Annotated in this window: 52 protein-coding genes (1 of these 52 running past the window's edge); 22 read left to right on the top strand and 30 right to left on the bottom strand. The window is 55.7% G+C overall.

Going from position 1 to position 57671, the window contains the following annotated elements; genetic code table 11:
• The first annotated feature begins 89 nt into the window (after positions 1-89).
• Together FOY93_RS05310 and queC are read left to right on the top strand one after the other, a co-directional pair.
• Positions 90-1790 (top strand): SgrR family transcriptional regulator, encoded by a 1701-nt coding sequence (locus tag FOY93_RS05310; protein WP_143344758.1) that lies wholly within the window; start codon positions 90-92, stop codon positions 1788-1790.
• A gap of 66 nt (positions 1791-1856) precedes the next feature.
• Entirely contained in the window at positions 1857-2552 is a 696-nt protein-coding gene (gene queC, locus FOY93_RS05305; protein ID WP_008503311.1) for a 7-cyano-7-deazaguanine synthase QueC, read from the top strand.
• Between the two features lie 61 nt (positions 2553-2613).
• Here the strand turns inward: queC and FOY93_RS05300 are convergent, their stop codons facing one another.
• The 9 genes from FOY93_RS05300 to bolA form a co-directional block, all read right to left on the bottom strand.
• Positions 2614-3012 carry a YbgC/FadM family acyl-CoA thioesterase gene (locus FOY93_RS05300; protein WP_024906822.1) on the bottom strand — a complete coding sequence of 133 codons (399 nt, stop codon included), beginning with the start codon at positions 3010-3012 and terminating at the stop codon, positions 2614-2616.
• Between the two features lie 99 nt (positions 3013-3111).
• Entirely contained in the window at positions 3112-3492 is a 381-nt protein-coding gene (locus tag FOY93_RS05295; RefSeq protein ID WP_133293886.1) for a helix-hairpin-helix domain-containing protein, read from the bottom strand.
• A gap of 148 nt (positions 3493-3640) precedes the next feature.
• Positions 3641-5512: a peptidylprolyl isomerase gene (gene ppiD, locus FOY93_RS05285; protein WP_136195262.1), complete on the bottom strand. Its 1872-nt coding sequence runs from the start codon at positions 5510-5512 to the stop codon at positions 3641-3643.
• 212 nt (positions 5513-5724) lie between these two features.
• On the bottom strand, positions 5725-5997 hold the full coding sequence (gene hupB, locus FOY93_RS05280) for a nucleoid-associated protein HU-beta (RefSeq protein WP_002444653.1): 273 nt from the start codon (positions 5995-5997) through the stop codon (positions 5725-5727).
• Between the two features lie 210 nt (positions 5998-6207).
• Entirely contained in the window at positions 6208-8562 is a 2355-nt protein-coding gene (gene lon / locus FOY93_RS05275; protein ID WP_023334706.1) for an endopeptidase La, read from the bottom strand.
• A 182-nt stretch (positions 8563-8744) separates the two neighbouring features.
• Positions 8745-10019, bottom strand: a complete 1275-nt coding sequence (gene clpX, locus FOY93_RS05270) for an ATP-dependent protease ATP-binding subunit ClpX (RefSeq protein WP_023310570.1) — start codon at positions 10017-10019, stop codon at positions 8745-8747.
• A gap of 126 nt (positions 10020-10145) precedes the next feature.
• Entirely contained in the window at positions 10146-10769 is a 624-nt protein-coding gene (clpP, locus tag FOY93_RS05265) for an ATP-dependent Clp endopeptidase proteolytic subunit ClpP (protein WP_010428105.1), read from the bottom strand.
• Between the two features lie 260 nt (positions 10770-11029).
• Entirely contained in the window at positions 11030-12328 is a 1299-nt protein-coding gene (tig, locus tag FOY93_RS05260; RefSeq protein WP_133293885.1) for a trigger factor, read from the bottom strand.
• Between the two features lie 330 nt (positions 12329-12658).
• Positions 12659-12976 (bottom strand): transcriptional regulator BolA, encoded by a 318-nt coding sequence (gene bolA / locus FOY93_RS05250; protein ID WP_021241655.1) that lies wholly within the window; start codon positions 12974-12976, stop codon positions 12659-12661.
• 305 nt (positions 12977-13281) lie between these two features.
• On the opposite strand from bolA, the gene FOY93_RS05245 reads away from it, so the two are divergent.
• The 8 genes from FOY93_RS05245 (at position 13282) to FOY93_RS05210 (ending at position 22156) form a co-directional block, all read left to right on the top strand.
• Positions 13282-13860 (top strand): lipoprotein, encoded by a 579-nt coding sequence (locus tag FOY93_RS05245; RefSeq protein ID WP_023310568.1) that lies wholly within the window; start codon positions 13282-13284, stop codon positions 13858-13860.
• A gap of 46 nt (positions 13861-13906) precedes the next feature.
• Complete coding sequence (gene ampG, locus FOY93_RS05240) at positions 13907-15382, top strand: muropeptide MFS transporter AmpG (RefSeq protein ID WP_133293884.1); 1476 nt, start codon at positions 13907-13909, stop codon at positions 15380-15382.
• A 477-nt stretch (positions 15383-15859) separates the two neighbouring features.
• Positions 15860-16807, top strand: coding sequence for a cytochrome o ubiquinol oxidase subunit II (gene cyoA / locus FOY93_RS05235; RefSeq protein ID WP_014882770.1), 948 nt, complete (start codon positions 15860-15862; stop codon positions 16805-16807).
• Between the two features lie 16 nt (positions 16808-16823).
• Positions 16824-18815, top strand: a complete 1992-nt coding sequence (gene cyoB, locus FOY93_RS05230) for a cytochrome o ubiquinol oxidase subunit I (RefSeq protein ID WP_143344756.1) — start codon at positions 16824-16826, stop codon at positions 18813-18815.
• The gene (locus tag FOY93_RS05225) at positions 18805-19419 is read left to right on the top strand and encodes a cytochrome o ubiquinol oxidase subunit III (RefSeq protein ID WP_008503324.1); all 615 of its coding nucleotides are present in this window, start codon (positions 18805-18807) and stop codon (positions 19417-19419) included. The genes cyoB and FOY93_RS05225 overlap by 11 nt, the downstream gene beginning before the upstream one ends.
• Positions 19419-19745 carry a cytochrome o ubiquinol oxidase subunit IV gene (locus FOY93_RS05220; RefSeq protein ID WP_006176899.1) on the top strand — a complete coding sequence of 109 codons (327 nt, stop codon included), beginning with the start codon at positions 19419-19421 and terminating at the stop codon, positions 19743-19745. Before FOY93_RS05225 ends, FOY93_RS05220 begins: the two co-directional genes overlap by 1 nt.
• Positions 19746-19756: 11 nt before the next feature.
• Entirely contained in the window at positions 19757-20644 is an 888-nt protein-coding gene (gene cyoE, locus FOY93_RS05215) for a heme o synthase (RefSeq protein WP_013095848.1), read from the top strand.
• 150 nt (positions 20645-20794) lie between these two features.
• Entirely contained in the window at positions 20795-22156 is a 1362-nt protein-coding gene (locus tag FOY93_RS05210; protein WP_115874347.1) for an MFS transporter, read from the top strand.
• Positions 22157-22187: 31 nt separating this feature from the next.
• On the opposite strand, the gene FOY93_RS05205 is transcribed toward FOY93_RS05210, so the two are convergent.
• Positions 22188-22679: a YajQ family cyclic di-GMP-binding protein gene (locus tag FOY93_RS05205; RefSeq protein ID WP_023334701.1), complete on the bottom strand. Its 492-nt coding sequence runs from the start codon at positions 22677-22679 to the stop codon at positions 22188-22190.
• A 121-nt stretch (positions 22680-22800) separates the two neighbouring features.
• Between FOY93_RS05205 and panE the strand changes: the two genes are divergently transcribed.
• Positions 22801-23712 carry a 2-dehydropantoate 2-reductase gene (gene panE, locus FOY93_RS05200; RefSeq protein ID WP_133293883.1) on the top strand — a complete coding sequence of 304 codons (912 nt, stop codon included), beginning with the start codon at positions 22801-22803 and terminating at the stop codon, positions 23710-23712.
• Positions 23675-24268 (top strand): protein deglycase YajL, encoded by a 594-nt coding sequence (gene yajL / locus FOY93_RS05195; RefSeq protein ID WP_133293882.1) that lies wholly within the window; start codon positions 23675-23677, stop codon positions 24266-24268. The genes panE and yajL overlap by 38 nt, the downstream gene beginning before the upstream one ends.
• Before the next feature lie 94 nt (positions 24269-24362).
• On the opposite strand, the gene thiI is transcribed toward yajL, so the two are convergent.
• Positions 24363-25811 carry a tRNA uracil 4-sulfurtransferase ThiI gene (gene thiI / locus FOY93_RS05190; protein WP_111963420.1) on the bottom strand — a complete coding sequence of 483 codons (1449 nt, stop codon included), beginning with the start codon at positions 25809-25811 and terminating at the stop codon, positions 24363-24365.
• Between the two features lie 191 nt (positions 25812-26002).
• Here thiI and xseB point away from each other — a divergent pair, with 191 nt between their 5' ends.
• The 4 genes from xseB to FOY93_RS05170 all read left to right on the top strand — a co-directional run bounded on the left by xseB (position 26003) and on the right by FOY93_RS05170 (position 30069).
• Positions 26003-26245, top strand: a complete 243-nt coding sequence (gene xseB, locus FOY93_RS05185; protein ID WP_133293880.1) for an exodeoxyribonuclease VII small subunit — start codon at positions 26003-26005, stop codon at positions 26243-26245.
• A complete protein-coding gene (gene ispA, locus FOY93_RS05180; RefSeq protein WP_133293879.1) occupies positions 26246-27145 on the top strand; it encodes a (2E,6E)-farnesyl diphosphate synthase in 900 nt (299 codons plus the stop codon). It abuts the gene before it with no gap.
• A 24-nt stretch (positions 27146-27169) separates the two neighbouring features.
• Positions 27170-29032, top strand: a complete 1863-nt coding sequence (gene dxs, locus FOY93_RS05175; protein WP_133293878.1) for a 1-deoxy-D-xylulose-5-phosphate synthase — start codon at positions 27170-27172, stop codon at positions 29030-29032.
• Between the two features lie 62 nt (positions 29033-29094).
• Positions 29095-30069, top strand: a complete 975-nt coding sequence (locus tag FOY93_RS05170; protein WP_133293877.1) for an aldo/keto reductase — start codon at positions 29095-29097, stop codon at positions 30067-30069.
• 62 nt (positions 30070-30131) lie between these two features.
• Here the strand turns inward: FOY93_RS05170 and thiL are convergent, their stop codons facing one another.
• From thiL to nrdR, 5 genes are all read right to left on the bottom strand, one after another.
• Entirely contained in the window at positions 30132-31103 is a 972-nt protein-coding gene (gene thiL, locus FOY93_RS05165) for a thiamine-phosphate kinase (protein ID WP_063453537.1), read from the bottom strand.
• Positions 31104-31180: 77 nt separating this feature from the next.
• Positions 31181-31600, bottom strand: a complete 420-nt coding sequence (gene nusB, locus FOY93_RS05160) for a transcription antitermination factor NusB (protein ID WP_006809908.1) — start codon at positions 31598-31600, stop codon at positions 31181-31183.
• 21 nt (positions 31601-31621) lie between these two features.
• Positions 31622-32092, bottom strand: coding sequence for a 6,7-dimethyl-8-ribityllumazine synthase (gene ribH / locus FOY93_RS05155; protein WP_006176874.1), 471 nt, complete (start codon positions 32090-32092; stop codon positions 31622-31624).
• An 87-nt stretch (positions 32093-32179) separates the two neighbouring features.
• Positions 32180-33283: a bifunctional diaminohydroxyphosphoribosylaminopyrimidine deaminase/5-amino-6-(5-phosphoribosylamino)uracil reductase RibD gene (ribD, locus tag FOY93_RS05150; protein ID WP_136195259.1), complete on the bottom strand. Its 1104-nt coding sequence runs from the start codon at positions 33281-33283 to the stop codon at positions 32180-32182.
• Between the two features lie 4 nt (positions 33284-33287).
• Complete coding sequence (gene nrdR, locus FOY93_RS05145) at positions 33288-33737, bottom strand: transcriptional regulator NrdR (RefSeq protein WP_008503337.1); 450 nt, start codon at positions 33735-33737, stop codon at positions 33288-33290.
• 152 nt (positions 33738-33889) lie between these two features.
• Here nrdR and FOY93_RS05140 point away from each other — a divergent pair, with 152 nt between their 5' ends.
• Positions 33890-34429 carry a SadB/YajI family lipoprotein gene (locus FOY93_RS05140; RefSeq protein WP_143344754.1) on the top strand — a complete coding sequence of 180 codons (540 nt, stop codon included), beginning with the start codon at positions 33890-33892 and terminating at the stop codon, positions 34427-34429.
• A gap of 270 nt (positions 34430-34699) precedes the next feature.
• Complete coding sequence (locus tag FOY93_RS05135; RefSeq protein WP_111963496.1) at positions 34700-35578, top strand: nucleoside-specific channel-forming protein Tsx; 879 nt, start codon at positions 34700-34702, stop codon at positions 35576-35578.
• 88 nt (positions 35579-35666) lie between these two features.
• Here the strand turns inward: FOY93_RS05135 and FOY93_RS05130 are convergent, their stop codons facing one another.
• The 7 genes from FOY93_RS05130 to queA form a co-directional block, all read right to left on the bottom strand.
• The gene (locus FOY93_RS05130) at positions 35667-36347 is read right to left on the bottom strand and encodes a helix-turn-helix transcriptional regulator (protein ID WP_111963426.1); all 681 of its coding nucleotides are present in this window, start codon (positions 36345-36347) and stop codon (positions 35667-35669) included.
• Between the two features lie 14 nt (positions 36348-36361).
• The gene (locus tag FOY93_RS05125; RefSeq protein WP_111963427.1) at positions 36362-36727 is read right to left on the bottom strand and encodes a VOC family protein; all 366 of its coding nucleotides are present in this window, start codon (positions 36725-36727) and stop codon (positions 36362-36364) included.
• A 142-nt stretch (positions 36728-36869) separates the two neighbouring features.
• Positions 36870-37841 (bottom strand): protein translocase subunit SecF, encoded by a 972-nt coding sequence (secF, locus tag FOY93_RS05120; protein ID WP_008503342.1) that lies wholly within the window; start codon positions 37839-37841, stop codon positions 36870-36872.
• A gap of 10 nt (positions 37842-37851) precedes the next feature.
• A complete protein-coding gene (secD, locus tag FOY93_RS05115; RefSeq protein ID WP_071957349.1) occupies positions 37852-39699 on the bottom strand; it encodes a protein translocase subunit SecD in 1848 nt (615 codons plus the stop codon).
• A gap of 27 nt (positions 39700-39726) precedes the next feature.
• Positions 39727-40059 (bottom strand): preprotein translocase subunit YajC, encoded by a 333-nt coding sequence (gene yajC, locus FOY93_RS05110; protein WP_003859109.1) that lies wholly within the window; start codon positions 40057-40059, stop codon positions 39727-39729.
• Between the two features lie 22 nt (positions 40060-40081).
• Entirely contained in the window at positions 40082-41209 is a 1128-nt protein-coding gene (gene tgt, locus FOY93_RS05105) for a tRNA guanosine(34) transglycosylase Tgt (protein WP_003859110.1), read from the bottom strand.
• 53 nt (positions 41210-41262) lie between these two features.
• Positions 41263-42333, bottom strand: coding sequence for a tRNA preQ1(34) S-adenosylmethionine ribosyltransferase-isomerase QueA (gene queA, locus FOY93_RS05100; RefSeq protein WP_133293875.1), 1071 nt, complete (start codon positions 42331-42333; stop codon positions 41263-41265).
• A gap of 92 nt (positions 42334-42425) precedes the next feature.
• Here queA and acpH point away from each other — a divergent pair, with 92 nt between their 5' ends.
• Positions 42426-43007, top strand: coding sequence for an ACP phosphodiesterase (acpH, locus tag FOY93_RS05095; protein WP_133293874.1), 582 nt, complete (start codon positions 42426-42428; stop codon positions 43005-43007).
• 127 nt (positions 43008-43134) lie between these two features.
• Positions 43135-43737, top strand: a complete 603-nt coding sequence (locus tag FOY93_RS05090) for a peroxiredoxin (protein WP_008503347.1) — start codon at positions 43135-43137, stop codon at positions 43735-43737.
• Between the two features lie 43 nt (positions 43738-43780).
• Here the strand turns inward: FOY93_RS05090 and FOY93_RS05085 are convergent, their stop codons facing one another.
• From FOY93_RS05085 to phoB, 7 genes are all read right to left on the bottom strand, one after another.
• A complete protein-coding gene (locus tag FOY93_RS05085; RefSeq protein WP_143344752.1) occupies positions 43781-45166 on the bottom strand; it encodes a DUF3999 domain-containing protein in 1386 nt (461 codons plus the stop codon).
• Positions 45163-47778, bottom strand: coding sequence for a DUF2339 domain-containing protein (locus tag FOY93_RS05080; RefSeq protein WP_143344750.1), 2616 nt, complete (start codon positions 47776-47778; stop codon positions 45163-45165). The genes FOY93_RS05085 and FOY93_RS05080 overlap by 4 nt, the downstream gene beginning before the upstream one ends.
• 86 nt (positions 47779-47864) lie before the next feature.
• A complete protein-coding gene (gene malZ, locus FOY93_RS05075; protein WP_143344749.1) occupies positions 47865-49682 on the bottom strand; it encodes a maltodextrin glucosidase in 1818 nt (605 codons plus the stop codon).
• A 163-nt stretch (positions 49683-49845) separates the two neighbouring features.
• Positions 49846-51219 carry a proline-specific permease ProY gene (proY, locus tag FOY93_RS05070; RefSeq protein WP_008503261.1) on the bottom strand — a complete coding sequence of 458 codons (1374 nt, stop codon included), beginning with the start codon at positions 51217-51219 and terminating at the stop codon, positions 49846-49848.
• A gap of 81 nt (positions 51220-51300) precedes the next feature.
• The gene (gene brnQ, locus FOY93_RS05065) at positions 51301-52620 is read right to left on the bottom strand and encodes a branched-chain amino acid transporter carrier protein BrnQ (protein ID WP_111963434.1); all 1320 of its coding nucleotides are present in this window, start codon (positions 52618-52620) and stop codon (positions 51301-51303) included.
• Positions 52621-53029: 409 nt separating this feature from the next.
• Complete coding sequence (gene phoR, locus FOY93_RS05060) at positions 53030-54325, bottom strand: phosphate regulon sensor histidine kinase PhoR (RefSeq protein ID WP_045909799.1); 1296 nt, start codon at positions 54323-54325, stop codon at positions 53030-53032.
• A 21-nt stretch (positions 54326-54346) separates the two neighbouring features.
• Positions 54347-55036 (bottom strand): phosphate response regulator transcription factor PhoB, encoded by a 690-nt coding sequence (gene phoB / locus FOY93_RS05055; protein ID WP_008503265.1) that lies wholly within the window; start codon positions 55034-55036, stop codon positions 54347-54349.
• A 187-nt stretch (positions 55037-55223) separates the two neighbouring features.
• Between phoB and sbcD the strand changes: the two genes are divergently transcribed.
• Together sbcD and sbcC are read left to right on the top strand one after the other, a co-directional pair.
• Positions 55224-56429 carry an exonuclease subunit SbcD gene (sbcD, locus tag FOY93_RS05050; RefSeq protein ID WP_143344748.1) on the top strand — a complete coding sequence of 402 codons (1206 nt, stop codon included), beginning with the start codon at positions 55224-55226 and terminating at the stop codon, positions 56427-56429.
• Positions 56426-57671: the beginning of an exonuclease subunit SbcC gene (gene sbcC / locus FOY93_RS05045; RefSeq protein ID WP_143344747.1), read on the top strand. It continues 1886 nt past the right edge of the window; the window shows 1246 of its 3132 coding nt (coding positions 1-1246); its start codon is at positions 56426-56428; its stop codon lies beyond the right edge, outside the window. Before sbcD ends, sbcC begins: the two co-directional genes overlap by 4 nt.

The following is a 57671-nucleotide window of genomic DNA, read 5'->3' as shown; positions in this document are numbered from 1 at the left end:
AATGTGATGCGGTTAACTTGTGCATCAGTATCGTGTGAGATATACGGAAGTAATAGTGAATAGATGAAAATTATTGTTCCGGGTTTCTTATGCGCCAGCTCAATCGACTCAATCAGTATCACCGCCTCTGGCAGCCTTCCCTGGGTGCAACGCAACAGGTCACTATCAGCGAGCTGGCTGCCCGCTGTTTTTGCAGCGAGCGGCATGTCCGAACGTTGCTGCGTCAGGCCCAGGAGGCGGGCTGGCTGAGCTGGCGAGCGCAGTCTGGCCGCGGTAAGCGCGGTGAGCTGACGTTCCATGTCGCGCCGGAGTCACTGCGCAATGCGATGATGGAGGAGGCGCTGAAGAGCGGGCAGCAGCATAACGCGCTGGAACTGGCCCAGCTTGCCCCTGAAGCGCTGCGGTCATTACTGCATCCTTTTTTGGGCGGGCAGTGGCAAAACGATACGCCGACGCTGCGCATTCCTTACTATCGCTCCCTGGAGCCGCTGCAGCCGGGGTTCTTACCTGGTCGGGCGGAGCAGCATCTGGCAGGACAGGTGTTCTCAGGCCTGACGCGTTTTAACGGTAACAGCAGTGAACCCACGGGCGATCTGGCGCATCACTGGGATGTCTCTGCTGACGGCATGCGCTGGCATTTCTACATTCGCTCCACCCTGCACTGGCATAACGGCGATAAAATAGAAACGGCACAACTCCAGCGAAGTCTGACAGCGCTGTTGACGCTTCCTGCCCTGCGCACTCTGTTTCAGAGCGTCTTATGTATTGAAACAACGCATCCTCAGTGTCTGACGTTTACGCTGCATCAACCGGACTACTGGCTGCCGCACAGGCTGGCAACCTACTGTAGCCGTCTGGCGCATCCCGACCATCCTGCGGTTGGCAGTGGCCCCTTTCGGCTGGCCGCTTTTGAGCCCGACCTGGTTCGTCTGGAAAGCCATGAGCAGTATCACCTGAGCCATCCGCTGCTCAAAGCCATCGAATACTGGATCACTCCCCAGCTTTTTGATTACAGCCTGGGCACCAGCTGTCGTCACCCGGTGCAAATCGCGATCGGCGAGGCCGACGAGCTGGAAAGTCTGCGGCTGGTAAGCAGCAGCACCAGCCTGGGGTTCTGCTACCTCACGCTTAAACAGAGCGCGCGCCTGAGTGAGATCCAGGCAAAGCGGCTTATCAATATCATTCATCTCTCCAGGCTTCTTCACACACTTCCGCTAAACGAAGGGCTCATCACGCCCACCCAGGAGCTGCTTCCCGGGTGGACCATCCCCGAATGGCCTGATTTATCGGGCGTAACCCTCCCTGAAGCATTGACGCTGGTTTATCATCTACCTGTTGAGCTTCACACTATGGCCAGCCAGTTGAAGACATACCTGGCGCTACAGGGGTGTGAACTGACCGTCATCTTTCACGACGCCAAGACGTGGGACGGATGCCTGGAGCTTGCCGATGCAGACATCATGATGGGCGACAGGCTTATTGGCGAAGCGCCAGAATATACGCTGGAACAGTGGCTGCGCTGCGATGCCCTCTGGCCGCACGTTCTTAGCGCACCGGCTTACGCCCATTTGCAAGCGACGCTGGATGCGGTACAGACGCAGGCAGAGGCTCGGGATAGACACGCGGGACTGCAAGCCATCTTTAACCGGTTAATGGAAAGTGCGGTGCTGACACCACTCTTTAATTATCAATACCAAATCAGTGCTCCGCCTGGCGTGAATGGTATACGCCTCAATACCCGCGGCTGGTTTGACTTTACCGAAGCCTGGCTGCCCGCCCCTAAATCGTGAAGAAGCTGGTCGCCGCCACAGGCAGACGGTAACATAACGTTTTTACCGTAACAGTCGAGATGATTTATGAAACGTGCCGTCGTCGTGTTCAGCGGAGGACAAGACTCTACTACCTGCCTGGTTCAGGCCCTTCATCAGTACGATGAAGTTCACTGTGTCACTTTCGATTATGGTCAGCGCCACCGCGCTGAAATCGACGTTGCCCGTGAACTTGCCCTGAAACTGGGTGCACGCGCGCACAAGGTGCTGGACGTTACGCTGTTAAATGAACTGGCCGTGAGCAGCCTCACACGCGACAGTATTCCCGTCCCGGACTACGAACCTGATGCCAGCGGCATTCCGAATACCTTCGTGCCGGGCCGTAATATCCTCTTCCTGACCCTGACGGCGATCTACGCCTACCAGGTAAAAGCCGAAGCGGTGATCACGGGCGTTTGCGAGACCGATTTCTCCGGCTACCCGGACTGTCGTGATGAGTTCGTGAAAGCGCTAAACCACGCCGTCAATCTGGGGATGGCGAAAGAGACGCGCTTTGAAACTCCGCTCATGTGGCTGGATAAAGCCGAAACCTGGGCGCTGGCGGATTACTGGGGCAAGCTGGACCTGGTTCGCAGCGAAACGCTCACCTGCTATAACGGTATCAAAGGCGACGGTTGCGGCCAGTGCGCGGCCTGTAATCTTCGCGCTAACGGACTGAACCACTATCTTGCCGATAAAGCCGGCGTGATGGCCGCGATGCAGAAAAAGACCGGCCTAAAATAGGGCTACTTGACCGTGCTGTCGCAAAACGGGTGTCGACAGCACGAGTACGCCTTAACAAGTCTTACGCGATCATCAACTCCAGCTTTTCACGCAACTCCCCTTCCAGCGGCAGCGCTTTCTGCGTTTTCAGATCGATACAGACAAAGGTGATCAGCGCATCAGCCACCACCTGCCCTTCTGGATCGAGCGTCACCACCTGGCTTAACACCCCGCTTTTGCCATTGATTTGCTGCACCTGGCTTGTCACCGTGAGCACATCGCCCAGCACGGCCGGACGGCGGTAGTTGATATTGATATTGACGACCACGAACGCGATGTTGTGCGCGGTCAGCCACTGAAAGCTTTCGCTATTTTCCAGCCCGTCCCAGCGGGCTTCTTCAAGAAACTCAAGATAGCGGGCATTGTTCACATGCTGATAAACGTCGAGATGAAAACCGCGTACTTTGATTTTTGTCTGCATAGCGCAATAGCCTTTACTGTTATTGTAGGATGAGAGGTCATAACTGGTATGACCTCTTTATCCTGGCAAAATTTTGCCGCAGTGCAAGAAATTGCGTAATTACAATGTCAGGTGTGAGAGGTTGCGCTCAACCAGCGCGCTGCCCATGCCCGGCACCTGTTTGAGATCGTCGACCGTTTTGAAAGGACCATACTCTTCGCGGTAGCTGACGATGGCCTGTGCTTTTTTCAGGCCGACACCATTCATCGCGCGGGCCAGATCTTCCGCAGAGGCAGAATTGATACTGACCCGCGTACCGTCATCATCCGCATTTTTACCGGCGTCAATCGCTTTGGTTTGCCCTTGCACCGGCGCTGCCGCGTCGGACTTGCTCTGGGTAGTTTGTGATTTGGCGGCGGGAGCCGACGCCATCGCGCCCGCGCTCATCCCGGTGGTGGCAATAGCCAGCGTAATTAACAGTGCTTTGATTCCACATTTCATGCTGTTATCTCCTTGTTTGTTGACAGCCACGTCACGATAGCCGCCAGTTCAAACCGGCACAAACAGCAGATTGCAGAAATGGAAAAGGCCGCGAAAGCGGCCTTTAGTTTTTGCAGAGCGTTACGAAAATCTGCGAGCAGACACGTAATTACTGCTGCTGAGTCATTACATCACCCAGCTTGATTTTGGCTTCTTTACGCAGGTTGCTCATCATGGCTTCGAAGGCAATCTGGGCATTGTTCTGGGTAATTCCCTGAACCATCGCTTTCTTCTGCGCTTCTGGTAAGGTGCCGGCTTTCACTTCATCCAGCGCCAGCAGAACGACGTTACCCTGCGCATCGGTAGTGGTACCGAAGCTTGGCTTGTCCTTCGCAGGCAGAGTCAGACCAAACGCGGCCTGGCTGATAGGGTCCTGACCGGTACGGCTCAGCGTTTTCGCTTCACCGAAGCTCAGGCCAGCCGCTTTCAGCGCGTCTTCTTTACCCGCTTTCAGATCGGACAGAATCTTCTCAGCATCCAGTTTCGCCTGCTGTTCAGCTTTGTTGTGCTTAACCTGAGCGATGACCTGATCCTTCACTTCCGCCAGCGGTTTGACCGCTTCTGGCTTATGCTCGCTGACGCGCAACACAAACGCACGATCGCCGTCGACGGTAATGATGTCAGAGTTACTGCCCGGCGTGCCGTTCTCGCCCACCAGACCACCGTTGAAGATGGCATCGGAAACCGGTTTGAAGTTCAGCTCTTCCGGCAGGTTGTCACGACCAAACCAGCCAGTTTCAACCGCCTTCACGCCCGCCGCCTGCTCTGCACCTGCCAGAGATTCGTTGTCGTTGCTGGCAGCATCGCTAACCTTCTGCTGCAGCGCGTAGTAGGCATCCAGCGCTTTTTCCTGTTTCACTTTCGCTGCGATATCATCGCGGACGTCAGCCAGCGGCTTGGTTTTCGCCGCGGTGATGTCGTCCAGACGCACGACCAGGAAACCGACGGAAGACTTAATGACGCCAGAAAGCTGGCCTTTCTCTTTCAGACCGGCATTTTTCAGCTCGTCAGGCGTGGTCGCGTCTTCCAGCCAGCCCATATCACCGCCGTTTTTCGCCGAGATAATGTCGGTGGATTTCGCTTTCGCAACGGTCGCGAAATCAGCGCCTTTGTTCAGCTCATCCAGCGCCGCTTTAGCATCAGCCTCGGTTTTCGTCTGAATCACGCTGTAGCGGTTACGCTGGGGCTGAGTGAACTGATCCTGATGCTGATCGTAGTAAGACTGGATCTCTGCATCAGACGCGTTTTCCTGCAGCGCGGCCGCATCCAGCTTGATGTAGCTCACGCGGAACTGCTCTGGAGAAACAAAAGAATTCTTGTTCTGTTCGTACCAGGCGTTAACGTCAGCGTCGCTCACCTGCTGTTTCGCCGCCAGGGCGTTAACATCAATGGTCGCTTCGCGTACAACACGCTGCTGTGCCACCAGCGCGGCCAGTTCGTCCGTTTCACCTTTGAGCATGAAATCGGTGCCCACGACAGCATTGATGAGCTGCTGGGTGGTCAGCTGGTTACGCAGCGCCTGAGCGTACTGATCGGCCGTCATCCCCATCTGGTTGACGATACTGTTGTAACGCGCGTTGTCGAATTTACCGTTAGACTGGAAGGCCTGGGTGGAGAAGATGGCTTTTTTTACCTGCTCATCACTAATGCCAAGGCCGAGTTTTTTGGCATACTGATCGAGCAGCGCTTCGTCGATAAGACGGTTCAACGTCTGTTGGCGCAGAGTCTTCATGTACCCTTCGTTCGCCGCCAGTTCAGAGAATTGGTCGCCCAGCTGTTGCTGCATACGGTTACGTTCACCGGCAAAAGCATTCTCGAACTGACCGCGGCTGATCTCCTGGCCATTCACTTTTGCGGCGTAGTTTGCGCCACCGCCAATAAGGTAACTGCTCACGCCGGTCAATATGAACGACACGATAATGATACCGAAAATAATCTTGAGCACGAGACTGTTAGCAGCCGTGCGTAAGCTGTCCATCATGGTGTAACAACACTCCGCTGTAGGTGACTGGTTACCTGACGCTGACGGAAAATCCTGCCCGTCGCGCGTGAAGGCGTATTGTGACAAGAAAACGGGGCGATTGTCAGCCCACAACTCGCATAAACTCGCACAAATCAGGTCTGGACAAACAAAAAAGGCACATCAAATGATGCGCCCTTGTACTTTCCGGCTTCCCTGAAACGGGAAAGCAATCAGTTTACTGCGTCTTTCAGCGCTTTACCTGCACGGAAACCCGGCACTTTAGCAGCAGCAATGGTGATCTCTTTACCGGTCTGAGGGTTGCGGCCAGTACGGGCAGCACGCTCTTTAACAGCAAAAGTACCGAAGCCTACCAGTGCAACGTCGTCCCCAGCCTGCAGAGATTCAGTAACAGAAGCAATTAATGCATCTAACGCACGTCCAGCTGCAGCTTTAGAAATATCAGCACCAGCAGCAATTTTGTCAATCAGTTGAGATTTATTCACTGTTCTCTTCCTCTCTTTATAATTTATATCGCGCCTGAATCCTTCACAACGCGACCGCGCAGCAGTTATATCAGGCCTGCCATGACCTTACAACACCCGTTGTTGATGGCTGACCTAATCAGCAATCTAAATTAGCTATACAAAAAAAGGCTGGCAAGTGCGAAATCACTTACCAGCCTTGTTTTTATTGACGCTCTTTGCGCGAGGTCACTATTTTGCGGTTACAACCTGCATTCCGGAGGGTTCATTCTGCAAAGCGAGACTGAGAACTTCCTCAATTCGCTTAACAGGATGGATCTGCAGATCGGCAATCACGTTGTCCGGAATCTCTTCCAGATCGCGTTTGTTTTCGTAAGGGATCAATACGGTTTTGATCCCACCGCGGTGTGCCGCCAGCAGTTTTTCTTTTAAACCACCAATCGGCAGAACCTGGCCACGCAGCGTAATTTCACCGGTCATTGCCACATCGGCACGCACAGGGTTCCCGGTCAGGCAGGAAACCAGAGCGGTACACATGGCAATACCCGCGCTTGGACCATCTTTTGGCGTCGCCCCTTCAGGTACGTGCACGTGGATGTCGCGTTTTTCGTAGAAATCAGGGTTAATTCCCAGTTTCTCCGCACGCGCACGCACCACGGTCAGCGCAGCCTGGATAGATTCCTGCATCACTTCACCCAGCGAGCCGGTGTAGGTCAGTTTGCCTTTACCCGGTACACAGGCGGTTTCGATGGTCAGCAGATCGCCGCCCACTTCCGTCCATGCGAGTCCGGTCACCTGACCAACGCGGTTTTCGTTGTCCGCGCGGCCGTAGTCGAAGCGCTGAACGCCGAGATAGGCATGCAGATTGTCGCCGTTAATCACAATGTGTTTCAGGCTCTTATCCAGCAGCAGCTGTTTCACCGCTTTACGACACAGCTTCGAGATTTCACGCTCAAGGCTACGCACGCCCGCTTCACGGGTGTAGTAACGAATGATGCCGATAATCGCGCTGTCCTCAACGGTCAGCTCATTGGCTTTCAGCGCGTTACGCTCAATCTGTTTCGGCAGCAGGTGCTGCTTAGCAATATTCAGCTTCTCGTCTTCGGTATAGCCCGAGAGACGGATCACTTCCATACGGTCCAGCAGCGGGGCCGGAATGTTCATGGAGTTGGAGGTCGCTACGAACATCACATCGCTCAGGTCGTAGTCCACTTCCAGGTAGTGATCGCTGAACGCCACGTTCTGTTCTGGATCAAGCACTTCCAACAGTGCAGATGCAGGGTCGCCACGCATGTCCGACGACATTTTGTCGATCTCATCGAGCAGGAACAGCGGGTTTTTAACTCCCACTTTCGCCATCTTCTGGATCAGTTTACCCGGCATAGAACCGATGTAGGTACGGCGGTGACCCCGGATTTCCGCTTCATCGCGCACGCCACCCAGCGCCATACGGATATACTTACGTCCGGTCGCTTTGGCGATGGACTGACCCAGAGAGGTTTTACCCACCCCCGGCGGTCCTACCAGGCACAGAATTGGGCCTTTAATTTTGTTTACACGGCTTTGTACCGCGAGGTACTCAAGAATGCGGTCTTTCACGCGTTCCAGGCCGTAGTGGTCGGTATCCAGGATTTCCTGTGCCTGACGCAGATCTTTTTTGACCTTGCTGCGGGCGTTCCACGGAACCTGCACCATCCACTCAATGTAGCCGCGTACAACGGTCGCTTCAGCCGACATTGGAGACATCATTTTCAGCTTCTGCAGTTCTGCTTCGGCCTTCTCTTTCGCCTCTTTCGGCATCTTCGCCGCGTCGATCTTACGCTTCAGGGCTTCGTTTTCGTCCGGCGCGTCGTCCATCTCGCCTAGTTCTTTCTGAATGGCCTTCATTTGCTCATTCAGATAGTACTCACGCTGAGATTTCTCCATCTGCTTTTTCACGCGGTTGCGAATGCGCTTCTCAACCTGCAGCAGATCGATTTCAGACTCCATCATCGCCATCAGGTATTCCAGACGCTCGTTAACGTCGGACATTTCCAGCACGGACTGCTTGTCAGCCAGCTTCAGCGGCATATGGGCAGCGATGGTGTCCGCCAGGCGCGCAGGATCGTCGATGCTGTTCAGCGACGTCAGCACTTCTGGTGGGATTTTCTTGTTCAGCTTGATGTAGCCTTCAAACTGGCTAATCGCGGTGCGAACCAGTACTTCCTGCTCGCGCTCATCAAGCTCAGGCGAATCAAGGTACTCTGCCTTGGCAGAGAAGTGTTCGCCGTCGTCTGACAGAGTGGTAATACGCGCACGCTGCAGGCCTTCTACCAGCACCTTCACGGTGCCGTCAGGCAGCTTCAGCATCTGCAAAATAGAGGCCACGGTCCCGACGGTGAAAAGATCGTTTACACCCGGCTCATCCGTTGATGCTTCTTTCTGCGCCACCAGCATGATTTTTTTATCATGATCCATGGCGGCTTCAAGGCAACGGATAGATTTTTCCCGCCCTACAAATAAGGGTATGACCATGTGCGGATAAACCACCACATCGCGCAACGGCAATACGGGGATTTCAATGCGTTCAGAACGCTCAGGATTCATAGAGCTCTCTCTTAGTTAGTGTCCGCCAGGTAAGCTGGTCATGTCACTGTGCTTCACATAACCATTAACATGTATCCAGTATATGGGGATGTTTCCCACACATTCAACGCTATGAATACGGAAAAAGTAAAGGGGAGATAAAATCCCCCCTTTTTGATTAACTGCTTGTATGGTTTGGTGAATTATTCGCCAGATGCCTGCTGCGCTTCCGGTTTGCCGTAAATCAGCAGCGGCTTGGTTTGACCGCTAATAACGGACTCGTCAATCACCACTTTCTCAACATCTTCCATCGACGGCAGATCGTACATGGTGTCGAGCAGTGCTGCTTCAACAATTGAACGCAGACCACGAGCACCGGTTTTACGGACCATCGCTTTCTTGGCAATAGCATCCAGCGCTTCGTCGCGGAATTCCAGGTCAACGCCTTCAAGATTGAACAGCGCCTGATACTGCTTGGTCAGCGCATTTTTCGGTTCTTTCAGGATCTGGATCAGCGCGTCTTCACTCAGCTCATTCAGCGTTGCCACAACCGGCAGACGGCCGATGAACTCAGGGATCAGACCGAATTTGATCAGATCTTCCGGTTCAACCTGAGACAGCAGCTCGCCTTCGTTTGGTTTTTCGGACGTCGATTTCACCGTTGCGCCAAAACCAATGCCGGAGCCGGTTTCAACACGGTGGGAGATGACTTTATCCAGACCAGCAAACGCACCACCACAGATGAACAGGATCTTGGAGGTATCAACCTGCAGGAACTCCTGCTGCGGATGTTTACGACCACCCTGTGGCGGAACGGCGGCAACCGTACCTTCAATCAGTTTCAGTAGTGCCTGCTGTACGCCTTCACCCGATACGTCACGGGTGATGGACGGGTTGTCTGATTTACGGGAGATCTTGTCGATCTCATCGATGTAAACAATCCCGCGCTGGGCTTTCTGTACGTCGTAATCGCACTTCTGCAGCAGTTTCTGAATGATGTTTTCAACGTCCTCACCCACGTAACCGGCCTCGGTCAGGGTGGTGGCATCCGCCATCGTGAACGGAACATCGAGCAGACGCGCCAGGGTTTCAGCCAGCAGCGTTTTACCGGAACCGGTTGGGCCGATCAGCAGAATGTTACTTTTACCCAGTTCTACGCCATTGCTGGTGTCGCCGTTACGCAGACGTTTGTAGTGGTTATAGACCGCTACCGCCAGCACTTTCTTGGCCTGCTCCTGTCCGATGACGTAGTCGTCAAGGTGATGACGAATTTCATGCGGCGTTGGCAGCGCGCTGCGCTCACGGTGCGGTGCGACTTCTTTAATCTCTTCGCGAATAATGTCGTTACATAAATCGACACATTCGTCGCAGATATACACGGACGGCCCGGCAATCAGTTTACGCACTTCATGCTGGCTTTTGCCGCAAAAAGAGCAGTACAGCAGTTTGCCCGAACCATCTTTGCGTTTATCTGTCATGAGTCCAAACCTCTTTTTAAGTTCTTTGTGCCGCACATGACGACGCAAATGCCATTCTAAGACGCAAGCTGCAATGAGCAGCGTGCCGCCCTACCTTAGTATAGCGGCACACTCGCGTCGCGGGCATCAATTACGATGGGTCAACACGGAGTCGACTAAGCCGTACTCAACTGCCTCTGGAGCAGAGAGGAAGCGATCGCGCTCGGTATCGCGCTCGATCTGCTCGAGTGGTTGACCCGTATGCTGCGCCATAAGTTCATTCATGCGCGCTTTTACTTTCAGAATTTCGCGGGCGTGGATTTCGATATCCGTCGCCTGCCCCTGATAACCGCCCAGCGGCTGGTGAATCATCACGCGGGAATTTGGCAAGCAGAAACGCTTACCCTTCGCTCCTGCTGTTAACAGGAACGCGCCCATAGATGCAGCCTGACCCATACAGATAGTGCTTACATCAGGTTTGATGAATTGCATGGTGTCATAAATGGACATCCCTGCTGTAATCACGCCACCCGGGGAGTTAATGTACAGGTAAATGTCTTTTTCCGGGTTTTCCGCTTCCAGAAACAGCATCTGCGCCACGATCAGGTTAGCCATATGGTCTTCCACCTGGCCAGTCAGAAAGATAACGCGTTCCTTGAGCAGACGGGAATAGATATCAAAAGAACGCTCACCACGTGAGGTCTGTTCAATAACCATTGGCACCAGAGCCATATGGGGTGCAAAGTTATCTCGTTCGCCACTGTATGACATTTCCGTCTCCTGGATCAAAATTGAAAACACCTGCTGTACTGATTGTAACCTTACGGACGGATTATCAGCCAGTCTCATTCATCGTGATTACGTACTTATGGGGTTTACAGTGCCCTATTTCAAGCATAACAACCTTTTGTTGTTACGCTAACACCGAAAGGGCGTTTTAGCACTCTTCCTGGGCTATAGCTGCGATAAAAAAAACCCGTTGCCGCAAGGCAACGGGTTTTCTGTTCAAACTTTAAACCGTTGGGGCGAAATTACGCCTGCTGGTTCATCAGTTCGTTGAAAGAGGTCGCTTTTTCGGTCACTTTCGCTTTCGCCAGTACCGCTTCAACAGCCTGCTCTTCCAGGGCAACGTTGCGCATGTTGTCCATCAGCTCTTTGTTCTTACCGTAGAACTCGATCACTTCTGATGGATCTTCGTATGCAGAAGCCATCTCTTCGATCAGGCCTTTCACACGTTCTTCGTCAGCTTTCAGCTCGTGGGTACGAATCACTTCGCCCAGCAGCAGGCCAACAACAACGCGGCGTTTCGCTTGCTCTTCGAACAGCTCGCGTGGCAGTTCCATCGCTTGCTGCTGGTTGCCACCGAAACGCTGTGCAGCCTGACGGCGCAGAACGTCGATTTCGCTGTCGATCAGGGCAGCTGGAACGTCGATTTCGTTGGCTTTAACCAGACCTTCGATCGCCTGAGATTTCACACGGTTACGCACCGCGCCGTTCAGTTCGCGTTCCATGTTCTTACGCACTTCGGTACGCAGACCCGCTACGGAACCATCTTCCACGCCGAAACGCTTGATGAATTCTTCAGTCAGTTCTGGCAGTTCGCGCTCTTCAACTTTCTTCAGGTTGATAGCGAACTTCGCTGCTTTCCCTTTCAGGTTTTCAGCGTGGTATTCTTCCGGGAAGGTCACGTCGATGGTGAACTCTTCGCCAGCCTTGTGGCCTTTGATACCGTCTTCGAAGCCTGGGATCATACGCCCCTGGCCCATTGCCAGTACGAAGTCAGAGGCTTTACCGCCTTCGAACTCTTCGCCGTCTACAGAACCGGTGAAGTCGATGGTGACACGGTCTTCAGCGTCAACAGCGCCTTCTTTCTCTTTCCAGTTCGCCTGCTGCTTGCGCAGGGTTTCCAGCATGCCGTCAACATCTTCGTCAGTCACGGAAACAACTGGTTTTTCAACTTCGATAGATTCCAGACCTTTCAGCTCAACTTCCGGGTACACTTCGAACTCTACGGAGTAGGTGAAGTCTTCGCCCAGTTTGTATTCGCCTGGAACGTAGTTCGGCGCGCCGGCCGGATTGATTTTTTCTTTGATGATCGCATCGATAAAGTTGCGGCTCATCAGTTCACCCAGCACATCCTGACGCACGGAAGCGCCATAACGCTGAGCAACAACATTCATTGGTACTTTGCCCTTGCGGAAGCCGTCAATACGTACTTTTTTTGCTACGTTGACCAGCTCGCTTTTCACAGCAGTTTCGATGCTGTCAGCAGCGATAGTAATCGTTACACGGCGGCCAAGGCCTTGAGTGGTTTCAACTGAAACTTGCATCTTGTTACCTCAAAAAAATCACAGTGCTCGGTCAACTCTGAATCTGTCTGTTATACCGGGATGCTCTCTTAGTGCAGATTCACATTCCCTGTCGCCAGAATCATCCCGAAGACATTCAATAAGACGCGGCATTATAGCGGCATCACTTAGGTGAGTCGAGAACGGTTGGGGCATGTTGCTGCGGCTTTTTTCACACTTTAAGGCTATTTTTAGCCTTAAAATCGCACCATCCGCTCAAAACGTAGACAAAACAAAACGGCCCGGAGGCCGTTTTGAGGAAATCTCTAAGCAACATACTGGAAAAGCTCCAGCCGTTGCAAATCCGATTTATCAGGCGATAGTGCCTGCACCGCGACAAGGTGGCGATGCGAAAACCGTATCCTGCAGACCTTCCCATTCCTTAATGGTGTAGGTATGCAGCGCCAGCGCATGCACGGTCGTGGAGAGTTCTTCCGTCAAGGTGCTGTAGATCAAGCGGTGTCGATTCAGGAAACGTTCTCCCGTGAAGCGATCGCTAACCAGAACCACTTTAAAGTGGCTTTCAGAACCTGCCGGCACGTTATGACGATAGCTTTCGTCGACGACTTCGAGGAACACAGGGTTGAACGCTGCCCTTAATTTATCTTCTATATGCTCACGTATCATCATGAAATTACTCCTCCGACAACGCCAGGATGTCACCCATCCCTTTAAATGTTAGCCGCTTTTACCGTTTCCATTACACCTTGACAACAAATATTTAGCTTTCGTCTGATTTTCTCATTCAAACGAATGAAGTTCACTGTGAGACTCATACGTTTTGTCATACACGGTTTGAGAAAAACGGTGAACTGGTCAGTTTTCGGACAAGGCGATGAATTTACATGCGTTGACCACTTCCCCTTGCCGTTGGCGATGTTATGATGGCGACAATTTTTCTCTTTATATGCTTACGATTCGTTGAGAACCCGAAAATGTTAAAAAAACTCTTCTTTCCGTTGGTAGCCCTTTTTATGCTGGCAGGCTGCGCTACCCCGCCAACCACTATTGATGTCTCACCAAAAATCACCCTGCCTCAGCAGGACCCAAGCCTGATGGGCGTCACCGTGAGCATTAACGGCGCCGATCAGCGTCAGGATCAAGCGCTGGCTAAAGTGACCCGCGATAACCAGCAGGTTACCCTCACCGCGTCCCGCGACCTGCGCTTCCTGTTGCAGGAAGTGCTGGAGAAACAGATGACCGCTCGCGGGTATATGATTGGCCCAAGCGGCGCGGTCGATCTGCAGATCATCGTGAACAACCTGTACGCTGACGTGTCTCAGGGCAACGTGCGCTACAACATCGCGACCAAAGCGGATATCGCCATCATTGCCACCGCGAAGAATGGCAACAAGATGACCAAAAACTACCGCGCCAGCTATTCTGTTGAAGGTGCGTTCCAGGCCTCCAACCAGAACATTGCTAACGCCGTTAACAGCGTGCTGACCGATACCATCGCCGATATGGCGCAGGACACCAGCATTCACGACTTCATCAAGCAGAACGCGCGTTAATCCCGCTCGCTGACCCGGTGTATCACCGGGTCAGTTTTATAAGAACATGTCCAGCCATTACTTACGCATTTTCCAGCAACCGAAATCAGCGATTCTGCTGATCCTCGGCTTCGCCTCAGGTTTACCCCTCGCGCTCACTTCCGGCACGCTTCAGGCGTGGATGACGGTTGAGAACATCGATCTTAAAACCATTGGTTTCTTCTCGCTTGTCGGCCAGGCCTATGTCTTTAAGTTCCTGTGGTCTCCGGTCATGGATCGCTACACGCCGCCTTTCCTCGGGCGTCGACGCGGCTGGTTAGTAATGACGCAGATCCTGCTGCTGCTGGCCATCGCGGCGATGGGATTTCTTGAACCCACCACCCAGCTTCGATGGATGGCCGCGCTTGCGGTAGTGATTGCTTTCTGTTCCGCCTCTCAGGATATCGTGTTCGACGCCTGGAAGACGGACGTGTTACCTGCGGAAGAGCGCGGTGCTGGTGCAGCAATCAGCGTGCTGGGCTATCGCCTCGGGATGCTGGTTTCCGGCGGGCTGGCGCTGTGGCTCGCCGACAGGTACCTCGGCTGGCAGGGTATGTACTGGCTGATGGCCGCCCTGCTTGTCCCCTGCATTATCGCGACGCTGTTCGCGCCCGAACCGAGTGACGTTATTCCGGTACCCCGCTCGCTGGAGCAGGCCGTCGCCGAACCGCTGCGTGACTTTTTTGGCCGCAACAACGCCTGGCTGATCCTGTTGCTTATCGTCCTTTATAAGCTGGGCGATGCTTTCGCCATGAGCCTGACCACCACCTTCCTGATCCGCGGCGTCGGTTTTGACGCCGGTGAAGTAGGCGTGGTGAATAAAACGCTTGGGCTGTTTGCGACCATCGTCGGCGCGCTTTATGGCGGCGTGCTGATGCAGCGTCTGACGCTGTTTCGCGCGCTGCTAATTTTCGGCATCCTTCAGGGTGCCTCTAACGCAGGCTACTGGCTGCTGTCGATTACCGACAAACATACGATCAGCATGGCCACAGCGGTATTCTTCGAAAACCTCTGCGGCGGCATGGGCACTGCGGCGTTTGTCGCCCTGCTGATGACCCTGTGCAATAAGTCGTTTTCAGCCACCCAGTTCGCTCTGCTCTCGGCGCTCTCAGCCGTTGGCCGGGTGTACGTTGGCCCGATTGCCGGCTGGTTCGTGGAAGCCCACGGCTGGCCAACATTTTATCTCTTCTCGGTCGTAGCTGCCGTGCCGGGAATTTTATTGCTGCTGGTCTGCCGTCAGACGCTGGAATATACCCAGCGAACAGAACACTTTATGCCGCGCACCGAATATCACCGCGCCTACCGTTTTGCGTTACGTCTGTTAATGGCGGGCTGCATTGCTCTGGCGCTCTGGCTCGTGGTGCTTATTATCAATGCCAGCACCTCTCTGGCACTCCCTTTCGAAGCCCTTCTGCTGGACGCAGGCGCCCTGCTGGCTATCGCCGGGATCCTGATCGGAGGTCTGCTTGATTTCATGGCGTTGCGTAAAACGCAGATGACCTGAAGAAAAATGCGAAAGGTTATTTCCCGTTGTAATCACTAACCGAAATTATAACGACGAAATAGCCGCCAGGCGCAAAAAAAATATTTGTTGTTTTGTGCGGGATAGGATTTGGAAATTATTGGCTCCTATTCCAAAACGCTATTTTTCATTAAACGATTCAGCATACGAGAGTTTGATTTTTCGTTTTTTATATGTCTTTTTATTGATAATTAATTGTTAATTTTTTGTTTATTTTCAACAATGGTTATACCAATTGCCCCTTTTAGGGTATGCTTAGGGGTCCTTTCGTTATAAAGCCCATCCCGTGCGGCTTCGGTCATAAAAACCGACATAATTTGCAACACTTGTGACACGTGCGGCAGAACCCGGTAACACCTTCCTGACACAGGCCTAATGATGTTTACAGTAATGTAACCTTCCCGTAAAATGCCCGCACACTTTAAACGCCACCAGACTCCGTGGAATTGAGGTCGTTAAATGAGACTCGGGAAATACAATAAAAGTTTGGGATGGTTGTCATTATTCGCGGGCACTGTATTACTCAGTGGCTGTGATTCTGCACTACTAGACCCCAAAGGACAGATTGGACTGGAACAACGTTCACTGATATTGACGGCTTTTGGCCTGATGTTGATTGTGGTTATTCCTGCCATTTTGATGGCTGTTGGTTTCGCCTGGAAGTATCGTGCGAGCAATAAAGATGCGAAGTATAGCCCTAACTGGTCACACTCCAATAAAGTTGAAGCTGTGGTCTGGACGGTACCTATTCTGATCATCCTGTTCCTTGCCGTGCTGACCTGGAAAACCACTCACGCACTTGAGCCAAGCAAACCGCTGGTTCACGATGAGAAACCTATTACCATTGAAGTGGTCTCCATGGACTGGAAATGGTTCTTCATCTATCCAGAGCAGGGTATTGCTACCGTGAATGAAATCGCCTTCCCGGCGAACACTCCGGTTCAGTTCAAAGTGACCTCCAACTCCGTAATGAACTCCTTCTTCATCCCACGTCTGGGTAGCCAGATTTACGCGATGGCCGGTATGCAGACCAACCTGCATCTGATCGCGAATGAAGCAGGCACCTATGATGGTATCTCCGCCAGCTATAGCGGCCCGGGCTTCTCAGGTATGAAGTTCAAAGCTATTGCGACGCCAGACCGTGCCGCTTTCGACCAGTGGGTTGAAAAAGCGAAGCAGTCTCCAAACACCATGTCTGACATGGCGGCGTTCGAAAAAGTGGCTGCACCAAGCGAATACAACAAGGTGGAGTACTTCTCTAATGTGAAACCTGATTTGTTCAAAGATGTTATTGGCAAATTTATGGATCACGGCAAGAGCATGGACATGACCCAGCCAGAAGGCGAGCACAGCGCGCACGAAGGTATGGAAGGCATGGACATGAGCCACGCGGAAACCGCTCACTAAGGGGCCGAGGAAGAAAATGTTCGGAAAATTGACACTGGATGCAGTGCCCTACCATGAACCGATTATCGTGGTTACGGTGGCTGCAATTATCATTGGTGGCGCGGCCTTACTGGCCCTGATCACTTACTTCGGTAAGTGGAGCTACCTGTGGAACGAGTGGCTGACTTCGGTTGACCACAAAAAACTCGGTATCATGTACTGCATCGTCGGTATCGTCATGTTAATTCGTGGCTTTGCGGATGCGATCATGATGCGTAGCCAGCAGGCACTCGCTTCGGCGGGTGAAGCCGGCTTCCTGCCGCCGCACCACTACGATCAGATCTTTACCGCCCACGGCGTTATCATGATCTTCTTCGTGGCGATGCCGCTGGTTATCGGTCTGATGAACGTTGTCGTTCCGCTGCAAATCGGCGCGCGCGACGTGGCGTTCCCGTTCCTGAACAACCTGAGCTTCTGGTTCACGGTTGTCGGCGTTATCCTGGTTAACCTGTCACTGGGCGTGGGCGAATTCGCGCAGACCGGCTGGCTGGCTTACCCACCGCTGTCAGGAATTGAGTACAGTCCGGGCGTTGGCGTCGACTACTGGATTTGGGCGCTTCAGCTCTCCGGTGTCGGTACTACCCTGACCGGTATCAACTTCTTCGTGACCATTATCAAGATGCGTGCCCCTGGCATGACCATGTTCAAGATGCCGGTATTTACCTGGGCATCTCTGTGCGCCAACATCCTGATTATTGCCTCCTTTCCAATTCTGACCGTCACCATCGCGCTGCTGACCCTGGATCGCTATCTGGGCACCCATTTCTTCACGAATGATATGGGTGGCAACATGATGATGTACATCAACCTGATTTGGGCCTGGGGTCACCCGGAAGTGTACATTCTGGTTCTGCCTGTGTTCGGTGTGTTCTCCGAAATCGCGGCAACCTTCTCGCGTAAACGTCTGTTTGGTTACACCTCTCTGGTGTGGGCAACCGTGTGTATTACCGTTCTGTCGTTCATCGTTTGGCTGCACCACTTCTTCACCATGGGTGCGGGCGCGAACGTAAACGCCTTCTTCGGTATCACAACCATGATTATCGCCATCCCTACCGGGGTGAAGATCTTCAACTGGCTGTTCACCATGTACCAGGGCCGTATCGTGTTCCACTCAGCGATGCTGTGGACCATCGGCTTCATCGTAACCTTCTCCGTAGGTGGGATGACCGGCGTACTGCTGGCGGTACCGGGCGCTGACTTCGTTCTGCACAACAGCCTGTTCCTGATTGCGCACTTCCATAACGTTATCATCGGTGGCGTGGTCTTCGGCTGCTTCGCTGGCGTAACCTACTGGTGGCCAAAAGCGTTCGGCTTCACGCTGAACGAAAAATGGGGTAAACGCGCGTTCTGGTTCTGGATCATCGGCTTCTTCGTAACATTTATGCCGCTGTACGTGCTGGGCTTCATGGGTATGACCCGTCGCCTGAGCCAGCAGATCGATCCGCAGTTCCACCCAATGCTGATGGTTGCAGCGGGCGGTGCCGTGCTGATTGCCTGTGGTATCGCGTCTCAGCTGATTCAGTTCTACGTGTCTATTCGCGACCGCGATCAGAACCGTGACCTGACCGGTGACCCATGGGGTGGCCGTACGCTGGAGTGGGCGACCTCTTCTCCACCTCCTTTCTATAACTTCGCCATTGTGCCGCAGGTTCATGAACGTGACGCATTCTGGGAAATGAAAGAGAAAGGTGAAGCGTACAAGCAACCTGCTCATTACGAAGAGATCCACATGCCGAAAAACAGCGGTGCGGGCATCGTGATTGCCGCCTTCGCAACGGTATTTGGTTTCGCAATGATCTGGCACATCTGGTGGATGGCGATTGTTGGCTTCGCCGGCATCGTAATCAGCTGGATTGTGAAGAGCTTTGACGAGGACGTGGACTACTACGTACCAGTCCGTGAAGTTGAGAAGCTGGAAAATCAGCATTTCGACGAGATTTCTAAAGCGGGGCTGAAAAATGGCAACTGATACTCTGGCGCACTCAACTGCCCACGCGCATGAGCATGCGCACCACGATACAGGACCGACCAAAGTCTTCGGTTTCTGGATCTACCTAATGAGCGACTGCATTCTGTTCTGCTGTCTGTTCGCAACCTATGCCGTTCTGGTGAACGGCACAGCGGGCGGCCCGACCGGCAAGGACATCTTTGAACTGCCGTTCGTTCTGGTTGAAACCGCACTGCTGTTATTCAGCTCCATCACCTACGGCATGGCGGCTATCGCCATGTACAAAAACAACAAGAGCCAGGTTGTTTCCTGGCTGGCGTTGACCTGGTTGTTTGGTGCTGGATTTATCGGGATGGAAATCTATGAATTCCATCACCTGATCATGGAAGGCTTCGGCCCGGATCGCAGTGGCTTCCTGTCCGCGTTCTTCGCGCTGGTCGGCACTCACGGTCTGCACGTGACCTCCGGTCTGATCTGGATGGCAGTCCTGATGTTCCAGATCTCCCGTCGCGGCCTGACCAGTACTAACCGTACCCGTATCCTGTGCCTGAGCCTGTTCTGGCACTTCCTGGACGTGGTGTGGATCTGTGTGTTCTCTGTTGTCTATCTGATGGGGGCGATGTAATGAGTCATTCTAACGATCATGGCGCTTCCCACGGCAGCGTAAAAACCTACATGACAGGTTTTATCCTGTCGATCATCCTGACGGTGATCCCGTTCTGGATGGTGATGAGCGGTTCTGCGTCTAAGCCGGTTATCCTGGGTGCAATCCTGGTAACCGCTGTGATTCAGATTCTGGTGCATCTGGTTTGCTTCCTGCACATGAACACCAAGTCCGATGAAGGCTGGAATATGACCGCCTTTATCTTTACCGTGATTATCATCGCTATCCTGGTAGTCGGTTCCATCTGGATTATGTGGAACCTCAACTACAACATGATGGTTCACTAAGAGCGGCGAGTATGTTTAAGCAATACCTGCAAGTAACGAAACCAGGCATCATCTTTGGCAACCTGATCTCCGTGATCGGAGGGTTCCTGCTGGCCTCTAAGGGCAGCATTGATTACACCCTCTTTATCTACACGCTGGTCGGTGTGTCACTGGTTGTTGCGTCCGGTTGTGTATTTAACAACTACATCGACATGGATATCGACAAGAAGATGGAAAGGACCAAAAATCGGGTGCTGGTGAAAGGCCTGATCGCCCCTTCCGTCTCGCTGGTGTACGCCACCTTGCTGGGTATTGCTGGCTTTATGCTGCTGTGGTTTGGTGCTAACCCACTGGCCTGCTGGCTGGGGGTGATGGGGTTCGTGGTGTATGTGGGCGTCTACAGCCTGTATATGAAACGCCACTCCGTCTACGGCACGCTGATTGGTTCTCTCTCCGGCGCTGCGCCGCCGGTGATTGGCTACTGTGCGGTCACGAACGAGTTCGACAGCGGTGCGCTGATCCTGCTGGCTATCTTTAGCCTGTGGCAGATGCCGCACTCCTATGCCATCGCGATTTTCCGCTTTAAGGATTATCAGGCAGCGAACATCCCGGTTCTGCCGGTCGTGAAGGGCATTTCGGTTGCCAAGAACCACATCACGCTGTACATCATCGCCTTTGCCGTGGCAACGCTGATGCTCTCTCTGGGTGGTTACGCTGGATATAAATATCTGGCGGTAGCGGCTGCGGTGAGCGTCTGGTGGCTCGGTATGGCGCTGCGCGGTTACAAAGTGGAAGATGACAAAGTCTGGGCGCGCAAACTGTTTGTGTTCTCAATTGTGGCCATCACCTCGCTGTCCGTGATGATGTCCGTAGACTTCATGGTGCCGGATTCACATAACCTGCTGACTTACGTCTGGTAAGCCAAAACAGGTCAATAAAGGGGGTGCTTCGGCACCCTTTTTTATTCGCTGAATCTACTAATAACGCATGTAATATTTGTTAAATAACCCTTTATTTACCCCGCCCCTTCCCCGCACTACACTATGGCCTGCTTTTGAACTGAGGTGGTAATGAACGATTATAAAATGACGCCAGGCGAGCTACGCGCGACCTGGGGCTTAGGGACTGTCTTCTCGCTACGGATGCTTGGCATGTTTATGGTCCTGCCTGTTCTGACCACGTACGGTATGGCGCTGCAGGGGGCCAGCGAGGCGCTGATTGGACTCGCGATCGGCATCTACGGCCTGGCGCAGGCGGTTTTCCAGATCCCTTTTGGCCTGCTCTCTGACCGGGTGGGCAGAAAGCCGCTGATCGTCGGCGGGCTGCTGGTCTTTGTGCTCGGAAGCGTAATTGCCGCCCTCTCCCACTCCATCTGGGGGATTATTCTTGGCCGCGCCCTGCAGGGCTCCGGCGCGATTGCCGCCGCGGTGATGGCGCTGCTGTCCGACTTAACCCGCGAGCAAAACCGCACCAAAGCAATGGCGTTCATCGGCGTGAGCTTTGGCGTAACGTTTGCGATTGCGATGGTGCTTGGCCCCATCATTACGCACACGTTGGGTCTGCACGCCCTGTTCTGGATGATTGCCGTGCTGGCAACCATTGGTATTGCGTTAACCCTGTGGGTCGTGCCGGACAGCAAAAACCACGTCCTCAACCGTGAATCCGGGATGGTAAAAGGCTGCTTCAGCAAAGTGATTGTCGAGCCGCGCCTTCTGAAGCTGAACTTTGGCATTATGTGTCTGCACATCCTGCTGATGTCGACCTTTGTCGCCCTGCCCGGCCAGCTTGCGGCAGCGGGTTTCCCGGCGGCTGAGCACTGGAAAATCTATCTGGTCACGATGCTGATTTCGTTTGTCTCCGTCGTGCCGTTCATCATCTACGCAGAAGTGAAGCGCAAAATGAAGCGCGTCTTCGTGGGCTGCGTGGCGGTCCTGCTGATTGCCGAAATCGTGCTCTGGGGTGCCGGTCCGCACTTCTGGGAGCTGATTGCCGGCGTGCAGCTGTTCTTCCTGGCCTTTAACCTGATGGAAGCGCTGCTGCCGTCGCTTATCAGCAAAGAGTCGCCCGCCGGTTACAAAGGTACGGCAATGGGTATTTACTCCACCAGCCAGTTTCTCGGCGTGGCGATCGGCGGCTCGCTCGGCGGCTGGGTGGACGGCCTGTTTGATTCACAAACCGTGTTTCTCGCCGGTGCGCTGTTAGCGACAGTCTGGCTGCTGGTCGCCAGCACCATGAAAGAGCCGCGCTACGTGAGCAGCCTGCGGATAGAAATCCCGGATGATGTGGAAATTAGCGATGCGCTTAAGCAGCGTCTGGAAGAAAAAGAGGGCGTGACGGACGTGCTCATTGTCCCGGAAGAGCGCAGCGCTTACGTCAAGATAGACAGTAAAATGACTAACCGCTTCGAAGTCGAGCAGGCGCTCAAGGCGTGATAAAAAGCCCGGTTTAACCGGGCTTTTTATATTAATCGCGGAAGTTTTTAAACTGGAACGGTTGTCCCAAATCGCCGCCGCGCACCAGCGCCATTACGGACTGGAGATCGTCGCGGGACTTACCGGTCACGCGAATTTCTTCACCCTGGATCTGCGCCTGCACCTTCAGCTTGCTGTCTTTGATGAGCTTAACGATTTTCTTCTGCACCGCGCTCTCAATACCCTGCTTCAGCTTGGCTTCTACAAACCAGTTCTTACCGCTGTGCACGAACTCTTCCGGCACATCGAGAGACGTCCCTTCGATGCCGCGCTTTAACAGCTTGGCGCGCAGAATATCGAGCAGCTGATTCACCTGGAAATCAGACTCGCTCAGCACCTTAATGGTCTTATTTGCATCGTTCAGCTCAAACGACGCCTCAACGCCACGAAAATCGAAACGTGACTCAACTTCGCGGGTTGCGTTCTCAACGCCGTTGCGAACTTCCTGGATATCAACTTCGGAAACAATATCGAAAGATGGCATCTTTTCTTCTCCCTTCACTTTTGTTGCGTTGCATAATACCCGCTACGAGGCATAACTCAACAGAAGCTTAGCTGTATAATTAAGCTGTAACACCTGGCGCAGTTGCAGGTGAGGAGGAACAATGAAAATTACGGTGCTCGGATGCGGAGCGCTTGGTCAGCTGTGGCTGACCGCGCTGTGCAAGCACGGACATGAGGTTCAGGGCTGGCTGCGAGTGCCCCAACCCTACTGCAGTGTAAACCTGATTGGTGAAGACGGAAGCATCTTTAACGAATCTCTCACCGCCAACGATCCTGATTTCCTGGCGCAAAGCGACCTTTTACTGGTGACGCTCAAGGCCTGGCAGGTCTCAGACGCGGTAAAGACACTGGCCGCGCAGCTCCCCCCCACTTCGCCCATACTGCTGCTGCATAACGGCATGGGTACCCTCGATGAGCTGAAAAGCGTCCCGCAGCCCCTGCTGATGGCGACGACCACGCACGCTGCCCGTCGCGACGGCAACATCATTGTGCATGTCGCCAGCGGCGTGACGCACATGGGTCCTGCCAGACCACAGGATGGCGACTACAGCTATCTTGCCGATGTTCTGCAAAAGGTCTTGCCGGACGTCGCATGGCACAACAACATCCGCCCTCAGCTGTGGCGTAAGCTTGCGGTAAACTGCGTGATCAATCCGCTGACGGCGCTGTGGAACTGCCCGAACGGGGAGCTGAAAAATCATCCGCAGGACGTTGCCATTTTGTGTGCGGAAGTCGCGGCGGTCGTTGAGCGGGAAGGGCTGCATACCTCGGCAGACGATTTGCGCTGCTATGTCGAGCAGGTCATTGAGAGTACAGCAGAAAACATCTCCTCAATGCTGCAGGATGTTCGGGCATTACGCCACACGGAGGTCGACTACATTACCGGCTATCTGCTAAAACGCGCCCGCGCACACGGCATTTCCGTGCCGGAAAACGCCCGTCTGTATGACCTGGTTAAACGTAAGGAGAGTGAATATGAGCGCGTCAGCACTGATCTGCCTCGCCCCTGGTAGCGAAGAGATGGAAGCGGTCACCACCATTGATTTGATGGTGCGCGGCGGCATTAAGATCACCACCGCCAGCGTCGCCAGCGACGGCAATCTTGCAATCACCTGTTCACGCGGGGTGAAAATCCTGGCAGACGCGCCGCTTGTTCAGGTGGCAGACGGAGATTACGACATCATCGTGCTGCCCGGCGGCCTAAAAGGCGCGGAATGTTTTCGCGACAGCCCGCTGCTGGTCGAGACCGTGCGTCAGTTCCATCTGTCAGGCCGTATCGTCGCGGCTATCTGCGCCGCCGCGGGAACGGTTCTGGTTCCGCACGATATCTTCCCCGTCGGCAATATGACCGGCTTCCCGGGGCTGAAGGATACGATCCCGGAAGAACATTGGGTGGACAAACGCGTCGTCTGGGACCCGCGCGTAAACCTGTTGACCAGCCAGGGGCCTGGCACTGCGATTGATTTTGGCTTAAAGATTATTGACCTGCTGGTCGGGCGCGAGAAGGCCTACGAAGTGGCATCATCGCTGGTGATGCCTGCGGGGATTTATAATTACTATGAAGAGTAGTGCATAAAAAAAGCCGGGTGGCGGCTACGCCTTACCCAGCCTACAAATGCACGGTACCGTAGGCCCGGTAAGCGAAGCGCCACCGGGCGAGAAACTACGGACGATACACCTTCACATTCGCAAAGCCCTGCTCGCGCAGATACAGCGCCTGCAGGCGACTCATCACTCCACGCTCACACCACAGCAGATACGTTTTGCTCTGGTCGAGATCGCCAAACTTGGTGCTCAGCTTGTAGAACGGCAGAGAAACCACTTCGACGCCTTCCACCTGCAGCGGCTTGTCATCCTGCTCGTCAATGGAGCGAATATCCAGAATCGCATCGTTCGCGCCGAAACCGCTCACGGTCTCCACTTCAACCACTTCCTGCTCGGTCTGCTGGGCAATCTCGCGGATATCAATGTTGGACGCTTCTTCCACCACTTTATCCAGAATGCTGAAATCGAAGTTCTCTTCTTCCGCTTCGATCTTCGCCTTCACCGCTTTCACCGTTGGGCTTTTAGAGATCACGCCGCAGTATTCCGGCATGGTGCGGGCAAAATCTTCGGTGCCGATTTCGCGCGCCAGATCGATGATGTGCTCTTTGTCATGGGAGATGAGCGGACGCAGGATCAGCGTATCAGATACGTTGTCGATCAGACGCAGGTTGGTCAGCGTCTGGCTGGAGACCTGGCCCAGCGCTTCGCCGGTGACCAGCGCCTGCACGCCGTAGCGTTCAGCCACTTTGGACGCCGCACGCACCATCATGCGCTTAAGGATGACGCCCATCTGACCGTCGTCCACTTTCTCGAGGATTTCGCCGACCACAGGTTCGAAATTGATTGCCACGAAACGCACGCGGTGGGAGCTGCCGAAGCGGTTCCACAGGTAATGCGCCACCTGACGAACGCCGATTTCGTGCGCCGCACCGCCCAGGTTGAAGAAGCAGTAGTGCACACGGCAGCCGCGACGCATCAACATATAGCTGGAGACGCCGGAGTCGAAGCCGCCAGAGATCAGGGATAATACGTCTTCCTGGGTGCCGATAGGGAAGCCGCCGATACCTTCATAGCGCCCTTTCACCAGCAGCAGGCGATCGTTTTCGATCTCCAGGTTCACCGTCACGTCCGGGTTGGTCAGACGTACGCGCGCCGTTTCAACGTGCTGGTTTAAACCGCCGCCGACATAACGTTCCACTTCAATGGAGCTGAATTCGTGCTTACCGCGACGCTTGACGCGCACGCAGAAGGTTTTGCCTTCGATCTGGTCACGGTACTGGACCAGCGCTTTCTCGAAGATGTCATGCATATCGCTGAACGGAACATCTTCCACTTCCAGGATATGGTGGATCCCCGGAATACGGGTCAGCGCGTCGCGAATATCCTGACGTTTGTTTTCGTCTTTCGCACGGACCTCAACGTGGTCCCAGTGGCGTACCACGGCGAGGGTTTCGTCGTAGTGCTTTAATACGTTACGAATGTTCCCGGTGAGAATTTTAATAAAGCGCAAACGCACAGATTGGCTTTTGATGGTGATTTCAGGGAACAATTTAATGATAAACTTCATGGCGGCAATGTTTCTTAGGCAAGCCTGTTAAGGCTTGTAATGGAAAAGAGTACAGCAGCCCACACCCGTGGCTGCATCCAGGCGCGCAAGTATACCACCATCGCGCCGCTCCTGTGCACATTGCGCGTTATTTGCTTATCCGCCCGAGTCCGTTACCATGTCGGGGCGAAGAATATAAGAGTCAATTCACTATGCCGAAGAAGAACGACGCACCGGCCAGTTTTGAAACTGCGCTGAGTGAACTGGAGCAAATTGTTACCCGTCTTGAGAGCGGCGATCTCCCGCTGGAAGAGGCGCTCAACGAATTCGAGCGTGGCGTGCAGCTGGCGCGCCAGGGGCAGGTCAAGCTGCAGCAGGCCGAGCAGCGCGTGCAGATCCTGCTTTCCGACAGCGAAGACGGGAAAACCACGCCTTTCACACCGGACGCCGAGTAAATGGATTTTGCCAACGAGCTTCAGGCGCGTGTCGTACGCGCCAACGACGCCCTGCGCCGTTTTATTGCGCCACAGCCTTTTCAGAACACTCCACTGGTTGAAGCCATGCACTATGGCGCACTCTTGGGTGGAAAGCGCCTGCGCCCGTTCCTGGTGTATGCCACCGGCAATATGTTTGGCATCAGCGATAGCACGCTGGACGCTCCGGCAGCCGCCGTTGAGTGCATCCACGCCTACTCGCTGATCCACGACGATCTCCCGGCCATGGACGACGACGATTTGCGTCGGGGTAAACCCACCTGCCATATCAAGTTTGGTGAGGCGAATGCCATCCTGGCGGGTGATGCCCTGCAAACGCTGGCGTTCTCGATTCTGAGCGACGCGCCAATGGCGGAAGTGGCTGACCGCGACCGTCTGGCGATGATCTCCGAGCTGGCAATGGCCAGCGGCGTGGCCGGCATGTGCGGCGGACAGGCGCTGGATCTTGAAGCGGAAGGACGTCAGGTTAATCTGGAACAGCTGGAGCGTATTCATCGCCATAAAACCGGGGCACTGATTCGTTCCGCCGTTCGCCTGGGCGCGCTGAGCGCGGGTGAACAAGGGCGCAAAGCCCTGCCGATTCTGGACAGATACGCAGAAAGTATCGGTCTGGCATTCCAGGTTCAGGATGACATTCTGGATGTGGTGGGCGATACTGCAACATTGGGTAAACGTCAGGGTGCGGACCAGCAGCTTGGCAAAAGTACCTACCCCGCCCTGCTGGGCCTTGAGCAAGCCCAACGTAAAGCCCGGGATCTGATTGACGATGCCCGCCAGTCGCTGAATGAACTGGCTGCGCAATCGCTGGATACCTCGGCACTGGAAGCGCTAGCGGACTATATAATCCAGCGTGATAAATAAACTATATATCTCGATGAGCCTTTGATGAGTTTTGATATTGCCAAATACCCGACACTGGCGTTAGTTGACTCCACCCAGGAGTTACGTCTGTTGCCGAAAGAGAGCCTGCCGAAGCTGTGCGACGAGCTGCGTCGCTACCTGCTCGACAGCGTAAGCCGCTCCAGCGGCCATTTCGCCTCCGGGCTTGGCACGGTAGAGCTGACCGTGGCGCTGCACTACGTCTATAACACGCCGTTCGATCAGCTCATCTGGGACGTGGGTCACCAGGCCTATCCGCACAAAATTCTGACCGGACGTCGCGATAAAATTGGCACAATTCGTCAGAAAGGCGGCTTGCACCCGTTCCCGTGGCGCGGTGAGAGCGAGTACGACGTGCTGAGCGTCGGCCACTCCTCTACCTCCATTTCGGCGGGCATCGGTATTGCCGTTGCCGCCGAGAAAGAGAACAAGCAGCGCCGCACCGTCTGCGTGATTGGCGACGGCGCAATCACCGCCGGTATGGCCTTCGAAGCCATGAACCACGCGGGCGACATCAAGCCGGACATGCTGGTTATCCTCAACGATAACGAAATGTCGATTTCCGAAAACGTCGGCGCGCTAAACAACCATCTGGCGCAGCTGCTCTCCGGCAAGCTTTACTCCTCGCTGCGTGAAGGCGGTAAAAAGGTCTTCTCCGGCGTACCGCCGATCAAAGAGCTGCTCAAGCGTACCGAAGAGCACATCAAAGGCATGGTCGTGCCGGGCACCCTGTTTGAAGAACTGGGCTTTAACTATATTGGGCCGGTTGACGGTCACGACGTGCTGGGTCTGGTGACCACGCTCAAGAACATGCGCGACCTGAAAGGCCCGCAGTTCCTGCACATCATGACCAAAAAAGGGCGTGGCTACGAACCGGCGGAAAAAGATCCGATCACCTTCCACGCGGTGCCTAAATTTGACCCGTCCAGCGGCTGTCTGCCAAAAAGCAGCGGCGGCATGCCGAGCTATTCAAAAATCTTCGGCGACTGGCTGTGCGAAACCGCCGCAAAAGACAACAAGCTGATGGCGATTACCCCGGCCATGCGCGAAGGCTCCGGCATGGTCGAATTCTCCCGAAAATACCCGGACCAGTATTTTGACGTCGCCATTGCCGAGCAGCACGCGGTGACGTTTGCAGCGGGCCTGGCGATCGGCGGCTACAAGCCGGTTGTCGCTATCTATTCCACCTTCCTGCAGCGCGCCTACGATCAGGTGATCCACGACGTGGCGATTCAGAAGCTGCCGGTGCTGTTTGCTATCGATCGTGCGGGCATCGTCGGTGCCGATGGTCAGACGCACCAGGGCGCGTTTGACCTGTCGTTCCTGCGCTGCATTCCGGATATGGTTGTCATGACGCCAAGCGACGAGAACGAATGTCGTCAGATGCTGTTTACCGGCTACCACTATCAGGATGGCCCAAGCGCCGTTCGCTACCCGCGCGGCAATGCCGTAGGCGTTGAGCTTCAGCCGCTGGAAAAACTGCCGCTTGGTAAAGGAGTGGTTAAGCGTCGCGGTGAAAAAGTGGCGATCCTGAACTTCGGCACGTTGATGCCCGAGGCCGCGAAAGTGGCTGAAACGCTGAATGCCACGCTGGTGGATATGCGCTTTGTGAAGCCGCTCGACGAATCTCTGATCCTGAGTATGGCTGAGGCCCACGACGTGCTGGTGACGCTGGAAGAAAACGCCATCATGGGCGGTGCGGGTAGCGGCGTGAACGAGGTACTGATGGCAAATCGTAAAGCCGTGCCAGTGCTGAACCTCGGCCTGCCGGATCATTTCATTCCGCAAGGTACCCAGGACGAAGCCCGCGCGGCGATTGGCCTGGACGCTGCCGGTATCGAAGCTAAAATCCGCGCCTGGCTGGACTGATCCCTCACCTTTTCCGCTCCTGCTATGCTTAAACCTGGTGTTTAAACAGCAGGAGCGGAACCGTGCAATACACAACATTAGGAAAAACGGACCTTAAGGTATCCCGACTTTGTCTGGGCTGCATGACCTTTGGCGAGCCCGATCGGGGAAACCATGCCTGGACGCTGCCGGAAGAGAGCAGCCGTCCGATTATCAAACGCGCCATCGAAGGCGGCATTAACTTCTTTGACACCGCCAACAGCTACTCCGACGGTAGCAGCGAGGAGATTGTCGGCCGCGCCCTGCGCGATTTTGCCCGTCGGGATGACATCGTCGTTGCCACCAAGGTCTACTACCCGGTGGGTGACCTGCCGCAGGGCCTTTCTCGCGCGCAGATCCTACGCTCCATTGATGACAGCCTCAGACGCCTGAACATGGATTACGTCGACCTGCTGCAAATTCACCGCTGGGATTACAACACGCCGATCGAGGAGACGCTTGAGGCGCTCAACGACGTGGTCAAAGCCGGTAAAGCGCGCTACATCGGCGCGTCGTCTATGCACGCGTCGCAGTTTGCCCAGGCGCTGGATCTCCAGGCCCAACACGGCTGGGCGGGCTTTGTCACCATGCAGGATCACTACAATCTGATCTACCGCGAAGAAGAGCGCGAGATGCTGCCGCTGTGCCACCAGGAGGGCGTGGCGGTCATCCCGTGGAGCCCGCTGGCGCGCGGCCGCCTGACCCGTCCGTGGGGCGAAACTACGGCCCGTCTGGTCTCGGATGAAGTGGGAAAAAATCTCTATGAAGGAACAGAGGCCAGCGATGCACTGATTGCCGAACGCCTGGCCGGGATTGCCGATGATACCGGCGCAACCCGCGCCCAGGTAGCGCTGGCGTGGCTGCTGGGCAAGCGCGGCGTCGCGGCTCCCATTATCGGCACGTCCCGGGAAGAGCAGTTGGACGAACTGTTAAACGCGGTGGATATCACGCTGACGCCCGAACAGGTTGCCGAGCTGGAGACGCCGTATCAGCAGCATCCGGTGGTGGGGTTTAAATAAGCCCCATCTTTTGTAGGCCGGGTAAGGCGGAGCCGCCACCCGGCAATACAAAGCGTACAAACTCACGCAAAGTGATCGTACCCTTTCCAGTCCAGCGTAACCGGCGCACCGTCTTTCACAAACTTCAGCCCTTCACTCTCCGGCATGATCTGACCTATGCAGGTGAATTTCGCACCAAGATGCGCTAACGCCACGTCGAGCGTTCCACGGTTCAGCTCCGGAACGGTAAAGCACAGCTCGTAATCTTCGCCACCGGACAGCGCCCAGCGCAGCGCCTGCTCAGGTTCGACATGACGAAGCAGTTCCTCTGACAGCGGGAACAGATCCAGATCAACGCGCGCACCGACGCCGCTGGCCTTTAAAATATGGCCAAGGTCTGAGATCAGCCCGTCAGAGAGGTCGATAGCAGAGCTCGCGCGCTCGCGCAGCGCCTGGCCGTGCAGAATACGCGGCGTCGGGCGCAGATGGCGTTTCACCAGATACGCCGCATCGTCGGCATCCTTTACGGTTAAGCGATCCTGGAGAATCGCCAGCCCTGCCGCACTGTCGCCCGGCGTACCGGTGACGTAGATCCAGTCGCCGGGTTTTGCACCCGAGCGCTTCAGCGCGCGGCCGAGCGGCACATAGCCGTGGATCGCCAGCGTCATCGACAGCGGCCCGGCAGTTGTATCACCGCCAATCAGCTGCATATCGTAGTAGTTAAGCTGCTCAAACAGCGCATCGCTGAAAGCTTCAAGCCAGGCTTCGTCTACCTCTGGCAGCGTCAGCGCCAGGGTTAACCACGCGGGATCGGCCCCCATCGCCGCCAGATCGCTGACGTTAACCGCCAGCGCCTTATACGCCAGATCGGCAGGATCGATATCCGGTAAGAAATGTCGGCCGCACACCAGAGTGTCGGTGCTGATGGCCAGCGTCTGTTTTTCGGGAATATTGAGAAGTGCACAGTCATCGCCGATGCCGGTTTCAACATCAAGACGAGAGGTTCTGACACGGTCGAAATAACGGGCAATCAGGGAGAATTCGCCGCATGCCATACGTTATGCCTCAGCAAATAAAAGAAAAAACCGGAGCCGCACCGCCCGTCAGGCAATGCAGGACTCCGGTTTGCGGATCACTTTTTGTGGGGACGGATCGCAGGTGCTGCTTTATCAAGTACGCCGTTTACAAACTTGTGGCTGTCTTCAGCGCCGAAGGTTTTCGCCAGTTCGATCGCTTCGTTGATGGCCACTTTGTACGGCACATCATCACGTTTAGACAGCTCAAACAGCGCAATACGCAACACTGCTTTTTCTACCTGGCCCAGCTCTTCGAGCAGACGGGACAGGTATGGCTTCATCAGACCATCGAGATACGCGCTATTAGTCGCCACTCCCGACAGCAGTTCACGGAAGTACAGAACGTCAACGTCTTTCACGTCCTGTTCTGACAGGAACTGGTATTCAACATCAGCGATGTCGTTCTGGGACAACTGCCAGGAGTAAAGTGCCTGGACGGCACATTCACGGGCGCGGCGACGAGCAGCAGGTTTCACGGAATTCCCCTTACAAAAAAATCAGGCCTTGATGGCTTTCAATACATTAATCATTTCAAGCGCGGTCAGTGCAGCTTCTGCACCTTTGTTACCGGCTTTGGTGCCAGCACGTTCGATGGCTTGTTCAATACTTTCGGTGGTCAGCACGCCGAATGCGACAGGAATTTCAGCATCCTGCGCAACGTGTGCCAGGCCGTTGCTTGCACCGCCCGCAACGTATTCGAAGTGCGCAGTGCCGCCACGAATAACGGTACCCAGCGCAATCACCGCGTCATATTTACCGGTTTTCGCCAGCGCGCCTGCCGCCAGTGGCAGTTCGTAAGCGCCTGGAACCCAAACAACGGTAATGTTGTCATCTTTAACCTGACCGATACGTTTCAGGGCGTCAATCGCACCTTCCAGCAGGCTGTCGTTGATGAAGTTGTTGAAACGCGCAATGGTGATGGCGACGCGAGCGTCCGGGGTAGCTACAGCAGCTTCAATAATGTTCATACTCTTCCTTTACGGGTTCATTTGGCCCCGCAGGGGGGCGGATTTTATCATAATACTTTGCGCACTGCTTCCCTATTTCAGGAGCAATTACGCTGTCGTTAAGTGGAGGCAGACATCCGGACCTACCGGACGAATCTCGCTAAATGTGAGTTGCGGTGCGTCGGCCAGTTTTTCAAGGCCGGGCAGCACAAACAGGCCGCGCGCGTCGTGGCCTAACAGTTTAGGCGCAACGTAAACAAGCAGTTCATCCACCAGCCCGGCCTGTAAGAGCGCACCGGCAAGCGTTGGCCCCGCCTCTACCCAGATGCTGTTCACCTGCTGCTTGCCGAGCAGCATCATCAGCACCACCAGATCCAGATGGCCGTTATGCTCCGGCACCAGAATGCTGCGCACGCCTTCCGGCCATTCGCGCGTATCTTCTTTGGTGCGGGCAATCCAGGTTTCCCCCGGCTGCTGGACGATGCGGTGCTCCGGCGTCAGGCGGTTCTGGCTATCAATGACAATACGCAGCGGCTGACGCAGGTTCTCCTGCGGGTACAGGGCCTGGGTATCGGCATTCAGCTCGTCCCAGCGCACGGTCATGGCCGGATCGTCAGCCAGAACGGTTTCACTGCTGGTGAGAATAGCATGGCTTTGCGCACGCAGACGTTGCACATCGCGCCTTGCCTGTGGAGAAGTGATCCACTGGCTTTCACCGTTTGCCATTGCCGTACGGCCGTCCAGCGAGGCGCCCAGCTTGAGCTGAATATACGGGAACCCCGTGCGCATGCGCTTCAGGAAACCTTTGTTAAGCGCTTCCGCGTCCTGCATCATTAGACCATGGCTGACGTCAATGCCTTCCTGCTGCAGGCGATACAGACCGCGTCCAGCCACCTGCGGATTTGGGTCCTGCATCGATGCGACCACGCGTGAAACACCCGCCGCGATCAACGCTTCACAGCACGGCGGCGTACGCCCGTGATGGCTGCAGGGCTCCAGCGTGACGTAGGCTGTGGCACCGCGCGCCTTCTCACCGGCCATGCGCAACGCATGAACCTCGGCATGCGGTTCGCCCGCCCGATAGTGAAACCCCTCTCCTACAATCTCGCCATCGTTGACGATAACGCACCCGACGTTCGGGTTGGGATGGGTAGTAAAACGGCCGCGCTGCGCCAGCTTCATGGCTCGCGCCATGTAAATCTCATCCTGCATGAGCTTAATCCTGTAAGCGGGCGATCTCTTCGCCAAACTCTTTGATGTCTTCGAAGCTGCGGTAGACCGAGGCGAAGCGGATATAGGCGACCTTATCGAGCTTTTTCAACTGCTCCATCACCAGGTTGCCGATCATTTTGCTTGGCACTTCACGCTCACCCAAACCACGAAGGTAAGATTTTATGTGGTTTAACGCCATCTCCACGTCGTCCGCGCTGACGGGACGTTTTTCGAGGGCCTTCAGCATCCCGCTGCGCAGTTTCTCTTCGTTAAACGGCTCGCGCACGTCGTTACTTTTTACCACGCGCGGCATTACCAGCTCTGCAACCTCAAAGGTCGTGAAACGCTCGTTGCACACCAGACACTGCCGACGACGGCGTACGGATGACCCTTCGCCCACAAGACGAGAGTCGATGACTTTGGTATCCACAGCGGAGCAGAATGGGCAATGCATACGGTATCCCTGTTATCTGGTTAACTAATTTTCATTTTACCCTGATCTGGCCTGACAACAAAGGAAGAGCTTTTTGAGACAAAGGATCTATATCTCACATGATGATGCTGGCTACCATTAAGGCGATCCGTTATTTCAAGGAAATAAACGCAATGACAAGACGTTACCTGAAAATATTGCTGGTGGGGAGCCTCTTCACCCTTAGCGGCTGTGCACAGCAAACCGAAGTCCGTCAGTTGAAACAGAGCGTCAATACGCTCAATACGGCGATGGACAAGCTGAACAAAGAAACGGTGAAAATCACCCAGCAAAACGCGCTGAATGCCAAATCCAGCAGCGGGGTTTATCTGCTGCCGGGCGCGAATACGCCTGCGCGTCTCAATAGTCAGATCGGCACGCTAAAAATGTCTCTGGTGAATGTGGCGGCGAACGCAGATGGTACTCGCGCAACATTACGCATCCAGGGAGAGTCCAACGATCCGCTTCCGGCCTTCAGCGGCACCGTCGAGTGGGGCCAGATCCAGGGCACAACGGAGAATTACCAGGAGGTGAACGTGAAGAATCAGCTCTTCACCGCCCCGGCCAGTGTTTTAGCACCAAGCGATGTGGATATTCCGCTTCAGTTAAGCGGCGTTACGCCGGAACAGTTAGGCTTTATCCGCATTCACGACATTCAACCCGCCGCGCACTAATCCCCTCCTTTTTAGCGGAGCGCAATGTCACTCCGCTAACATTTACATTTCGTATGGATTGGCAACATAAATGATTGCCGCTACAATCCCGCCCGTTTAAAGTACGCAAACGTGAACGCAATCGATTACGCGTGTGAGAGATATGTGAAACAACACATATTTTTGTGAGCAGGGATTCCTATAATAGGCACCGCAGAAACACGAAATATTTAGAAACGCAATTCGCGCATTTTTCACTCCCGAAAGGGAATTTCAATCAGTGGCATGATTATGAAAAAAACATTACTCGCAGCTGGCGCCGTGCTGGCACTTTCTTCCTCTTTCACTGTTAACGCAGCGGAAAACGATAAACCACAATACCTCTCCGACTGGTGGCACCAGAGCGTTAACGTAGTCGGCAGCTACCACACCCGTTTCGGACCACAGATCCGCAACGATACCTACCTGGAGTACGAAGCATTCGCCAAGAAAGACTGGTTTGATTTCTACGGCTACATGGATGCACCGGTCTTCTTCGGCGGTAACTCTCAGGCAAAAGGTATCTGGAACCACGGTTCTCCGCTGTTCATGGAGATCGAGCCGCGCTTCTCCATCGACAAGCTGACCGGCACCGACCTCAGCTTCGGTCCGTTCAAAGAGTGGTACTTCGCGAACAACTATATCTACGACATGGGCCGCAACGAGTCTGGTCGTCAGAGCACCTGGTATATGGGTCTAGGTACCGATGTTGACACCGGCCTGCCAATGAGCCTGTCCCTGAACGTTTACGCGAAATACCAGTGGCAGAACTACGGTGCAGAAAACCAGAATGAGTGGGATGGCTACCGTTTCAAAGTGAAATACTTTGTACCAATCACTCAGCTGTGGGGCGGTAACCTGAGCTACATCGGCTTCACCAACTTCGACTGGGGTTCAGAACTGGGAGATAAGAGCGGTTACGCAGAGAACGGTATTAAACAGCGTACTAACGACTCCATCGCCTCCAGCCACATCCTGGCGCTGAACTACGATCACTGGCACTACTCTGTAGTGGCGCGTTATTGGCACAACGGCGGTCAGTGGAACGACGACGCCGACCTGAATTGGATGAAAGAAAACGTCCGTTCTACCGGTTGGGGTGGTTACCTGGTTGTAGGTTACAACTTCTAATCAGTGTGGGTTTCGCCCGGTGGCGCTACGCTTACCGGGCCTACGACCCAAATGTAGGCCGGGTAAGGCGTAGCCGCCACCCGGCCTTTTACTGCTTCACCTTCCGCAAAAAATCCGCCAGAGACCTGTCCGCGCTCTCGCTAAAACGCCTCTCCGTAGCCACAATATTGAGGCATCGGTCGAGCCGGAAACAGCGATAGTCATCGCGCCGTTCACACCACGCAGCCAGCAGCCAGCGCTCTCCCCAGAAGAATAGCCCCAGCGGCTGAACCTCACGTTTAGACAGCTGTCCGGCTTCATCACGGTAATGCAGCGCCAGCACGCGCTGGGCGGAAATCGCCTGATGAATCATGTCAAAATCGCTGCGGGAGTGGCTTTGCATGCAAAAGTCCGGGGCGTAGATCCGCGTCTGCTCCGCCTTTCGGCGGCTCTCCTCGGGCAGAATCGCCAGCACCTTCTCCTGAGCCGACTCCAGCTCGCGCGACAGCGATTCCCCACCCCAGGTTTTGAGCAGGCGAATCGCGACGATCAGCGCCTCGGACTCCTTATTTGTCAGCATCAGCGGCGGCAGGTCAAAGCCCGACATCAGCCGATATCCACTTCCCGCCTCACCTTCCACCGGCACGCCGGAAAGCGACAGGTCGCGGATATCGCGATATACCGTACGCTCGGACACGCCAAGCCGGTCCGCGAGATGCGCTGCCGTTGTCAGACGCCTGCCCCGCAGGATCTGCACAATCTGAAACAAACGGTCAGCGCGTCGGGTCATAACTTTGTCCGCTCTCAGGCAGGTTGATGGAGCCCGACGCGGTTGCCCTCGCTGTCGGTAAACAAGGCGATAGTGCCAATGCCATGCGGCAGTTCCAGCGGGCCAAACACGCACTCGCCGCCCGCAGAGGCGATGCGATCGAGCGTGGCCGCCAGATTGTCAGTATGCAGGTAAATAATAGCGCCCTGCAAAGACGGTGTAACGCCGTCAAATTTTGCCAGTGCGCCTCCGGTACCCGGATCCTCATGCGGGAAAACGGCCAGCTCCGCACAGTCCATTTTCTCGCGACGCAGCGCAAGCTGCATCACGGGCTCATAAAATTTGATGGCGCGATCCATATCCGAGACCGGAATTTCAAACCAGTTAATGACGCTTTTCATACATCCTCCTGCCTGTTGTTTGGGTTCAGAAGGAGTCTACGACAGGGCTCCTGACAGCATACTGTCAGGAGTGTTTGTCAGGAGCAGATAAAAAAAATCCCGGTCAACCAACCGGGATTTCGATAACGCGCTAAACGTCGCCTTACGGCAGAATGGACGGCTGATCCGCCCCTTCTTTCTCGACTTTCTGCTGGAGCAGGTGCTCGCGCTTCATGCCGAGTTTCAGTGCCAGGGCGGACGCAACGTAGATAGACGACGCCGTACCGATGGTGACACCAATCAGCATGGTCAGCGAGAAGCCTTCCAGTACCGGACCACCGAAGAGGAACAGCATCAGGATCACCATCAGGGTAGTACCGGAGGTGATCAAGGTACGGTGCAGCGTCTGGGTCAACGACACGTTAAAGATTTCGTACGGCGTACCGCGACGGATCTTACGGAAGTTTTCACGAATACGGTCAGATACCACGATACTGTCGTTCAGCGAGTAACCGATAACGGACATCAGTGATGCCACGATCGTCAGGTCAATCTCAATGTGGAACAGCGACAGTATGCCCATGGTGATCACCACGTCGTGCGCCAGGGCGATAACCACACCGGCCGCCAGTCGCCACTCAAAGCGGAAACCGACGTACACCAGGATGGAGATCAGCGCCACCAGCAGCGCCATCGCACCGGTCTGCGCCAGGTCAGCACCTACGCTTGGGCCGACGAACTCAATACGCTTAACCGCCGCGTTCTGGCTGGTTGTTTCGTTAATCACGCTAACAACCTTACTGCCCAGCTCCTGGCTGCCGTTGGCATCGTGCACCGGCGGCATACGTACCATGATGTCGCGGCTGCTGCCGAAGTTCTGCAGCAGCGGCTCTTCAAAGCCCGCTTTCTGCAGCGATTCGCGCATCTGGTCCATATCGACCGGTTTTTCCAGGGAGATCTCAATTACCGTACCACCGGTAAAATCGAGCCCCCAGTTAAAGCCTTTCACGCCCATAATGACGATGGACAGAATCAGCAGGAAACCTGAAATGCCGAAGGCCCAGTAGTCCCAGCGCATAAAGTCCCAGACTTTACGGCCGTGGTTCAATTGTTCAACAGTATATTCCTGTGCCACAACGCACTCCTCAGATAGACAGCTTTTTGACGCGCTTGCCGCCGTACAGCAGGTTCACGATGGCACGGGTGCCGACAATAGCGGTAAACATTGACGTTGCGACACCGATACCGGTTGTAATCGCAAAGCCTTTGATAGCGCCGGTACCCACTGCATACAGGATAAGAACCTTGATCAGTGTTGTTACGTTCGCATCGAAGATAGAGCTGAACGCGCCTTTATAACCTTCGTCAATCGCCTGCTGAACAGAACGACCGTTGCTCAACTCTTCTTTGATACGTTCGTTAATCAGTACGTTGGCGTCGACCGCCACCGCAAGGGTCAGAACGATACCCGCAATACCCGGCATGGTCAGCGTCGCCCCCGGCAGCAGGGACATGATGCCGATAATCAGCACCAGGTTCGCAATCAGCGCAGAGGTCGCAATCAGACCAAACTTCTTATAGAAGAAGATCATGAACAGAATAGAGACCACCAGACCGGCCAGACACGCTTCCAGGCCCTGCTGGATGTTTTGCATACCCAGAGTTGGACCAATGGTACGTTCTTCAACAATCTGAATTGGCGCAATCAGCGCACCGGCACGCAGCAGCAGGGAGAGCTGACGCGCTTCGTTCGGGTTGTTGATGCCGGTGATACGGAAGCTGTTACCCAGACGAGACTGGATATTGGCGATGTTAATCACCTCTTCCTCTTTCACCAGCACAGCACGACCGTTTGCATCTTTCTTACCGCTGTCTTTGTACTCCACGAACAGGGTTGCCATCGGTTTACCGATGTTGTCCTTGGTGAAGTTAGACATGATGTTACCACCCGCGCTATCGAGCGAGATGTTAACCTGCGGCTGGTTGTATTCGTCCTGGCTCGACGTGGAGTCGGTGATGTGATCACCGGTCAGAATCACGCGTTTGTACAGCACAACTGGCTGACCTTCGCGGGTCTGTTTCACTTCGGAGTCACCCGGAATACGGCCAGAAGCGGCAGCAGACTGGTCAACGTTGGTATTCACCAGACGGAATTCCAGGGTTGCGGTCGCACCCAGAATCTCTTTCGCACGCGCGGTGTCCTGAATACCCGGCAGTTCAACCACGATACGGTCAGCACCCTGACGCTGTACCAGCGGCTCGGCCACACCCAGTTGGTTTACACGGTTACGCAGAATGTTGATGTTCTGCTGAACGGCATATTCACGCGCTTCTTTCAGGCGCGCATCGGTCATAACCGCACGCAGCTGGTTGCTGCCCTGCGAGGAGATCACCAGGTCACGGTGACGTTGAGTCAGATAATCTACAGCCTGATCGCGCGCCGCGCTGTCGCGGAACGTGATGCTCATGCCGTAGTTATCTTCTTTACGCACGGTGGTGTAAGCGATGCCTTTATCACGCAGATCGCTGCGCAGGCTGTCGATATTCTGTTCCTGCAGCTTGCCGAGCGCGGTATCCATATCCACTTCCATCAGGAAGTGAACGCCGCCACGCAGGTCAAGACCGAGTTTCATTGGCTCTGCTTTCATCGCAGCCAGCCAACGCGGGGTTGCAGGGGCAAGGTTAAGCGCCACGACGTATTTGTCACCCAGCACGCCCATCAGCGCTTCGCGAGCGCGGAGCTGCGTGTCGGTGGTGTCGAAGCGAGCAAGAATTGCGCCCTCTTCCAGAGCCACAGACTTAGCGGTAATTTTTTCTTCTTGTAACGTTTTCTGGACCTGGATCAGCGTTTGCTCACTGGCGGCGACACCGCGCGCGCCAGTGATTTGAACAGCCGGATCCTCACCATACAGGTTGGGAAGCGCGTACAGCAGGCCGACGAGAATCACGACGACCAGCATGATGTACTTCCACAAAGGATAACGGTTTAACACGGCAGTTCCCTTTGGGAAAAGTTGGGATTACAGCGCCTTCATGGTGCCTTTCGGCAGAACGGCAGCTACGAAGTCACGTTTGATGACCACTTCAGTGGTGTCGTTCAGGGCGATAGCAATGTAGCCGTTTTCAGCCACTTTGGTTACGCGACCGACCAGACCACCGTTAGTCAGCACTTCATCGCCTTTCGCAATGGAGTTCATCAGGTTTTTGTGCTCTTTGGTGCGCTTCTGCTGTGGACGCAGGATCATGAAGTAGAAGATCAGACCGAACACAACCAGCATCAGAATCAGAGACATCGGGCTGCCCTGCGCTGGAGCACCTGTTGCCGCTACCGCATCAGAAATAAAAAAGCTCATTCAAATTCCCTCATTATTAAAATTAATCAACGTTCAACGGTGGAACATCCCGCCCCTGACGTTGGTAGAAATCGGTCACGAAGCTCTCTAATTTACCCTCTTCGATAGCCTTACGTAAACCAGCCATTAAGCGCTGATAATAACGAAGATTATGAATGGTATTGAGACGCGCGCCCAAAATCTCGTTGCAACGATCGAGATGATGCAGATACGCGCGAGAATAATTGCGACAGGTATAGCAATCGCACTCGGAATCGAGCGGGCTGGTGTCACTCTTATGCTTCGCGTTACGGATTTTCACCACGCCATCGGTAACGAACAAATGGCCGTTACGCGCGTTGCGGGTTGGCATGACGCAGTCGAACATATCAATGCCGCGGCGTACGCCTTCAACCAGATCTTCCGGTTTACCCACGCCCATCAGGTATCGTGGTTTATCCGCCGGGATTTGCGGGCAGACATGCTCCAGAATGCGGTGCATGTCTTCCTTCGGCTCACCCACAGCCAAACCGCCGACAGCGTAGCCATCAAAACCTATCTCTACCAGACCTTTAACAGAGATATCGCGTAAATCTTCGTAAACGCTACCCTGGATAATGCCGAACAGCGCATTTTTGTTCTGCAGGGAGTCAAAGCGGTCACGGCTACGCTTCGCCCAGCGCAGAGACATCTCCATTGAACGCTTGGCGTAATCCCAGTCGGCCGGGTATGGCGTACATTCGTCGAAGATCATTACGATGTCAGAGCCGAGATCGTACTGAATCTCCATCGATTTTTCCGGATCGAGGAAAATCGGATCGCCGTTGATCGGGTTACGGAAGTGAACGCCCTGCTCGGTGATCTTGCGGATATCGCCCAGGCTGAAGACCTGGAAGCCGCCGGAGTCGGTCAGGATTGGGCCTTTCCACTGCATGAAATCGTGCAGATCGCCGTGGAGCTTCATGATCTCCTGACCCGGACGCAGCCAAAGGTGGAAGGTGTTGCCGAGGATAATCTGTGCGCCCGTGGCTTCTACTTCTTCCGGCGTCATCCCTTTTACGGTGCCGTACGTGCCCACTGGCATAAACGCGGGGGTTTCCACCACGCCGCGATCAAACACCAGGCGACCGCGACGCGCGCGACCGTCGGTGGTATCGAGTTCAAATTTCATTTTTTCTCCGACGTCAGAAAAACAGTCCAACGTTGTAACACGGTGCCGCGGACTTATTCCCCGACACGCTCATTCAAAGCCTGCGGATTGTACGTGATAAACATCGCGTCCCCGTAGCTAAAAAAGCGATATTTTTGTTCTACCGCAGACTTGTAGGCCGCCATAGTGTGCTGATAACCGGCAAACGCGGAAACCAGCATAATCAGCGTCGATTCAGGCAGATGGAAGTTGGTCACCAGCGCGTCAATCACTTTGTACTGATAGCCCGGGTAGATAAAGATCTGCGTATCGCCAAAGAATGGCTCGATAAGTCCGTTTTTAGCCGCCTGCGCGGCGCTCTCGAGTGAGCGCACGGACGTCGTACCAACCGCCACGACGCGGCTGCCGCGCGCTTTCGCCGCCAGCACCGCGTCCACCACGTCCTGAGGCACTTCAGCATACTCAGAGTGCATGATGTGATCTTCAATGCTGTCCACGCGCACCGGCTGGAAGGTACCCGCGCCGACGTGCAGCGTCACGAACGCCATCTCCACGCCCTTCGCGCGCAGTTTCTCCAGCAGCGGCTCATCAAAATGCAGGCCCGCGGTCGGCGCAGCGACGGCGCCAGGCTTCTGGCTGTAGACGGTCTGATACAGCTCGCGGTCGGCCTCGTCGTCCGGACGCTCAATATACGGCGGCAGCGGCATGTGGCCGATGGCGTTCAGGATATCGAGCACCGTGCGTTCGTCGTTGAACTCCACCTCGAACAGCGCGTCGTGGCGCGCGGTCATGGTCGCCTTGATGCTCTCATCATCGCCCAGCAGCAGCTCCGCGCCCGGCTTTGGCGCCTTAGATGCGCGAATATGTGCCAGAATACGTTTATCATCGAGCATACGTTCGACCAGCACTTCAATCTTGCCGCCGCTGGCTTTACGGCCGAACAGGCGCGCCGGGATCACGCGGGTATTGTTAAAGACCAGCAGATCGCCAGGGTTGAGCTTGTCGAGCAAATCGGTGAAAGTACCGTGCGTCAGCTCGCCCGTTGGCCCATCCAGTGACAGTAAGCGACAGCTGCTGCGCTCAGGCATGGGATAGTGAGCAATCAGGGATTCAGGTAGTTCAAAGGAGAAATCGGCGACGCGCATGACGTATACTCGTGACTTAAAAACAGGCGGCATAGTCTAGTGCTCACACCCTTTTGCTGCAACAACTAGCCGCCCCCGGACAAATAAAACGCATGAATTTTCTCGCTCACCTGCATCTCGCGCACCTTGCTGACAGCTCCCTCTCGGGCAATTTGCTGGCCGATTTCGTACGCGGTAATCCCGCAGAAGACTACTCCCCTGAGGTTGTCGACGGGATTTTTATGCACCGCCGCATCGACGTGCTGACGGATAAGCTGCCGGAAGTGACGGAAGCCAAAGCGTGGTTTCGGCCGGAAACGCGCCGCGTTGCGCCGATTACCCTCGACGTGATGTGGGATCACTTCCTGTCGCGCCACTGGGCACAGCTCTCGCCGGAGCTATCCCTGCCGGAATTTGTGCGTTATGCCCATCAGCAGGTGTCGATCATTCTGCCCGACTCGCCGCCGCGCTTTGTGAATCTGAATAACTACCTGTGGTCAGAACGCTGGCTGGAGCGCTATCGTGAGATGGACTTCATTCAGAACGTGTTGAATGGGATGGCGAGCCGTCGCCCGCGCCTGGATGCGCTGCGGGATTCCTGGTATGACCTGGATAAACATTACGATGCGCTGGAGACCCGCTTCTGGCAGTTTTACCCGCGCATGATGGTGCAGGCGAAAAACAAACAGCTGTAACAGAATTCACATTGATAGGTAAAAGCTGGCGGAACGATTGTCACCACCTCTTTGTCTTATCCATGCACACTCTCTATACTGTCTCGCGTTGCGTTCCAAATAACCTTAGTATCTACAGGAGAATCATATGGTTCTGGTAACTCGTCCGGCTCCGGATTTTACAGCTGCAGCAGTTCTGGGCAACGGTGAAATCGTTGAAAACTTCAACTTCAAACAGCACACCAACGGTAAAGCGACCGTTCTGTTCTTCTGGCCAATGGACTTCACTTTCGTTTGCCCGTCTGAGCTGATCGCATTCGACAAACGTTATGAAGAATTCCAGAAGCGTGGCGTGGAAGTTGTTGGCGTCTCCTTCGACTCTGAGTTTGTACACAACGCATGGCGTAACACCCCTGTCGACAAAGGCGGCATCGGTGCGGTGAAATACGCAATGGTTGCGGACATCAAACGCGAAATCCAGCAGGCTTACGGTATCGAACATCCGGACGCTGGCGTTGCGCTGCGCGGTTCCTTCCTGATCGACGCGAACGGCATCGTTCGTCACCAGGTTGTGAACGATCTGCCGCTGGGCCGTAACATCGACGAAATGCTGCGCATGGTTGACGCGCTGCAGTTCCACGAAGAGCACGGCGAAGTGTGCCCGGCTCAGTGGGAAAAAGGTAAAGAAGGTATGGCTGCTTCCCCAGACGGCGTAGCTAAATACCTGTCTGAGAACGTATCCAGCCTGTAATCGGCACGGTTTACGAAAAAGGCCCGCTTATGCGGGCCTTTTTTTATGCCTTACGCTGCGTCTCTCGCCAGATGCGCCAGGCCATGCCCGCAAGCAGGATCATGCCCGCAATCAGTACGCCCCATACCAGCAGGGCGTTCATCCAGCTCGCCCGCTCAGCTGCAGAGGTGGCGTTCAGCCGCCCCTCGCCGCCCAACGCGACATCATCCACAATATCGACCTGCGGCAGGTTCGCCATATCATAGGTCTTGCTCAGGTCGGCTGGGATCAGCATGTCAGGCTCCACGCTGGCAGGCTTTGCGGCACCGTTGCCCCATGCGAGGACGTACGGCGCTTTCCCCTGCGCGTTGAACACAAGATCATAGCGGTCGCGATGCCCCGTAACGCTCGGCAGGTATTCTGGCAGACGCGCATTCAGCGTCGTGATTTTCACTGCCTGCACCGGGCCCCCGCTAAGCGAAACCGGTCCGGACGTTTTCCCCTCCAGACGGTAAATCACTTCTTTCTTCAGGGGGTGCCATGCCTCTTTTTCGGTACTCCGCCACGCTATCTCCACGGGAAGGACGCCATCGCCGTTCAGCGAGATGCTGACAGCACTCAGCGGCTGCGGGCGCGCCCAGCGCCACTGAGCTTCACTTGTCGATAGCTGCTCACCTTCCCCTTCAAGACTAATCTCTTCCGGGGCCGCCTGGGCAGGTGCGCTGATTGCGTTTACGCCGGTCAACGTTACCCCCTGGCTCTGCGTATTCAGCACCACCATGAGATAGCGATTCGCATCGGGAGATAAAACCGTATCGGTATCGAGCCGATCGAGCTTAAGACGATCCTGACCGCTGACGACGTCCAGCAGCGGCATATCCTCGCGCAGGGTATACCACCGCTTGAGATCCTCGCTGTAATAGACCGACGCCGTTCCCTGCCACGGCGTCTCATGGGTATTCCAGAGGAGCTGCAGCTGGGATATAGCCAGCTCACCCGTCGTCTGCTCCGGCAGGGTCAGCAGGTAATGTTGCCCGACGGCGGCGGCTTTTTGCCCCTCCAGCACAATCTCAATGCCGTTTCGGGAACGGAGCCGGATCTTATCGCTGTCACCGGCGTCTGAGCCAGCCGCGAGCGGCGAGGCGTCAAGCGGAAAGAGGCGCAGCGCCGTGGATTGCGCTGTCGCCTGCGGGCGCGTAGCGGCGATCAGGCTAAAGGGAACCGGCTCACCCGACTGGTTAAAGACGCGGACATCGTGCAGATCCGGCGACGTGCTTTGCTCATAGACGGCAAGCGGCAGCATTACCCGATACCACCGGGAAGGAACGGACGTGTCGAGTGAACGACCAAAGGCATAGTCACGGGGCGATTCCGTTGGTATTTCGTCGCAGAACGCCGGGCCGGAAAGCGCCAGTAGCGCGGTACACGCAACCGCTTTCATCCATTTCATTTTTCATCTCCTGTTTTTGGCGGTAGCGGCGAGAAATAGCCCACTATCAGTACCAGTATCGCCACGCCGATAAACGCCACCGCGCGCGACAGACCGCCTCCGCCCGCGCTGTCCACCAGCATCAGTTTCACCATCACCACACCCAGCAGCGCGGCACCGCAAAGCCACTCCTGCCGGGAAGCCCTGCGGGTGGCATGGATCATGACCACCAGCGCGCTCAACATCCAGAACAGGGCAAAGCTTGTCTGGATCAGCCGCGAATCCCACAGCGATGCCATATTCCAGGCCACGTCGCCGTACCAGGCCAGGGCGCGCATCAGCACACCGTTTAGCCACCAGAAGCCAAACGCCATAATCGCGACGGCAGGCCACGGGCGCGCTTGCGCAAGCCATGACGGGTAGTAGCGATCCACCACCCGATAAAAGACCACCAGCCCCAGCAACGCGAACGCAGCACCTTCCTCGAGCGGGTTCACCAGCGGCAGCCAGGTCTGACGATAGACCACGCCGTCCTGGAAATTGGTCACCACCAGCAATACCAGCAGCGCCACGACGACAGGGATCGGTGCCAGACACGCATAGAGCGCAGGCCACTCCCGGAACGGCCACACGCGACGCCGTACGGCTGCAGAAAGTGCCATAATAATCCCGCCACCTGCGGCCATCGCTAATCCGCTTCCCCAGGCCGCCATTCCCCACGGCAGAGACCGGGCAAACCAGTAAAGCTCCGCGGCCAGCGCCAGCAAAATCATCCAGAACAGCGACAAATGCAGCCCCATCGCGATGCGCGGCAGGAGTCTTTCACCATCGCGCCGCAACAGCATTAGCGCGGCAGGAAGCGCAACGCACCAGGCCAGGTTTGACCAGCCGGCGGTAACGATCTGCTGATGCCAGAGCTGATAACCCACCATCAGCAGCATAACCGGCCACAGCAGCCATTTGCTGGCGTTCAGCTCCCGCCACGTCAGGCGAGCAGCCACCTGCCGCCAGCCCCAGACCGACGCCGCCGTCAGCGCCAGCACGCCCGCCAGAATCGGTAATTCCTTCGTCAGTACCAGCTGCGACGCGCCCAGCTGCGCCACTATCCAGAACAGCAGCCCGCCTGCCAGCAGCGCCCAGCTGACCGGCAGGAAGAGAGTCCGCCACAGCCAGGCCGCAGCCAGCCAGCAAAGGCTGAGGATGGCGAAGATGAGGAACAGGCTCAGCGCCGTAACGCCGTCCGTTTGTGCCCACAGCGCGCTGCCGAGCGCCAGCACCAGCAGCGCCGTCCCGCTATAGCTCATGCGACGCTGATGCTGCTGCACGCCCAGCCAGAGAATCCCCAGCCCCTCCAGCGCCCAGGCCATCGCCGTCCAGCGCGCCGACAGCGCCAGCGGAATGGCGAGCGTGGCAAACCCGCCGCCGATCGCCAGCGCCGCCATGACCAGCGGTCGTCCGAGGGAGTGATAGCGACGCAGCGCGAGGTATGCGAGGGTGAGATAAAATGCTCCGTATCCCAGCGCGCTCAGCGCCGGGCCATATTCCCAGTGTCGGGTCATGCCGTACTGCATCCCGAAGCCGATCAGCGGCGGGGCGAACAGCAGCACGCCGTCGATAATCTGCTTCCCTTTCTCCTGCGCCCGCAGCGACAGCGCCACGCTCAGCACGCCGAATATCAGCGTATTGGCAATCAGGAACAGCTGGCAGATCCAATAGTCTTCAGGCTGGTAGTCATTCAGCCCCCACAGGCCGCCCACGCCGAACGTAAACAGCAGCCCGAGCAGGTTCAGCTCGCGCCAGTGCTGCCAGATGCTGATCGCGAGAATGCCGATGGACAGCAGAAGATAGAAAGAGAAAAGTGCGACAAAGCTACCGCCCCCAGTAGATAAGAGCAGCGGCGCGAGATATCCGCCAAGGCTCGCCAGCATGGCAAGACTCAGCGCCTTCTGCAGCACTGCCAGCCCGACACTTGCCGCGCAAATCACTACCAGCAGCGTAAAGGCCAGCGTCATCGGCAACATTTGCCAGAGCCGGAATGCACCAAACACCGTCAGGTAGAGCACGCCGGTCGCCCCGCCCTGGAGGATCAGCGCATAGACGCGCTGCCTGTGCCGCACCCGCCACCCAATCGCCAGCAGAACAACGGCAAACAGCGCCGTTGCCACGAGGCGCAGCTCAAGCGGGAACAGGGAATGTTCGACGGTATAGCGCAGCAGAAAAGAGAGGCCGAGGAAGAGCAGCAGAATGCCAAGCTTCGCCAGCGGATTGCCCTGCATGAACCAGCGCGCAAGCGACGTCAGGATGCCGCCAAAGGCTGAAGGCTGTTTTGCCGCTGGCGCAGGCGCCAGAGCGGGTTCTGCCACCGCTGCGGGAATATCGGGTCGCCAGGGGTCGACAGGCGCGGGAGCGTCCTCCACCACTGGCGCGGTAATTGCCTCCGGCGCGGCGGTCTGCACCGGTTCCGACGCGTTCTGAGGCACGCCGCGCTGCTCAAGCGCCTCTATGCGCTGGCGCAGCAGGGCTATCTCCTGCCGCGCTGCCGTACTTCGGTTAAACCCGATAACCGCAAGCACGGGCGCAACCAGCAGCGCAAAAACCAGGAATAAACAGCCAAGGATGTAAAGCTCGTCCATGTTTCCACCTTCACCGTAAACGATCTGTTAAGATTGACACAAATCGTTGCATTTGCGCCATCTTAAAAGGTGGAAACATTAGCGCATTAGCTGCCGAACCAGATCGTCGCGGATATCGCAGGCAGCGCCAGCACGCCGTCCTGAATCGTCGCCTTGCCCTCTTTACTCTTCCACGCTGCCACCTTCAGCAGCGGCGAATCATCCAGTACCACTTCGCAGGCCTCGCCCCGGTTTATCGCCACCAGCACGCGCTGCTGGTTATAGATGCGAGCAAACACCACCACGTTATCGTGGGCGTACACCACCTGACAGCCGCCATAGCGCAGGGCGAGACTCTGCTTACGCAGCTTCGCCAGGCGCTGATACAGGCTGAACAGCACCTTGTCCTGTTTCGCTGGCTCCCAGGGGAAAGTTTTGCGGCAGAACGGATCGTTGTTGCCGTCCAGCCCCACCTCGTCTCCGTAGTAGATACACGGCACGCCCGGCCAGGTAAAGAGCCAGGTCACCGCCAGCGGCAGACGCGCGACATCCTTGCCGAGCAGGGATTTCAAGCGCGCGGTGTCGTGACTATCGAGCTGGTTAAACATCCGCAGCTGCTGCTGATGCGACAGCCCGGCGCGGTAGTTCTCCATCCACGCCATGCAGGTTTCCGCGTCGATATGATTTGGATCGAAGGAGATATCGGTGTTGGCGAGGAATCCCCACAGCGGGAAGGTAAAGCCGCGATAGTTCATCGCCGCATCTTCCGCATCGTTCTGCAGCCACTGGCGCGCGTCACCAAAGTGCTCGCCAAAAACGAACGCCTCCGGCTGAGCCGCTTTCGCCGAGCGCGTGATCCCGGCGACGTGCTGAAGGTTATTCCGCGCTCCGCCCGCTTCACCGAGCATATGCACCACGTCCAGGCGCCAGCCGTCCATATTCCATGGTGCCTTCAGCCAGTGGCGCACGATGCTGTCTTCCCCGCCGTAAATCTCGTTCACCAGAGACGGCGACTGGAAATCCAGCTTCGGCAGGCTTGGGTAACCCAGCCAGTCCAGCGCACGCCCCTCCTCGTTAAAGCTGTACCAGTCGCGCTGCGGCGAGTCCGGGTTATGACATGCCCCGTCCATCGACTGGTTATGCCGGTCAAACCACGTATGCGAATCTCCGCTGTGGTTGAACACGCCGTCCAGAATCAGGCGCATGCCTTCGTTTTGGGTGTTCCTACGCAGGCGCAGCAGCGCCTCGTCACCGCCAAACTGCGCGTCAACGTGGCGATAATCTTCGGTATCGTATTTGTGTACGCTCGGGGCTTTAAACACCGGGTTGAGATACAGCGCCGTCACGCCGAGTTTTTTCAGGTACGGCAGCTTTTCGCTGATGCCGTCGAGATCGCCGCCGTAGAAGGTCGATCCGCCCGCCTGCGCGGTTAATGGCTCGTCCCACGCTTTCAGAATAATGTCATGACCCGCCGCATGGTGGTGATAGATCTTATCCTGGTCGGCAGTGCGCTTTTCGCTGCGCGCAAAACGGTCCGGGAAAATCTGGTAAAAGACCTGATCGTTAACCCACTGCGGGCCGTTATCCGGGTAATCGACCGCAAACTGTTCCAGCCGTGCGGGCGGGAAACGATTAAATCCCTGCGGGGTAAACCACAGCTGGCGGTTGTTCCATAAAAGCTTAAAGCTGTAACGGCGGCGCGGCTGCCCGCTGCGCAGGTCGATATTCGCCCGCCAGGCCGTGATGCCAGGCTGCGGCTGGCTGCGCAGCTTGTGCATTTTCAACCCGGTCTCTTCGTTATCGATTTCGGCGCGGAGCGTCACGCGTTCAGGCTGATTTTCCCCCGCCAGCCAGAGCGTAATCACAAGGTTGTCTTTGTTTTGCTTAACAAATGGGGCAACCGGAAGGTGCCAGGCGTTTAACATCACGAATCCCCTTTGATGAAATTGACGTCACCTTGCCACAGGGTGGTTAAGGATAGCTCACCATGATGGGATTTATTGGGGGAGGAGGACGGGGGAGGAGGCACCAGTGCAGCCTGATGCCCTCACCCCAACCCTCTCCCACAAGGAGAGGGAGAAAAAAAGATTACTGCGCTTCCGCCAGCTGACGGTCGCGGCGGCATTTAAACACCCAGCCCACCAGCAGCAGCACAATCCACGCGCAGCCCACGTACAGTGAAATGCGGGTGTCCGGATGGTAGCCAATCAGGCCAATGATAAACACCAGGAAGATCAGCCCCACGACGGTCGTCGCAACGCCGCCCGGTACTTTGAACTTCAGCGCTTTCGCCTCATCCGGCGACAGGCGACGGCGGAAGGCAATCTGCGACAGCAGGATCATGATCCACACCCAGACGGTTGCGAAGGTCGCCAGGGATGCAATCACCAGGAAGACGTTCTCCGGCATGATGTAGTTCAGGTAAACCGAGAACAGCAGCGCCACGGTCATCACCACGACGGTCACCCACGGCGTGCCGCGGCGTGAGGTTTTGGCGAACACCTTCGGCGCACTGCCCTGCTCCGCCATGCCGTGCAGCATACGGCCTACGCCAAAGACGTCACTGTTAATCGCCGAAAGCGACGCGGTCAGCACCACAAAGTTCAGAATGCTGGCCGCAAACGCAATGCCCATATGCTGGAAGGTCAGGACAAACGGGCTACCGTTGGTGCCTACCTGATTCCACGGGTAAATGGACATGATCACGAACAGCGTACCCACGTAGAACACCAGAATACGCATCGGCACAGAGTTGATGGCGCGCGGAATGGATTTCTCCGGATCTTTCGCTTCCCCGGCGGTGATACCGATAATCTCGATACCGCCGTAGGCGAACATCACCATCTGCAGCGACATCACCATCCCGAGCCAGCCGTTGCTGAAGAAGCCGCCGTTGCTCCAGAGGTTGTGGATCCCGGTCGGCTGCCCGCCGTTGCCAATCCCCCAGATAATAATCCCGAAACCGGCCACAATCATGATGATGATGGTCGCGACCTTGAAGAAGGAGAACCAGAACTCCAGCTCGCCGAACACCTTCACGCTCATCAGGTTGACGGCGCAAATGATCAGCACCACGCTCAGCACCCAAATCCAGTGCGGTACCGCCGGGAACCAGACGCCCATGTAGATGCCAAACGCCGTCACGTCGGCAATCGCAACAATCAGGATTTCGAAGCAGTAGGTCCAGCCGGTGATAAACCCGGCCAGCGGGCCGAGGTTTTCCTGCGCGTAGCGGGAGAATGAGCTGGCGGAGGGGTTGTGAACCGACATTTCGCCGAGGGCGCGCATGATGATATACGCCGCCACGCCGCCGATAATGTACGCCAGCAGAACGCTAGGACCGGCCATTTTGATGGCATCTGCCGAGCCATAAAAAAGACCGGTGCCGATAGCAGAGCCCAGCGCCATAAAGCGGATGTGGCGCGTGCTCAATCCACGTTTAAGTTTGTTAGTGCTTTCCATTTAAATCTTGCCATTCAACACGAAAAAAACAAAAAACCACGGGGCCTTAAGCCCCGTGGTTAAACAGTTTGTTGCCGTTGATTAATGAGCGTTCGATGCGACCTGACGCCCTGCAGCACGGTCCCAGATAATCGCCAGAACCAGTGCAACAACGGTAGGCATCAACCAGGCCAGACCCTGCTCGGACAGCGGCAGACGCTGTGTCCATGCCGGCAGTATGTGCGCGAAAGCTGATGCTTTAATCCCGTCAAGGATACCAAAAATCAGGCTGATAAACATGGCTGGCGCAATAATTCGTGAAGAGTTGTTCCACCACGGACGAGTAAAGCTCAGCACTACCAGTACGATGCACGGCGGATAAATCGCCGTCAACACCGGAATAGAGACCTGAATCAGGTGGCTCAGACCGAGGTTAGACACCGCCATGGAGAAGATACCGAGGATAAACACCAGGGTGCGGTAAGAAAGCGGCAGATACTGTGCAAAGAACTCTGCGCAGGCGCAGGTCAGGCCAACCGCGGTAACCAGACAGGCTAGGAAGATCAGCGCTGCCAGCAGCATACTGCCCGCACCGCCGAAGGTGTGCTGCACGTAGGCGTGAAGGATAGCCGCACCGTTGGCGTTCTGCTCAACCAGCATGGCGCTATCAGAACCCAGACGGAACAGCGCCAGATACAGCAGGGTCAGCCCCACACCAGCCATCAGGCCGGCCCAGATGGTGTAGCGGGTCAGCAGACGCGCTTCGGTCACACCGCGGGAACGCGCGGCGTTAACGATAACGATACCAAACACCATCGCGCCTAGCGTATCCATCGTCAGGTAGCCGTTCACGAAGCCGTTAGAGAACGCGGCATTTTTATAGGCGTCCATCGCGTCGCTAATCGGGCCGGCGGGCCAGACGATGGCCGCTACCGCCAGAACAATCAGCGCCACAATTTTCAGCGGAGCCAGGAAGTTACCCACGGTATCCAGCAGCTTGCCCGGATAGAGGGAAACCAGAATCACGATCGCGAAGTAGATCAGGCTGTAGATAAACAGCGGCATCGCGCCGTCACCGGTCAGGGGAGCAATACCCACTTCGAAGGACACGGTTGCCGTACGCGGGGTCGCAAACAGCGGGCCAACGGCGAGATAGCAGACGGTTGCCAGCAGAACGCCCGCCACTTTGCCAATCGGGGTGCTGAGGCTATCAACACCGCCGCCGACTTTCGCCAGCGCGATGACGGTCAGCACCGGCAGACCCACGGCAGTAATCAGGAAACCAAACGCGGCGGTCCAGACGTGTTCACCCGCCTGTAAGCCAACCATTGGAGGGAAAATGATGTTGCCTGCGCCAACGAACAGCGCAAATGTCATAAAGCCCAGCGCGATGATGTCACGCGATTTTAAGTGATGGGTCATAAAACCTTACTGCCTGTGGATGTGGTGTTGAAAACATTGAGATTTTCGATATCCCTCACGGGACGATACAGCCGAAAATTTGCTCAATTTCAGCGGGAAATGCTCCCGTCCTGGCGTGGAGAAGAATAGTTTTTCGATTTACCACGCAAATACAGTCGGTCTGACAGTATCTGGGGCGCAATTTAAACGCTTATAACGTTTAAAGGCAAGGTGGAATCGCAAAACCAGAACAATATGCCAGCATGAAAACACGCACCAGCACAATACGCTGTTTATAAGAAAAACCCATGGCTAATCATGCGAACAAAAAACAGCCAGCCGTATAAAATTCATCCGCGTTTCGCTTGACTGCAAAGCAAACGGGCCAGCGATGGCTGCCCCGTGGAAAGGTAAAATGACACGCCCGCCGTCAGGCGATCTTTTTGGCAATTAATCGTTCCGGAATAACGAAACTGAAGCGGGTTCCTTTACCCAGCGTACTCTGAATATCGAGACGGCTTTCATGGTGATTCACCGCGTGTTTCACAATTGCCAGCCCCAGGCCGCTTCCGCCCGTCTGGCGCGATCGCGCTTTATCCACACGGTAGAAGCGCTCGGTCAGACGCGGAATATGCTCCGGCGCAATCCCCGGCCCGTTGTCCTCCACGCTAAACTCGGCCCCCGTTGGGGTATGGTGCCAGCGCACCACGATATCCGTCCCCTCCGGCGTATGATTCACCGCGTTATACACCAGGTTGGAAATGGCGCTGCGCAGCTCATCTTCGCTGCCCAGCACCTTCAGCGTGTTGTCGACGTCAAAGGTCAGGTGATGCTTTTTGTGGCTTAACGTCTGCGCTTCACGCTCCACGACCCGCAGCATCATCGGGACATCAATGGTGTCATTTAGCGCGAGCGTTGGCGCCGCTTCAATCTTCGAGAGCGTCAGCAGCTGCTTCACCAGGCCTTCCATCCGGTGCGTTTGCTCGCGCATGGTGTGCAGCGCTTTTTCACGCGGCGCACCTTCCAGCGTTTGCTCCTGCATCATCTCCAGGTAGCCCTGCAGCACGGTCAACGGGGTTCGCAGTTCGTGGCTGACGTTGGCGAAGAAGTTGCGACGCGCCCCTTCCAGCTGGTGCATCTGGGTAACATCGCGCGCCACCATCAGCCACTGCTTATCGCTGTAGGGCATCACGCGTATTTCCAGATGGCGGCCATTATTGAGCTTCAGATTGTGCGGACGGGTGAAATCACGCTTTTTCAGATACAGCGTGAACTCGGGATAGCGCAGAAGGTTGAGGATATTCTGGCCATTGTCATCCGGCCAGCGCAGGCCCAGCAGCTGCTGCGCCAGGCCGTTACACCAGAAGATCGTCCCTTCTTCGGTGGTCAGGATCACGGCATCCGGCAGCGACTCTGCACCGCTGCGAAAACGCTTAATCAGGCTTCCCAGCTCGCGGCGACGCTTTTTATTACGCATCTGCATCTGATGCAGACCGTAAAGCAGCGGCTCCCAGCTGCCGCTTCCCGGCGGCGGCGTCATGCTTCGGTCAACCCACAGCCACCAGGAGAGGCGCAGCAGATTCCAGAAATGCCAGATCAACAGCCCGGTGACCGACGCCAGCAGAAACCACGGCAGGTGTCCAAGAAAGGCCCCCAGAATGAAGGCCGGAATACAGCATAAGATCAGTTCAAAGACGAGCCTTTTCCATGACAGACGTTCCAGCACGCGTCATACTCCTGTCATTGTTCAGAAACGGGTAGAAAAACGATAACCCGTGCCGCGGACCGTCTGCACCATGCGATCGTGGCCGCTCAATTCCAGTGCTTTTCGCAGGCGGCGAATATGTACATCAACCGTCCGGTCTTCGACATACACGTTAGTTCCCCAGACGTTATTCAGCAACTGCTCGCGGCTGTAAACGCGCTCCGGGTGGGTCATAAAGAAGTGCAGGAGTTTAAATTCGGTAGGCCCCATGTCGAGGGGATTTTCACCGGTCATCACACGGTGAGAAGTAGGATCAAGGCTCAGCCCCTGCATTTCGATCACCTCTTCCACCGCCATCGGCGAAATACGGCGCATCACGGCTTTAATGCGAGCCACCAGCTCTTTTGGGGAGAACGGTTTAGTAATGTAATCGTCCGCACCGGTCTCCAGACCGCGCACGCGATCCTCTTCTTCTCCGCGCGCCGTGAGCATCACAACCGGGATATCGCGGGTCAGCGCTTCACGTTTCAGGTGTTTGATAAACTGCAGTCCGGAGCCGCCGGGCAACATCCAGTCCAACAGAATCAGATCGGGCCAGGGTTCATTCAGCTGGTTCACTGCGCTGTCATAATCTTCCGCTTCAACCGGCTGGAAGCCGTTTTGCTCGAGCACGAAGCACACCATTTCACGAATTGGAGCTTCATCTTCTACGACCAGAATACGTCTCGCCATACTTTGCCCTGTCTTATCTTATTTACGTTACAAGTTTGTAATTCGGCGCCATTATGCGTCAGATTTATGACAGATTTATGAAAAACAGTACCACGTTAACGGGCAAACCGTTGTTTTATTACAGCGGTTATTTTCCCTTCTCTGAACGTTTATAATCCTGCTTTCTCTTTTTTGCCACGGATCAGCTATGCGCATACTTCACACCTCGGACTGGCATCTGGGTCAAAATTTTTACAGCAAAAGCCGTGCGGCTGAACATGAAGCGTTCCTGGGCTGGCTGCTGGAAAAGGCCCGGACGCATGAGGTGGACGCGATTATCGTGGCGGGAGATATTTTTGATACCGGCTCGCCGCCGAGCTACGCGCGCGAGCTGTACAACCGCTTCGTGGTGAATTTGCAGCAAACAGGGTGTCATCTGGTGATTGTCGCCGGCAACCACGATTCCGTCGCAACGCTGAATGAATCCCGCGACATCCTGGCGTTTCTCAATACCACCGTCGTCGCCAGCGCCGGGCACGCCCCGCAGATCCTGAAAAAACGCGACGGGTCGCCGGGGGCGGTGCTGTGTCCGATACCGTTTTTACGTCCGCGCGACATCGTGCAAAGCCAGGCGGGGCTGTCGGGTGCGGAAAAGCAGCAGCATTTATTACAGGCCATCACCGACTATTACCACCAGCAGCACGCCGAAGCCTGTGCACTGCGGGGTGACCAGCCGATTCCGGTGATTGCAACCGGGCATCTCACCACGGTCGGGGCCAGTAAAAGTGACGCCGTGCGTGACATCTATATCGGCACGCTGGATGCCTTTCCGGCGCAAAACTTCCCGCCAGCCGACTACATCGCGCTCGGCCACATCCACCGCGCTCAGGTCATCGGCGGCTGCGAGCATATCCGCTACTGTGGCTCACCTGTTTCGCTCAGCTTTGACGAAACGGGCAAAGCCAAATCCGTGCATCTGGTGAGTTTTAGCGAGGGCAAACTCAGCGCCGTCGAAACACTGGAGGTACCCGTCACCCAGCCGCTGGCGGTGCTGAAGGGCGATCTCGACGCCATTACCGCCCAGCTGGAGCAGTGGCGCGGCGTCGAGCAAGATCCCCCCGTCTGGCTGGATATCGAAATCACCACCGACGACTACCTGCACGATATGCAGCGAAAAATCCAGGCACTGACCGAAGACTTACCGGTAGAGGTGTTACTGGTGCGCCGCAGCCGCGAGCAGCGCGAGAAAATTCTGTTAAGCGCTCAACGCGAAACGCTCAGTGAGCTTCGGGTTGAAGAGGTGTTTGAACGCAGGCTCTCGCAGGAGGAAATCGACGACACGAAGCGCGCAAGGCTCAGCGAACTGTTCAGCCATACCCTGCACGCGCTCAATGATGAGGAAGAAAACGCGTGAAAATTCTGAGCCTGCGCCTGAAAAATATCAACTCCCTCAAGGGCGAGTGGAAAATTGACTTTACCGCTGAGCCGTTTGCCAGCAACGGGCTGTTTGCCATCACCGGCGCGACCGGGGCAGGTAAAACTACCCTGCTCGACGCCATCTGTCTGGCGCTTTATCACGAAACGCCGCGCCTGAATAAGGTCTCCCAGGCGCAAAACGATCTGATGACGCGCGACACCGCCGAGTGCCTGGCGGAAGTGGAGTTCGAGGTAAAAGGCATCGCCTACCGCGCCTTCTGGAGCCAGAACCGGGCGCGCAACCAGTCTGACGGGAACCTGCAGGCACCGCGCGTTGAGCTGGCGCGCTGCGAAGATGGCAAAATCCTGGCCGACAAAGTGACGGATAAACTGGAGCAAACCGCCGCGCTCACCGGGCTGGACTATGGCCGCTTTACCCGCTCGATGCTGCTCTCACAGGGGCAGTTTGCTGCCTTCCTCAACGCCAAACCGAGCGATCGTGCCGAGCTACTGGAAGAGCTGACCGGCACCGAGATCTACGGCCAGATTTCCGCCATGGTGTTTGAAAAACACAAAGCCGCCCGCAGCGTGCTTGAAAAATGCGAGGCGCAGGCGGCGGGCGTCGTGCTGTTGAGTGAAGAGCAACAGCAGCAGTTACAGCAAAGTTTGCAGGCACTTACTGACGAAGAGAAAATCCTGCTGGAACAGCAGCAAAGCCAACAGAAAGATTTTCAGTGGCTTACGCGCCATGAAGAGCTCGTAAGAGAGCAACAGCGCGTCAACGCGCTCCAGCAGCATGCGCAACAGGCGCTGGCGGACGCAGCACCTGAGCTGGCAAAACTCCAGCTTGCTCTGCCCGCCGCCCAGCTTCGACCGCTTTGGGAGCATCAGCAGGAACAAACCGCACGCCTGACGCAAACGCAGCAGCGTATTATCGAAGTAAATACTCGCTTACAAGCCAGAACCGCGCTGCGTTCGCGTATTCGCAATACCGCCCTGCGTAACCACGAGCAGCTTCAGACCGAACTGACGGCGCTGGCGCAGTGGCTGGCGGAGCACGAGCGTTATCGCCTGCTGGGGCAGGAGATCGCCGGATGGCGTGCCCAGTTCTCGCAGCTTAACCGCGATAAAACGCAGTTAGCCTCGCTTGCGGCGCGGATAAGTGAATTACGCAACAGGCTGGTTGCGATGCCGGAAAATGCGCTGACGCTAACGGCGGACGAAGTCAGCGTAGCCATGG

It is taken from the genome of Enterobacter sp. 18A13 (genome assembly GCF_007035975.1).
GTDB classification, from domain to species: domain Bacteria; phylum Pseudomonadota; class Gammaproteobacteria; order Enterobacterales; family Enterobacteriaceae; genus Enterobacter; species Enterobacter vonholyi.
Note: the sequence above shows the minus strand (reverse complement) of the source record. Positions and strands in the feature narration are given on the sequence as shown.

Bases quoted from the DNA above. Each gene is read 5' to 3' on its own strand.
- FOY93_RS05245 (WP_023310568.1), top strand. From the start codon at position 13,282: ATGTTAAAAAAACTCTTCTTTCCGTTGGTAGCCCTTTTTATGCTGGCA.
- FOY93_RS05140 (WP_143344754.1), top strand. From the start codon at position 33,890: ATGACAAGACGTTACCTGAAAATATTGCTGGTGGGGAGCCTCTTCACC.
- thiL (WP_063453537.1), bottom strand. From the start codon at position 31,103: ATGGCATGCGGCGAATTCTCCCTGATTGCCCGTTATTTCGACCGTGTC.
- xseB (WP_133293880.1), top strand. From the start codon at position 26,003: ATGCCGAAGAAGAACGACGCACCGGCCAGTTTTGAAACTGCGCTGAGT.
- FOY93_RS05090 (WP_008503347.1), top strand. From the start codon at position 43,135: ATGGTTCTGGTAACTCGTCCGGCTCCGGATTTTACAGCTGCAGCAGTT.
- FOY93_RS05085 (WP_143344752.1), bottom strand. From the start codon at position 45,166: ATGAAATGGATGAAAGCGGTTGCGTGTACCGCGCTACTGGCGCTTTCC.
- brnQ (WP_111963434.1), bottom strand. From the start codon at position 52,620: ATGACCCATCACTTAAAATCGCGTGACATCATCGCGCTGGGCTTTATG.
- proY (WP_008503261.1), bottom strand. From the start codon at position 51,219: ATGGAAAGCACTAACAAACTTAAACGTGGATTGAGCACGCGCCACATC.
- acpH (WP_133293874.1), top strand. From the start codon at position 42,426: ATGAATTTTCTCGCTCACCTGCATCTCGCGCACCTTGCTGACAGCTCC.
- ppiD (WP_136195262.1), bottom strand. From the start codon at position 5,512: ATGATGGACAGCTTACGCACGGCTGCTAACAGTCTCGTGCTCAAGATT.
- bolA (WP_021241655.1), bottom strand. From the start codon at position 12,976: ATGATGATACGTGAGCATATAGAAGATAAATTAAGGGCAGCGTTCAAC.
- FOY93_RS05295 (WP_133293886.1), bottom strand. From the start codon at position 3,492: ATGAAATGTGGAATCAAAGCACTGTTAATTACGCTGGCTATTGCCACC.
- FOY93_RS05135 (WP_111963496.1), top strand. From the start codon at position 34,700: ATGAAAAAAACATTACTCGCAGCTGGCGCCGTGCTGGCACTTTCTTCC.
- cyoB (WP_143344756.1), top strand. From the start codon at position 16,824: ATGTTCGGAAAATTGACACTGGATGCAGTGCCCTACCATGAACCGATT.
- tig (WP_133293885.1), bottom strand. From the start codon at position 12,328: ATGCAAGTTTCAGTTGAAACCACTCAAGGCCTTGGCCGCCGTGTAACG.
- cyoE (WP_013095848.1), top strand. From the start codon at position 19,757: ATGTTTAAGCAATACCTGCAAGTAACGAAACCAGGCATCATCTTTGGC.
- cyoA (WP_014882770.1), top strand. From the start codon at position 15,860: ATGAGACTCGGGAAATACAATAAAAGTTTGGGATGGTTGTCATTATTC.
- FOY93_RS05300 (WP_024906822.1), bottom strand. From the start codon at position 3,012: ATGCAGACAAAAATCAAAGTACGCGGTTTTCATCTCGACGTTTATCAG.
- nrdR (WP_008503337.1), bottom strand. From the start codon at position 33,737: ATGCATTGCCCATTCTGCTCCGCTGTGGATACCAAAGTCATCGACTCT.
- clpP (WP_010428105.1), bottom strand. From the start codon at position 10,769: ATGTCATACAGTGGCGAACGAGATAACTTTGCACCCCATATGGCTCTG.
- FOY93_RS05080 (WP_143344750.1), bottom strand. From the start codon at position 47,778: ATGGACGAGCTTTACATCCTTGGCTGTTTATTCCTGGTTTTTGCGCTG.
- sbcD (WP_143344748.1), top strand. From the start codon at position 55,224: ATGCGCATACTTCACACCTCGGACTGGCATCTGGGTCAAAATTTTTAC.
- ampG (WP_133293884.1), top strand. From the start codon at position 13,907: ATGTCCAGCCATTACTTACGCATTTTCCAGCAACCGAAATCAGCGATT.
- yajL (WP_133293882.1), top strand. From the start codon at position 23,675: ATGAGCGCGTCAGCACTGATCTGCCTCGCCCCTGGTAGCGAAGAGATG.
- FOY93_RS05220 (WP_006176899.1), top strand. From the start codon at position 19,419: ATGAGTCATTCTAACGATCATGGCGCTTCCCACGGCAGCGTAAAAACC.
- yajC (WP_003859109.1), bottom strand. From the start codon at position 40,059: ATGAGCTTTTTTATTTCTGATGCGGTAGCGGCAACAGGTGCTCCAGCG.
- dxs (WP_133293878.1), top strand. From the start codon at position 27,170: ATGAGTTTTGATATTGCCAAATACCCGACACTGGCGTTAGTTGACTCC.
- FOY93_RS05225 (WP_008503324.1), top strand. From the start codon at position 18,805: ATGGCAACTGATACTCTGGCGCACTCAACTGCCCACGCGCATGAGCAT.
- ispA (WP_133293879.1), top strand. From the start codon at position 26,246: ATGGATTTTGCCAACGAGCTTCAGGCGCGTGTCGTACGCGCCAACGAC.
- malZ (WP_143344749.1), bottom strand. From the start codon at position 49,682: ATGTTAAACGCCTGGCACCTTCCGGTTGCCCCATTTGTTAAGCAAAAC.
- FOY93_RS05310 (WP_143344758.1), top strand. From the start codon at position 90: ATGCGCCAGCTCAATCGACTCAATCAGTATCACCGCCTCTGGCAGCCT.
- ribH (WP_006176874.1), bottom strand. From the start codon at position 32,092: ATGAACATTATTGAAGCTGCTGTAGCTACCCCGGACGCTCGCGTCGCC.
- tgt (WP_003859110.1), bottom strand. From the start codon at position 41,209: ATGAAATTTGAACTCGATACCACCGACGGTCGCGCGCGTCGCGGTCGC.
- panE (WP_133293883.1), top strand. From the start codon at position 22,801: ATGAAAATTACGGTGCTCGGATGCGGAGCGCTTGGTCAGCTGTGGCTG.
- phoB (WP_008503265.1), bottom strand. From the start codon at position 55,036: ATGGCGAGACGTATTCTGGTCGTAGAAGATGAAGCTCCAATTCGTGAA.
- ribD (WP_136195259.1), bottom strand. From the start codon at position 33,283: ATGCAGGATGAGATTTACATGGCGCGAGCCATGAAGCTGGCGCAGCGC.
- queA (WP_133293875.1), bottom strand. From the start codon at position 42,333: ATGCGCGTCGCCGATTTCTCCTTTGAACTACCTGAATCCCTGATTGCT.
- FOY93_RS05210 (WP_115874347.1), top strand. From the start codon at position 20,795: ATGAACGATTATAAAATGACGCCAGGCGAGCTACGCGCGACCTGGGGC.
- thiI (WP_111963420.1), bottom strand. From the start codon at position 25,811: ATGAAGTTTATCATTAAATTGTTCCCTGAAATCACCATCAAAAGCCAA.
- FOY93_RS05205 (WP_023334701.1), bottom strand. From the start codon at position 22,679: ATGCCATCTTTCGATATTGTTTCCGAAGTTGATATCCAGGAAGTTCGC.
- FOY93_RS05130 (WP_111963426.1), bottom strand. From the start codon at position 36,347: ATGACCCGACGCGCTGACCGTTTGTTTCAGATTGTGCAGATCCTGCGG.
- lon (WP_023334706.1), bottom strand. From the start codon at position 8,562: ATGAATCCTGAGCGTTCTGAACGCATTGAAATCCCCGTATTGCCGTTG.
- FOY93_RS05125 (WP_111963427.1), bottom strand. From the start codon at position 36,727: ATGAAAAGCGTCATTAACTGGTTTGAAATTCCGGTCTCGGATATGGAT.
- queC (WP_008503311.1), top strand. From the start codon at position 1,857: ATGAAACGTGCCGTCGTCGTGTTCAGCGGAGGACAAGACTCTACTACC.
- clpX (WP_023310570.1), bottom strand. From the start codon at position 10,019: ATGACAGATAAACGCAAAGATGGTTCGGGCAAACTGCTGTACTGCTCT.